The sequence below is a fragment of the Salinibacter ruber DSM 13855 genome (genome assembly GCF_000013045.1).
GTDB lineage: Bacteria > Bacteroidota > Rhodothermia > Rhodothermales > Salinibacteraceae > Salinibacter > Salinibacter ruber.
In genome coordinates this window covers 3,274,642-3,327,500 of sequence record NC_007677.1, presented here as the reverse complement: position 1 = coordinate 3,327,500, position 52,859 = coordinate 3,274,642, and the positions used below count along the sequence as shown (strand labels likewise).

Below are 52,859 nucleotides of genomic sequence, written 5' to 3'. Positions count from 1 at the left end.
GAAGCGGCCAGCACCATCTGGCAAGGCTAAATACTCGCCCATGACCGATAGTGGACCAGTACCGTAAGGGAAAGGTGAAAAGAACGCCTAATCGGCGAGCGAAAAGCACCTGAAACCATGAGCTGACAACCAGTCGGAGCACGGACCCTTTGGGTCGGTGTGACGGCGTGCCTTTTGCTTAATGAGCCTACGAGTTGCTCCTCACTGGCCAGGCTAAGGCCTTCAGGGCCGTACCCGCAGCGAAAGCAAGTCCGAATAGGGCGTCGAGTCAGTGGGGGCAGACGCGAAACCGAGTGAGCTACCCATTACTAGGTTGAAGCGCGGGTAAGACCGCGTGGAAGACCGAACCGACCAGTGTTGCAAAACTGCCGGATAAGTTGTGGGTAGGGGTGAAAGGCCAATCAAACTCGGAAATAGCTCGTTCTCTCCGAAATGCATTTAGGTGCAGCGTTATGTTAAAGTGTGCTGGAGGTAGAGCACTGATTGGGCTAGGGCCCTTCACCGGGTACCAAACCCTGACAAACTCCAAATGCCAGTACACGTTTCATGACAGTGAGGGCATGGGGGATAAGCTCCATGTCCGAGAGGGAAACAACCCAGATCGACAGCTAAGGCCCCTAAGTTCAGACTAAGTTGGACGAAGGAGGTCGGACTGCTTAGACAACCAGGATGTTGGCTTAGAAGCAGCCATTCATTAAAAGAGTGCGTAATAGCTCACTGGTCGAGCGGTCTGGCGCCGAAGATTCCCGGGCATCAAGTCTGACGCCGAAGCTTCGAAATCGTCCTTTGGGCGATTGGTAGGAGAGCATTCTAGTTGCACAGAAGCTGTGTTGTGAGGCACAGTGGAGCGGCTGGAAAAGAAAATGTAGGCATGAGTAACGATAAAACACGTGGGAAACGTGTTCGCCGCAAGCCTAAGAGTTCCTGTTCAACGCTAATCGGAACAGGGTTAGTCGGGACCTAAGCTGAGGCCGAAGGGCGTAGGCGATGGAAAACGGGTCAATATTCCCGTACCTCCCAACAGCGCTAACGTCCGACGTGACGTGGTAGCGTAAGGGCCGCGTGCTGACGAAAGCACGTTGAAGCAAGTAGGCCGGAGCGGTAGGCAAATCCGCTGCTCCATTCCAAAGGCCGAACCGCAATAGTAGAGGGAGCCGACAGGCAAACTCATAGAGCCCCCGAGCATACCACCGAGAAAACCGTCGGCCGTTGCTTCGGGAGCCCGTATCATAAACCGACACAGGTAGGCGAGGAGAGTATCCTCAGGCGCTCGAGTGAATCGTGGTCAAGGAATTCGGCAATCTAGCCCCGTAACTTCGGAAGAAGGGGCGCCCTTTTCCGCTCAAAAATGGAAAAGGGTCGCAGTGACCAGGCTCAGACGACTGTTTAACAAAAACACAGACCTCTGCTAAGTCGCAAGACGACGTATAGGGGTTGACACCTGCCCGGTGCTGGAAGGTCAATGGAGCGTGTTAATGCCCTTTGGGCATGAAGCTCGCAACTGAAGCCCCAGTAAACGGCGGCCGTAACTATAACGGTCCTAAGGTAGCGAAATTCCTTGTCGGGTAAGTTCCGACCTGCACGAATGGTGCAACGATCTGAGCGCTGTCTCGACCGCGAGCTCGGTGAAATTGTGGTGCCGGTGAAGACGCCGGCTACCCTCAGTGGGACGGAAAGACCCTGTGCACCTTTACTACACCTTGGCATTGCCATTAGTCAGAACATGTGCAGAATAGGCGGGAGGCATGGAAGCTGCGTCGCTAGGCGCAGTGGAGCCATCCCTGAAATACCGCCCTTGTTCTGATTGATGTCTAACCTGCGACCGTGATCCGGTCGAGGGACATTGTCAGGCGGGTAGTTTGACTGGGGCGGTCTCCTCCAAAACAGTAACGGAGGATTTCAAAGGTACCCTCAGCATGGTCGGTAATCATGCGTTGAGTATAAAGGCAAAAGGGTGCTTAACTGCGAGACATACTAGTCGAGCAGGTGCGAAAGCAGGACTTAGTGATCCGGCGACTCTGAATGGAAGGGTCGTCGCTCAAAGAATAAAAGGTACGCCAGGGATAACAGGCTTATCTCCGCCAAGAGTTCATATCGACGCGGAGGTTTGGCACCTCGATGTCGGCTCGTCGCATCCTGGGGCTGGAGAAGGTCCCAAGGGTTGGGCTGTTCGCCCATTAAAGCGGCACGCGAGCTGGGTTCAGACCGTCGTGAGACAGGTCGGTCCCTATCTACTGAGGGCGTCGAAGACTTGAGCGGATCTGCTTCTAGTACGAGAGGACCGAAGTGGACGGACCGCTAGTGTGCCAGTTGTGCCGTCAGGCGCATCGCTGGGTAGCTATGTCCGGAAGGGATAAGCGCTGAAAGCATCTAAGCGCCAAGCCCTCCGCAAGACTGGGTCTTCCCAATGGGTCGTTCGAGACGAGGACGTGGATAGGCGGCAGGTGTAAGCGTAGCAATACGTTCAGCCGAGCCGTACTAATTACCCATCAGGCTTAACACCCCTATTTTGCACATGCCATCATGGGGGCACAACGCATCGCTTGCATCCCGATTCGCTTCGGGAGTGTGTTGAGATCTACCACTATGTCAGACATTCGCTGGTGAAAGCACCAGCATTGAGTTTCCTGGTGGCTATAGCGCGGGGGAAACACCTCTTCTCATTTCGAACAGAGAAGTTAAGTCCCGCAGCGCCGATGGTACTGGCCGTTGGCCGGTAGAGTAGGACGTTGCCAGGATTCCCCTATAGGGACGCCGTTGCAACTGCAGCGGCGTCCCTTTTTTATTTGGGGCCATCAGTCAGTGAAGACTGTCGGTCCTGTCACGTCCGGCCACCAACCATTTCCGAGTGTCCCCGTTACGTGCTGTGTAGCAGAAACCCTGCATGTTCTGAGGCGGGCTCCTCTCTTCACGAGTTAGATCTTCGGCATGGACCGTTCCAACGGCTCCCCTTCGGGCCCTTCGTCTCAACCGACAGCCCCGAGCGGAGAAGAAACGCCTGCCGTGGCCCAGGGGGGCCCGAACCGTGAGGAGTCGTCGGCAAGCAGGGCGCCTGGCTCCGAGGATCCAAGCTCCCCCCCATCGTCAAACGGCACCCCTCAGTCCTCACCGTTTACAGACTTTGATCCCCTGGCGCCCTACCGAGGGGCGTTCCGCCGATTCTTCACGGTGTGGCGGCACGTAGCCGGCCTGCTGATGGGGGGGCACATCGCGTACGTCGAGTCCCTGCCGCGCGTACAGAAGACGGGCATGCGGTCGCTGGGAAAGCGCGTGCTAGCGGGCATCCTGAAGCCCTTCGTCCGTAGCGACCTCCGAAATCGTCCCTTCCCGGAGCAACTGCGGCGCCGACTGGAAATCCTCGGCCCCACGTTCACCAAGCTGGGGCAGATCATGGCCATCCGGGAGGATTTGCTTCCGGAGGTGATTACGGAGGAACTCGATAGCCTAATGGACCACCTGCCGCCCATTCCCTTCGCGCAGGTGAAGGCAATTATTGAACGGGAACTGGAGGATCCTGTGGAGTCCCTCTTCCGATCGATCGATCCGGAGCCGCTGGCCGCCGCGTCCATCGCACAGGTGCACCGTGCCACGACACACGATGGGGACGACGTTGTCGTGAAGGTGATTAAGCCGGGCATCCGGGACGTTGTGACGTCCGACCTGAAGCTTCTGGAGTTTTTCGGGGTATTTCTGCAGTGGCTGCTGCCGCGCTACCAGCCGACACAGATCATCGAAGAGTTCGGGGCCTACACGAAGCGCGAAATTGACTTCGACTACGAAGCAGACCACGCTGAAATCTTCGCCGCGAACTTTCAGGATGTCCCCGGGGTGGTCTTCCCTGACGTTCATCGTGCCCTGAGCACGAGTGATGTGCTCACGATGGAGTACCTGGGCGGCATGCGGCCCGGTCCGCAGGCCGTGCGCGAGCTGAGTGAGGCCGAGCGGCAGCGTGTAATCGATCTCGGCGCCTCTGCGGTCATCCGGATGCTGTACAAAGACGGATTCTTCCACGCCGATCTGCACGCGGGCAACCTGAAGATTCTGCCCGGCGATCGGCCCGAGGACCTCCAAATTGGATTCATTGATCTCGGGATGGTCGGGCGCTTCCGGGCCGACATCCGGCGGCGCATGCTGTACTACTACTACGCCCTCGTGCGGGGGGACGTGGAAAATGCGGCCCGCTACCTTCTCGACATGGCGCGAGTGGGAGAGGGCGGCGACCCGCAGGGATTTCGGCGGGCCGTCTCGGACATGGCCCGCCACTTTCTGATGCGGAGCAAGCAGGGCTCGATCAGCCTCGCACAGGTCATCCTGCAGTCGCTGAGTCTGGGGGGGCGGTACCGAATCTTCTTCCCGGTGGAGATGACGCTGATGGTGAAGGCCCTCGTCACTTTCGAGGGCGTGGGCCGGACCCTGGATCCAGACCTCGACGTGGTGGCGGTCTCGCGGCGCCACGTGCAGCGGATCTTCCGCGAGCGGTTCAATCCCTTGACGCTAGGGTCGGAACTGCTGAGCAACGCCCCCGAGCTGGTGGATGTGGCCCTGAAACTCCCCCAGCTGCTGACGTCTGGGGTGGCGCAGCTCGAAGAGTCGTTGACCGATCAGCCCCCGAGTGATCCCCTGTCCGGGGTTCGGAGCAGCGTCATCGCCGGTGCCTGCATCGTCGGAGGGGTGATTTCCGTGGTGCAGGGCGGGCCGCTGTGGCTGTCAATCCCCCTATTTGTGCTCGGGGCGGGCCTGGCGGTGTGGGCGCGGTAGGTCGAGCTTACGTTTGGCCTGGGACAGACCGATTGGACTGCTCCGCGTGATTGTGCAGACGGTCAAGCAGAACGTCGAGGCGGTCGAGGGTGTCGCTGGTCGCACGGAGTACCTCCGACATCGAAGATGCGGGGCGCTGTGACTCGTGGTCCTGGGCGGAAGAAGAGGTGTCGTAGAGGGAGTGTGGGGCGTCGAGCACGTCCCGTCGCAGCCACAGGCCGTGGCGCTCTAGGATGGGCTGGAGTGCCTCCGCACGAGAACGCAGGTGACGGCGCGTGGCCTGGTAGGCGTGCTCGCAGATGTCGTGCCGATTCTTGAAGCTGAAGATGTTGGAGAAGAACAGGTGCGTGTCGTCGCACTCCGGCTCGATAAGAATGAGGTCCGCGTCGGGATGGGTGTGCGCGTACTTCTTGAAGCCGGTCTGCTTGCGGGAGTCGACGATGGCGCGAAATGTCTGGGACAGCACGGTCGGCAGGCCCCGATCGGCGAGGGGCGGGCCGTGGCCGTTCGTTCGACGATCGAGCAACCGCTCGGCGTGTTGCTTGAGCTGGACGTTGATCGGCACGATGGGGTTGATGCAAAAGAGGAGGTCGGCGCCGGCATCGAGCCCCACGCTGGCGTGCACGGTGCGGCGCGCCACCCCATCAATGTAGTGCTGCCCGTCGATCTCAACGGGGGTGTACAGGCCGGGAAGCGCGGTGGACGCCTGGATGGCGGACGAGATGGGCACGTGGTCGTGCCCGGGCTCGCCGAAGACCGTGACGTCGGCGGAATCGAGATTCATGGCCACGACGTACAGTTTCCGCTTCAGCCGGCGAAAGTCGTTGGTGCGGCCCCCGGTGGTGAGGGCCTCGGCGAGAAAGCGTTCCAGCGAGGCATTGGTAAAGAGGCCCGTGGGCACTAGGGCCCCAAACGTCGCGAGAAGCCCGAGCAAAGACAGGTCGCCCGGATTGAGGAGGTAGTGCCGGAGAGACGAAAAGAAGGCCCCGGGCAGGCGCCCCAGTCGACCCGCGTATTCGCCCACGGCCGGCCGGAAGAGCACCTCCGGCTCCAGGTTGAGGCTCGGGTCGGACGACTCCGAAACGACGGCTCGACTGAGTTCGCGTGCAGAGACGTTGCTGGCCAGCATGCTCCCAATCAAACTGCCCGAGCTGACGCCCACGTAGATGTCTAAATCGTGCAGGCGACGTCCCTCAATCGCCTCGTCGAGGGCACACAGCGCCCCAATCTCGTAGAGGGCCCCCTCGACGACCCCACCCGCACAGGCGAGGCCAAGCGTGCTGGAGCCGGTGGGAGGGGAGGGCATCGAGCAGGGCGAGTAGTGAGAAACGGTACGGTCCGCCGTGTTCGTCGTCCGCAAAAGCGGTGCCGGGCATGTCGCCCCGGACACGTTCTGGGGGTGTCTCAGCGAGGGAAAAGGCGCCCTCCGAGACGGAGGGCCCCTCGTCCCCGAAGGCGCAAATTCGAGGCCAGGCGGTGAAGAGGGCTACGATTCGTCCGAAGAAGGGGCCTCGTCCTCCGCGAGGCGGTCGGCAAGCTCCTCGACCTGTCTGGACAGGTGGTCCACTTTTTCTGCCAGGTCGTCGACTTCCGTCTGGGTAGGAACGCCGAAGCGCTCCAGGGCGGCCTTTACAGAGTCGGCGAGCATCGACTGCGTTTCCTCCCCGGCCTCTTCGAGTTGGGCGAGGGCCTCGTCGCTCTGCTCGCGGACCTTCTCGGTCGCCTCTTCAATCTTGGCCTGGCGCTCCTCCTCAAAGTCTTGTCCCCGGTCCACGAGGCGATTGAAGAGCTTCGTGCCTTCCTCTTCGACCGTAGCTAGGGCCCCAAGGCCGGCCAGCCACACCTCGCGGCCGCGCTCGGTAAGTTCATCCTGTAGGTTTTCGGAGTCGGGGGCGTCGTGTTCAGTCGTCATGGCGTGGGAAAATGGGTTGTGAACGAAGCGTACGGAAAAGAGAGTCAGTCCCGAGAAGGCGGCTGAACGGGCTCGGCGGTGGGCGTCTCCCCGGAAGCCTCCTGTGGATGTCGGTGGGCGTCTGAATCCGAGGGGGACGGGGCGTCGAGGTCGTCCAGCAGAGCGGATAGTCGCTGCTCCAGGTGGCGCAGCTGTCGTCGGAGGTCGTCGAGTTCTCGCCTTCGGGGGCTCTGGACGAGCCGTTTCAGTTGTCCCAGTGAGCGTTCCACCAGGCCGTCGACCGTCGAGCGGATCTGGTCGAGTCCCGTGTCGAGGGCCTCGCCACTGCGACGCAGCAACGTGTGGAGCAGGTCCGGCGGGATGACGGGGGCGCCGTTCCTCCCCTCTTCCAGGATGATCTGGGTGAGCGTCTGGGCCGTAATGTCTTCACCGGTCGCCTTGTCCACGACCTCCACGGTGTTGCCTTGCCGTACGAGCGCGGCGATGTCGCTCAACGACACGTACTCGCTCGTTTCGGTATCGTACAGCTTTCGGTTGTCGTAGCGCTTGATCCGTCGAGCCATAACCAGAGCAACAGGGCGTTCGTAACGCGATGCATCAATCGTGCTCGCCCGTTTTGACGCAGTGCGTTACAAATTGATCCCAGGGGCGTCACGACGGGCCAATAGGGCAAATCAGGACGCTGTAACTGGGGGCCCGGCGGGGTCTGAGGCGGTCGGGAGGTCGAGAGTGCTGAGGAGAAACGAACTGCGCCCCAGGGCCTTCGTCTTCTTGGTCTCCCGGTGATGTCCGCGTTCCATATGCCCTACGACACCGTCGACGACACGCGTCTTCATTACACCGAGCGGGGGCGGGGCGCCCCCCTCCTCTTCGTGCACGGCCTGGGGTCGAGCAGCCGCGACTGGGCCGCGCAGGTCGATGACTTCGCCAAGCGCTACCGTGTGCTTCGGGTCGACCTGCGGGGGCACGGGCGCTCCGAGCGGGGCGAAGGCCCGTATTCCATTGCCCAGTTTGCGAGGGAGGTGGCTGTGCTCTTGCGCAAGCATGCGCACGAACCGGCGCACGTGGTGGGCCTGTCCATGGGGGGCATGGTCGCCCTTGAGTTGGCTGCAAGTGCACCGCGGCTTCTCCGCAGCCTTGTCGTCGTCAACAGCGTGGCCGACATGCGGCTCCACTCGTGGCGCGACGTATGGTTCTACGTCTCGCGCCGGCTGGCGGTGCAGGCCCTCGGCATGCGGCGGGTTGGGCGGCTGCTCGCCCGTCAGCTGTTTGTGAAGCCGGACCAGGGGGCCCTCCGGCGCACGCTCGTCGAGCGCTGGGCCGGAACCGACAAACAGGCCTACCTCTGGTCCATGGATGCAATCATGCGGTGGAGCGTGGCGGACCGCCTCCCCCGCATCGACACGCCCACACTGCTCGTGTCCTCGGACGAGGACTACACCCCAGTGGCAGAAAAGAGGAAGATGAAGGCACAGATGCCCCGGGCCGAGCTTGCCGTCGTGCACGATGCCCGGCACGCGCTGCCGGTCGAGCGCCCGGAGGCGTTCAACGCAGTCGTGGACGACTTCCTGAGGCGAGTTGAAGAGAGGTAGACGAGACTGCCCCGGCCACTCGCGACTATTGCGGGGGCATGCACGGATCAATGCACGTAACTTCCGGCGTTGACGTCGACGGTGGTGCCGGTGGCGTGGTCCGCGTGGCCGCTGGCGAGAAACACGACGACCGCGGCCACGTCGGCGGGCTCGGTGAGCTCGTTGAGCGCGAGGTCGCTCGTCGCGTGGGCCTCCCCGTACTCCTCGATGAAGTCCTGCGCCATGTCGGTGCGCGTGAAGCCGGGGGCGAGCGTGAAGGCTTTAACCCCGTCCGTCCCAAATTCGCGGGCGATGGAGCGCGTGAGCGCAACCAGCCCGGCCTTGGAGGCCGCGTACGTCATGTAGTCGGGCGTGTCGCCCCGAAACGCGGCCCGGGAGGCCACGCTGATGATGCGTCCGCCGGACGGCGAACGGGATCGGAAGTGATCGAGGGCATGTCGGCACAGCAGCTCGGGGGCCCGCAGGTTGACGTGCATCGTCTCGGCCCACGCGTCGCCCCAGGACTGGGTGTCATCGTCCAGGGGGGTCGGCACGGCCACGCCGGCATTGAGCACCAGGGCGTCGAGCCGTCCGTAGGCGTCGACCACGCGCTCGATCAGAGCGTCCGTCGCCTCCAGCGTCGAGAGGTCGGCCTGGAACGCGCGGGCGCCGCGGCCGCAGGCTGCTACGACCTCCGCCGCCGCGTCTTCGCTCCGGCCGTAGTGCACGGCCACGGTGGCCCCGGTGTCGGCGAGGGCCTCGGCGGCGGCCCGCCCGATGCCGCGGCTCGCGCCAGTCACGAGAATGGTCTGGTTCGACAGGTCAAGGTCCATGGTGGATGCGTTGTTCGGGGAAGGGAGGTGCGCGTCGAGGCGGTGGTTGTTACGGATACCGATGGGTCGTGAATGCAGGCGTGCGGGCCGGGTCCTCGGCCACCACCGTAAAGTGTGTGCGGCCGATCGGACGCCCCGCCTCCGTCTCTACGGTGACGCGCCACCGTCCGGGAGAGACGTGCTGCTTATAGGTGACGCCCCGGTAGCCACTGCGCCGCCCGCCCACCACCTGATACGCAATGCGGTCGGTATCCACCCAGGCGTCGCGCGAGGGCACGTAGCGCTGCCAGCGATGGGTGACGTCCGCCTGGAAGGCAGTCGGGGCGTAGATGGCCGTGAAGCAGTGCACCGTGTCTGTGGGGGCGTAGTGGAAGGGGTCATCGCCGTCCCCCGTCCAAAACCAGGCCCGGGAGGCACGTTCTTGACGAAGGACGAAGGCGTCCCCCGCCCGGTCGGCGTCGTGGTACACCCCAATATGCTCGAGGGCGAGCGGCACCGGCGGAATCCAGTGTTGGACGTAGAAGGTGGTGAGCCCGCCGAAGAGAAGGGCAATCACGCACAGGGCGCCCAAAAAGGACCGGAGGCGGACGAAGACCCCCTGTCGGCGGAGCACGAGCAGCAGTCCCGTCGTCACACCGATGCTCAGGATGCCGCTCGTCAGAAACACCCAGAAGCCCATCGTTCCCAGGACGACGGGCAGGAGGAACGTGAGGTAGCAGAAGACGGCCAAGAAGTAGAGCCCAATGAGCAGATGCCCGCCCTGGTGTCGGCTCCAGATCCACTCGTTGGCGAGGAGGAGTCCCACCAGCACGAGCAGGAACAGAGACGCCGTGGTGAGGGAGGCGCTCCGCGTGTAGTAGATCACGTAGGCGCTGAACAGCCCGCCGGTCAGGAACTGAATCGCACCGACGGACCACGTACTGAGCGCCCGAAGCGAGGGGGGGAGCGGGCGGCCGTGCCGGTCGAGAAGAGTGAGTGCGATCGCGCCGCCGAGGAGCAACAGGTACCCCCCGAGGATAACGTTGTCGAGTAGGGCGCCGATGCGCTGGAGGGTGAGGGCGTCCCAGGTGACGCCGCCAAAGAAGAGCAGAAGCGGGGCAAGCGTCTCGTGGCGGTGATACAGCCGCCGGACGAGGCGATAGTGAGGACGCCGAACGAGGCCCTGCACCAGGCGGCCTAGCGAGCCCATTCCGAGGGGGGCCTCGGACGCAGAGTCGACCGTGCGATTCGACGACATAGGCACGCAAGGAATACCGTCTCGCGCCGGGCCCCACAGAAACCGCGACTGAGGCCTGGGGAAGGGGGGCTGGTCTACGCGTTCGGGGTGGGAAGGTCCGGCTTCTTCACGCCCACGGCCTCGGCGTCGGGTTTCGGCTTGTCTTCCTGAGGCCGGCGCCAGAGGGGGACGGACGAGCAGGGCTCGCCGTACATCAGCTTTTTGGCCACGCCCTGCAGCTTCTGGGTGGCGTGGACGTAGGCCATCTCCGGCACCACGTCGTCCCCACAGCCCTTGATGACGACGGGCTTGTCCTCGTAGACCGACCAGTCTTCCGCGTCGAGTGCCGCCACGTAGTACTCGCGCCGGAGGTCGTCGGCCCGGCCGAAGGTGGTGGACTGGGCACTGTCGCGAAGCTCCGACGCGATCAGCATGTACCCCCAGGTCGGCACGATGGCGTCCGTCGAGCAGTACAGGGCGACATGCTCGTCCGCGTACTGGGACCAGTCGTGCGCATCGACCTCCGATCGGAACGCCTTCTCCTTCAACATCAGGCCGTCTACGAGAAACGTGCTGATGTCGAGCTCCGTGACGGGCCGATCGTCCCAGAGGTCGGCCAGGTTATAGACCTCGATTTCGCCCTGGGCAACGCGGTTCTCAATCGATTCCATGAGGGAAAAGGAATGTTGGAAAATGCGCGCATCCGAACCACACTCTGGAATCGCCGCGGCACGGGGCGAGTTTCTTCGGCGCCGTCTCGGATCGGATCAACGCCGGCCGACCGGGCAGGCATGCCTGACGCCGGGCGGGTGCGTCGGTTCAGGCCGCACTGATCTCGTCGTCGAGCCGGTTCAGGTACGACCGCATGTACGCTGCGCGCCGCTTGGCCTCGGTGCGCCCCGTCTCGGTCTGCATCGTGTCGGGGAGGCGCAGCAGTTTGGCGTAGAAGTGGTCGAGCGTGTACGTGTCGTCGTCGGGGGCGCGGTCGTCACAGAACGGGTCGTCGGGGTTGTAGAGCGACTGGTCCAGCGCCCCGCCCACGGTGAAGCAGCGGGCAATGCCGACGGCCCCGAGGGCATCGAGCCGGTCGGCATCCTGCACCACCTTCGCCTCGACGGTCTCGGGGTCGGTGTCGCCCGAGTAGCTATGGGCGGCGATGGCGTGCTCGATGTCGGGAATCCACTGATCGGGATACCCCTCGTCCGCGAGAAAATCGCGCGCCGCGTCCGCCGCGCGCCGCGCGGCTTCGGCACGGTTGGGGGCGTCCTTCGACAGGACCACGCAGTCGTGGAGCCAGGCGGCGGGCACGACGACGTCCATCTGGGCCGTTTCGTCCTGGGCCAGTTGGCGGGCCGTCGTCACGACACGGTCAACGTGGGCACGGTCGTGGGCCGCGTCGGCGTCGGAGGCCTGGGCGTCGAGGAAGGCGGCGAACCGGTCTTCCCAGAGGCCCCAGGCGTCGGTGGAGGAAGGCATGGCGCTGTGCAAGCGTGTGTGTGAGAGATTACGGCGAAGGCGGGGATCCAGCGCGGAGCATCTGCCCGCAGCGTGCGTGTCCCCTACAGCGTGTCTTTTGCGAAAGGACCGGTGTCTGATGGCCTCGATGAACGTGACCCCTGTACGGCGCGACGCGGACTGGGAGAAGGCCCGCGCCATTCGCACGCAGGTATTCGTGGAAGAACAGGAGTGCCCCCCCGACGAGGAGTGGGACGGGCACGACGCGACGAGCCGGCACGTGCTGGGGTGGGTGGATGGGGAGGCCGTCGCCACGGCGCGGTGGCGCACGGTGGCGTACGACGAGGAGATCGTCGCCAAGCTTGAGCGCTTCGCCGTTCTGGACGGCCACCGCGGACGAGGGCATGGCACACAACTCGTGCGGACGGTCCTCGACGATGCCCGCCGCGCCGGCTTCGACACGTTTCTGGTCCACGCCCAGGCGCACCTACGGGACTGGTACGAGGCCCTCGGGTTCGAGTCGACGGGCCGAACCTTCGAGGAGGTCGGCATTCCCCACGTCGAGATGGTCCGACGTGAGGATCCGTGAAGGCGTGACCGGTCGTGGGGGCGCCCTCGCCCTCCGGGGGCCTCTGCTCCGGGGCCTTCATCCGTGCGTGCCCCCTACTCGCGCAGCCCGGCACTGACGATATCCGGGTTGGTCCGCACGGTCGCGTCCTCCAGCAGCGCGTTGATCTGATCCTCGACGGCCTGCTGCCGGCGCTCCTTTGTCATTTGCTTCCGCGCCTTGGTCGTATCCATCGGTTCCCCGGCGTTGGTCAGCCGGATGACGTGGAAGCCAAACCGCGTACGTACCGGCTCGGGGGCGACGTCGCCGGAGTCGGAGAGGGCGTAAGCCGCCTCGGCAAACTTATCGACCATCCGGTCCCGGGTAAAGAAGCCAAGGTCGCCGCCCTTCTGGGCGGATGGGCCCTGGCTGTGGCGGCGGGCGAGTTCAGCAAAGTCGACGTCTTCCATCTTTGCACTGTCTACGAGGGCCGCCGCGGCCTTTCGGGCCGAGTCGACCTCTGACTCCGGGGCGTTCTCGCCTGCTTTAATCAGAATGTGCTGGGCCCGGATGCGCCGATTCTTCTCGCTGTACGCCGTGACGTCGTCGGAGGACGGCTCCTCGTAGTTCTCGGCCATCTGTCGCTGCAGCTGCTGTTGACGAAACTGGTCGGCCAGCAGGCTGCGGACCGAGTCGACCGTCATGTTGTTGCGGGCCAACTGCTTCTGGAACTGTTCCTCACTCTCGTACCGCTGCTTGAGCTTCTCGAGGCGTGCGTTCACCTGCGTGGGGTCGACTTCAAGGTTCTGGGCCTTGGCTTCTCCCCGAAGGGCATGCTGACGCGCAAAGCCGCGAATGAGCTGGCGGTGCGTCTCCTGCATCTGGTCCTCAGACTGCTGACTGGGGGCCTGGCGCTTCATCGACATCCGCACCTGCTGCTGGTAGCGCTGGGCCGAGAGGGTGTCGGCGCCGTATTCGGACGACACGACGAGGGCCACAGTGGAGTCGGACACGGGACTGCCCACCTGGTAGGGCACGTCCGCGGTCTCGGAACTGGTTCCGCTTTCCCCCCCGCACCCGACCAGCAAGAGGAGGGCGGGAAGCGCAACGACTGGGAGAAGGCGCGAAAGGGTTGGGGAACGCATGGGCACGAGGCGGTCGGTCGGGTGAGTACGAAGAGAAGGACAGTGCGGATTGACGGGCAGGGGCCCCAGAATGGATCGGGGAGTTGGGGATCGGGGCGCGTGCTGCCAACAACCGGTGGATGCACGTCCCCCCGCACGGACATGTTTCTCGAAACGCCGGGCAAACGTGCCGCCCGACGCGTGCAGGACGAGAGGCGCACTGGGACGACGTCACGAAGCGAACGCGTCCCCGTGGGGTTGAATTTCCGTGAACGCGAAACCTGGGGCGAGTTGTCAGATACGTCCATTTGGATTATAGACGCAATTCGCCGCGTTCGTCTAGGGGTCTAGGACGCCGGCCTCTCACGCCGGTAGCACGGGTTCGAATCCCGTACGCGGTACATCACGACGTCTTTTTGAGGCGCTGGCCTTCCTCCTCCCTCCCCCCAGGCCAGCGCCTCTTTTTTGTTGGGGCCCGGCAAGGGCCCAACACCCGGCAAGGGCCCAGCACAACGAAAAAGGCGACGATCCCAGCCGGGACCGTCGCCGTGACGTGCAACGCAGAAAGGGGGGGCGCCGACCTACGCGTCGTCCTCCGAATCGTCCGCGGCCTCCCCGTTGGGCTGGATGGACTTTAGGCCCTCCAGGTTGTCGGGGTTCAGAACGTTGTCCACGAGGCCGTACTCCTCGGCCTCCTCCGCGCTCATCCAGTAGTTGCGGTCGGCATCCGCCTCAATCTGGTCGATGTCCTGGCCGGTGTGGAGGGCCAGAATCTCGTAGAGGCGCTCCTTGAGCCACATGATCTCCTCCGCCTGAATCTCGATATCGGAGGCCTGGCCCTCGGCCCCGCCCATCGGCTGGTGGATCATGACGCGGGAGTTGGGGAGGCACGCGCGACTGTCGTCCTCGCCGGCGGCGAGCAGCACCGAGCCCATCGACGCCGCCAGGCCCACACAGATGGTCGACACCGGCGCGCCGATGTACTGCATCGTGTCGTAGACGCCGAGGCCGCTGTAGATCACGCCGCCCGGCGAGTTGATGTAGAGGTTGATGGGCTTTTCGGAGCTCTCGCTCGCCAGGTAGAGAAGCTGCGCAACCGTCAGGTTGGCAATCTGGTCGTTGATCGGCGTGCCGATGAAGACAATGCGCTCCTTCAGCAGGCGACTAAAGATGTCGTAGGCCCGCTCGCCCCGGGTCGTCTGCTCCACGACCATGGGCACGAGCCCCGACATGGGCTGATCGCCCAGGTCCCCGTCGTAGATGCCGCCGGGGAGCGAGGTCAGGCCTCTGCTGAACTTGACAAAGTCATCAACCATGGAGTCGGTAGGCGTTCCTGAAAGGCTCAAAAACGGACCGTCTCGAACCCGAATTTCGGGGCGGTGGTTCCCCCTCACGGGCATCACGGGACGGGAAAAGTACAGTTACGGCGCCATGCGCTGCCGCTGCGCCTGCTGTTGCTGCTGTTGTTGCATCTCCTCCTCAAACTCCTCGCGGCTCTTGGACTCCACGTCGAGGCGGTCGAACAGGAAGTCGTACACCTTGTCGCTCAGAATCTGCTGCTCCACCTTCTCCATCATCTGCGGCATGGTCTGGTAGAACTGCTCGATCTGCTGAGCGGTTACCTGCTCCTCGCCCCCGGACTGCTCGGCGAAGAACGTCTGGATCTCCTCGTTGGAGACCTCCAGGTCCTGCTCCTCCACAATCTGATCCCGGATGAGCATCCAGCGGCCCTGGTCCTCGGCGTCGCGGCGGTTGCGCTGGCGGAAGTGCTCCTCGTCGAAGTCCTCGGGCAGTTCGCCGTCGTTTTCCTCCTCCACCTGCTTGACGAACGAGTCGAGGTAGCCCTCAATGACCGACTCGGGCACGGGGACGGGGTGGAGCTCCAGCATCTTGTCGATCACCTCGCCCTGCGCCATTTCACGGGCTCGTTCGTTCCAGGCCTCCTGTAGCCGCTCGCGAATGTCGTTGCGGAAGGCCTCCAGGTCGTCGAGCTCCCCCTCCGTGACGCGGCGCACAAACTCCTCGTCGAGCGGCGGCAGGTCGCGGCGCTTCACGTCGTTGACCGTCACCTCGTAGAGGCGGTCCTCACCGTCTCCCTCGTGCTCGTGTGGGTGCCCGTGCCCCGCATGCTCGTGGGCCGGATGCTCTTGGGGCAGCTCCACGCGGAACGTGTCCCCCGCCTTCTGTCCCACAAGGGCCTCTCGGAGCTCCTCCTTCAGGCGATCGTCGTCGAGGAAGAAGGTGAGGTCCTCGTCCTTGTCCCCGATGATGGGGGTGTCCGTGTCCGGGTCGATGCGCTGGAGGTCGATGTTGACGTAGTCGGTGTCCTCGGCGGCCTCCTCTTCGAGGGGCAGCAGGTCGGCCTCCTCCTTCCGGAGGCGCTCGATTTCGTCCTCCACGTCCTCCTCGGTAATCTCGGGGTCGAGCATTGTAATCTCGACCGACGAGAGATCCTCCAGCTCCACCCCGGGCCGGACGCCGAACCGAAGGGTGGCCTGCAGGTCCGCGTCCAGCTCGTAGTCGAGGTCCACCAGCGTCGGCTGGCCGAGCGGCTCGATTGCGTCGGTCTCCTCGACCTCTTCTTCGAAGGCCTCCTGGACAAACTGCTCGGCCACGCGGTAGCCGATCGCCTCGCCGTGCATCTTTTTGACGAGGCCGAGGGGCACCTTCCCCTTGCGGAAGCCCTGCACGTCCATGTTCTTGCGCTGGGCGTTCAGGGCCTCCTTGAGCTTGGGTTCCAGCTCGTCGGCCGTGGCGTGGAGGTCCAATTCGTACTCGACCGGAGAGGCCTTCGAGAGTGTGGTGTCCATAAGCGACAAAAGGGTGCGCTGAGAGGGCGAGAGCGAGGGCGGGCCGCCCGGCGTTCCGAAGGGGCTCCGGAGAGCGGGCGCTCGTTCCTTTAAGGGGAACGTCTCTAAAATGCACGATCCCGCGAAAAGATCGGTGCGAACGCCCATGATCGGCGTTCGGGGGCCGAAAACCCCACAAATCCCGGATGAAAAGCGAGTGCGGGATGCGTGGGGAGTAATGCGTGAAGCGTGCCCTGGGGGACCTCAATGGGGGCTATCTTTACGGATCACGTGTCACGGATGCTACCGATACGTTGCCCACCGCGCGATCTCGCGCAGCCCCGGGGTCTTGCCGTACGAGAGAATGCCGACCCGGTAGATGCGCCCGGCGACCCAGATCATCCCGACGAAGGTGCCCACCAGCAGGACGAACGCCGTGGCGACCTCCCACAGCGGAACGGAAGTAATGGCAAGGCGCAGCACCATGAGGATGGGGGAGAAAAACGGAATGATGGACGTGACGATCGACACCGTCGCGTTCGGGCTCTCGATCACGAAAATGAGGAAGAGAATGGGCAGGATGAGCGGCGTCATGACGGGCAGCAGCAGGTTCTGCGCGTCCTGCTGCTGCTCGACGGCCGAGCCCACGGCGGCGAAGAGGGAGGCGTACAGAAGAAAGCCGCCGACGAAGAACAGGATAAACCAGACGACGAGATCGAGGGGAATGGTGGGGACGGAGATGCCGGCCGCCTCCCGCATCGCGTCCGGGGAGGCCCCCGGAGAGGCCCCCAGGTCGGACGGGGCGAAGAAGAGGGCCAGCACGGGCCCGATGGCCGCCATGCCGCCCGTGGCGAGCGCGGCCCACGTTACCATCTGGGTCAGTCCCATCGCCCCGATGCCGAGCACCTTGCCCATCAGCAGCTCGAACGGACGGACCGACGAGACGATGACCTCGACGACCCGGCTGCTCTTTTCTTCGATGACCCCCTGCATCACGTACTGGCCGTAGAAGAAGACGGCAAAATAAATGGCGAACGCCATCACGTAGCCGATGGCGGTGTAGGCGAGGGTGGAGTCGTCCGTGGTGCCTTCCTCTTCGCTCAACTTGCGCGTGGCGAGCCCCACGTCCGAGTCCACGATGGACAGCACGTCCGCGGAGGCGCCGGCCGTCGCGAGGCGGTGCCGCCGCACCACCCGGTTGACCCGCGCGTCGAGATCCGACCGGAGGGTAAGCCCTCCGCCCTCCACCGAGTAGTAGGTGGCCTCTCCCGTGCCGTCCAGCAGCGACGCGGGCAGCCGCAGGTACCCGTCGTACCGGCCGTCCCGCACGGCCCGCCGCACCGAGTCGGTTGGGGCCTCGACGGGGCGGAAGGTGAGGCCCTCCCCGCCCGTGGCCGTGAGCGAGTCGGCAAGCCGGCCGGTCTCGTCCACGACGGCGACGGTCTGCTCGTCGGTCTGGTCGGCGAGGTACCCGAACAGGGCGGGCGCCGCGAACAGAAGGACGGCCCCGAACGGCACCAGGAGCGTCGCGAGCACGAACGCCTTCGACCGAACGCGGCGCCAAAACTCACTACGCAGAATGAGCCAAATCTTGTGGAATGACATTCGGGGTCCGTGGGCTGGATTGGAGAGACACGAGAGCGACCCGGAGCGGCGGCGGTTAGGCAGCGCCCGCGGCGGCCTCTTCGCGCATGCGCTGGGCCTCGGCCTCCCCCACCACCTCGACGAAGATCTCATTCAGCGGCGGGGCCACGCGCTCGTAGCGGTAGAGCTCGTCGGTGCGGTCGAGCGCGCGGTTGAGCACCTGCCGGGCGTCGGTGCCGTCGGCCAGGGTCAGTTCGGCGCGGTGGGCACTGCGGGTGTTGACGCGCACCTGTCCGGCCGTCACGAGCTCGTCGATGAAGGCGTCGTCGCCGTCGAACTCGAGAACGAGCGTGTTCTGCCCAAACTGCGCCTTCACGTCGCGGAGCGGGCCCTGGAGCACCACGTCCCCCTCGGCCATCAGGCAGATGTCGTCGCAGAGCTGCTCCACCTGCTCCATGCGGTGGGAGGCAAACAGGATCGTGCGGTCGTCGCGGCGCAGCTCCAGGATGATGTCGCGCAGGAGGTCGGCGTTGATGGGGTCGAGGCCGCTGAAGGGCTCGTCGAAAATGAGGAGGGACGGGTCGTGCAGCAGTGTCGCAATGAACTGGATTTTCTGCTGCATGCCCTTCGACAACTCCTCCGTCGTCATGTCGGCCCAGTCGGTGGCGTCGAAGCGGTCGAGCCAGTAGTCGGCCCGGTCGGCGGCCGTGGCCCGCGAGAGGCCCTTGAGCGTGCCGAGATAGACAAGCTGCTCCTTCACCCCGAGGCGCTTGTAGAGGCCCGACTCCTCCGGCAGGTAGCCCATCCGCTGTTGGCTCCAGGGCCCGACGGTGCGCCCGTCGTAGCGGACCGCGCCGGCGTCGGGCACGGCAATGTAGGTGATCATCCGGATCGTCGAGGTTTTGCCGGCCCCGTTGGGCCCCAGGAGGCCGAGGATGCGGCCGGGCTCGGCCGAGAACGACACATCGTCGACCGCCACGGTATTGCCGTAGCGCTTCGTCACGCGGGACACCTCAAGGTGTGCCATAAGAAGGAAAGGTTAAGAGACGCCAGAACGCGATCCTCCTGTTAAGAAAGAGGGCACAGGGGGAAAAAGAAACCGTCGAGACTGACGAGGCGCCGGACGGGAGAAAGACGTGTTGAGCGGGCCGACGAGCTGCCCCGTGGAGGCCCCCGCCCCCCAAGCCCCCAGGCGAGAGGCTAGAGCTCCGCCATTTTCTCCGGGGGAATGCCGATGAGGTAGCGCTGTTCGATAATTTCTTCGTGGACGTTGAAGAGGCCAGTGCCGCGGAAATCCACCGCGATGTCGGAGCCGTTGATGCGCTTCACCTCGCCGATGCCGTAATACGAAGGCTGCGGGCCGTAGTAGACCAGTTGCCCCTCGGACAGTCGGCCGTCCCGGCGGGCGTCCCGGTGAAAGGCCGGCACCTCTTGGAGACGATCAAGCTGATATGGAGTGGAAGACTCGTCGGAGCGGTTGCTCATGGTACTGCGGGGCCTGGTAAACACTGGTAGAGCGTACGAAACGTGTGAGACCAGGTTCGCCCGATCCCCCTGGTGCACGTTTCGCCGTCCGTTAAAGAAGTGAAACCATCGAGACGACTCCGGGGGGCGAGACGAGTGTGCCGACGAGAGAGGCAACTCTCGGCTCGGCACCGCGTTGACGGGGATCCTGTTGCCCTGTGCAAAACTGTCCTAAGGGTCCTATCGGGGCACAAATGGACGGAGGACCCCTCAATGGCTTTGGTTTGAAGGCGCCCCGCTATGCGCTACGATTCGACGATGGTCGACCGACAGGTGGGCCGAAACGCTGAGCTCTTCGCACAGTCCGTCGCCGAGCTGGACTCGCGCGAGGATCGATACCCGTATCTCCGCATCCTCATTAGTCTCATCGACCAGGCCCACCCGGAGTGGCGGCAGGCCCCCAAGAAGGTGGAGCGGATTGCCGACCTTGCCCACGAACTGAGCGGCGGCCAACTCGACACCGAGGAGGTGGAGCAGGTGGTTCGGGTGCGGGACAAAGAAAAGGGATACCGTTAGGACGTCCGCGGACCGGGGCAGAGGAAAGGCCGCCGGTGCCCCCCCATCGCCGACGCCACTACTCCGACACACGGTCGGGATTGGCGTCGACGAAGCTGGCCCATCCGGTGTAGGAGTCGCCGTCGTCGTGCGCGTCGCGGTTGCCGTGGCACAATGCAATGGCGAGGGCATCGGCGGTGTCGTGCGCGAAGGTCTGCTCCCTGGCGGAGAGGATCGACTCGATCATAAACCCGACCTGCTTCTTGGAGGCGTTGCCGTTGCCCGTCACGGACTTTTTGACCTCCTTCGGGGTGTACTGGGCCACGGGCAGGTCGCGGTTGAGGGCCGCCATCATCGCGGCGGCCTGGGCCCGCCCCAGCTTCAGCATGGACTGGGGATTTTGGCCGTACACCGGCATCTCGACCGCAAATTCGTCGGGGCCGTGCGCGTCGATGACGTCGACGAGCGCGTCGTAGATCTGCTTCAGGCGGGTGGGGTGGTCGTCGGTGTCCGCGAGGCGAATGGTGTCGGCGGCCACGAGATGCTCGTCGCCGCCGGAGGGGTCGACGAGGCCGTAGCCGGTGGCGCGGGAGCCGGGGTCGACGCCAAGAATAATCATCGGTCTGCACAGTGGGAGGGAAGAAGGGCGGATCCCCAAGATCGCCCGCGCCGGGGTCAATGTCCAGCGGGGGAGGCCACGTCCACGCCGAGCGCCAGCGGGGTGCCGTCGATCTCCAGGGTGGTGTAGACGGACGTCACGTCCCGGAGGTCGTTGATCTTCTCGATCAGGCCCCGTACCGCGTCGCGCTCGTCGGGGGCCAGCGCGACGGTCGTCGTCGGCGCGCGCACGAGGGCGTTCGCCTCCACGGGGAGGCCGGCCTCGTCGAGGGCCTCCCCCACGTCGGCGAAGGCGTCCCGCCCGGTCGTGACGACGTACGTTCCGTCGGTCTCGTCGACCTCCTCCGCACCGGCCTCCACGGCGACCTCGAAGAGCGTCATCTCGTCCGTGGCGTCGGCGGCAATCTCGAAGCGCCCCTTTTGCTCGAACAGGTACGCGACGGAACCGTCCTTGCCCAGGTTGCCGCCGTGGTCGGAGAACAGGTTGCGGAGGTCTTTCACGGTACGATTGATGTTCTCCGTCTCCCCCTCCACGAAGACGGCCACCCCGTGGGGGGCGTAGCCTTCGTAGGTCACCTTCTCGCGGCCCTCCTCCTCCAGCTCCCCCGTGCCCCGCTTGATGGCCCGCTCAATCGTGTCCTTCGCCATGTCCTCCTCCCGGGCCCGCTCTAGGGCCTGCGAGAGGGCCACGTTGGCGTCCGGGTCGCCGCCGCCCTCCCGGGCGGCCTTCTCAATCTCTTGCGACAGCCGGGCCCACACCTTCGACTTGCGCCGGTCGTCCTTTTGCTTCTTGCGTTTTACCTTTGCCCACTTGCGCGTGTGTCCGGCCATGGAGGAGCAGATGGCAATGAGAAGAACGAACGTGTCGTGATGGGGTGTCTCTCCAACGGAGAGCAACGACGGGAGTTGTCTCCGCCCGCACTGCCCAACCGCGAGTCCCGACTGCCATGAGCCCTATGACGAACGAGCCGGGGGACGGACCGATCGTCTTCCTCGTTCCCGACATTCACGACCTGCAGACCGGCGGCAACGTGTTCAACCGGCGGATGGTGGCGGGCCTCCGGCCCGAGACGTCCGTTCGGGTACAGACGTGGGCCCCGGACACTCGTCCGGCCCCGGAGCTGAACCGGCCAGACGCGAGCCTCATCGTGGTGGACAGCCTCCTGGCGCGCCATCCGGACGCGCTGCGGGCCGTTCGGGAGCGCACCGCGGCGACGCCCCTGATTCTGCTCGTGCACTACCTGCGCTGCATCGACCCCCACGCGCCGGACTCGGACGGCGTTGCGGATGAGCGTGCGACCCTGGACGTGGTGGACGGGGCTGTGACGACGAGCCGGTACGTGAAGCAGGCCCTCGTGGGGGAGGGGCCCCCCGCAGAGCGGGTCCGGGTCGTCCGGCCGGGCCTTGGCGAGCGGTACCGCGGGGCCCTGCCCGACCGGCCGGGGCGCGGCAGGCCGCGAATGCTCACGGTGGCCAACCTGCTTCCCGAAAAGGGCCTCCAGTCGTTCGTGGACGTGCTCCGTGCCCTACGAGACCGGCCGTGGACGTGGACGCTGGTCGGGGACGCCACGCTCGATCCGGCGTATGCCGCAGGCCTCTTCCGGCGGCTCCGGGCGACGGGGCTCGCCGACCGGGTTACGTGGACCGGGCCGATCGCGCCCGAGGCGCTCCGCACGCGGTACGACCGGGCGGACCTGTTCGTGCTCCCGTCCCGCTTCGAGACGTGCAGCCTGTCGACCCGCGAGGCGATGGCCCGCGGCCTGCCGGTGGTGGGGCGTCGCGTGGGGGGCATGCCGGAAAACGCCGGGGACGCACCGGTGGGCGCCCTCGTGCCGCCGGACGGCCCGCAGCCGCTCCGGGCCGCGCTGCGGTCGCTTCTCACCGACCCGATGGCGCGGGCGCACCGGGGACAGGCGGCGTGGCGCCGCAGTCGCGACTTTCCGACGTGGACGGAGGCGGCGGCCCAGTTCCGGACGGCCCTCGCCACCCTGCGGACGCGGGCCGTCGGAGCGGCTCCCTGAGGCGCAGCTACGGCACCAGGAGGGACGGCGGCACCCCACGGGGCCGCAGCGGCGGGAGGGCGGTCATGTCCGCCGGCGCGGTGCCCCGGTCGTGGGCGGCCAGCAGGCGGACGAGAAACGAGTACAGGCCCTCCTGGCGAAGCGTTGGGCTTTCGGGGGTGGGGAGGAGGCCCTCCGTAAATCCATGCCGGCGGGCGTGCGCGACCAGTGTCGAGTCGGTGCTCAGCACGTGGAGGGGAACGGTGCGGTCCGCCGAGTCGATCAGGGGCGGCTGGTGGTCGCCGAGCAGGAGTACGAGGCTGCCGGGCGGGGCCTTCTCGACCAGGTACTCGCGAAGGACGCGCAGCTCGTGGGCCACGTGGCGGAGGTAGCGCAGCGGCGTGGGCTGGTCGTAGATGGTGGGAGCGGTGATGGAGTCCGGTAGAAAGACCGGGGGAAACGACTCCGCGTTGGGGTGGGGCGAGCGGGTGGCCTCCGTTTGCTCGTTGAACCGGGTCCAGTCGTCGAGGTAGGGCGGCAGGCCGTAGTTCCAGAGCGAGTGCGAGTCGACGGTTTCGAAGAACAGGAAAAACGGATCGGGGGACGGGGCCAGGTGCGTCTCGTGGGTGTGGTGGAGGCTGTACTGGTCGGGGGCGTCCGCGAGGCCGTAGGAGGGGCCCCGGTAGTTGAGGTCGTCCCGGTAGGTGGGAACGTCGAAGTCGTAGAGGTTGCGAACGGGGAGCCCGGGACGCTCGAAGGTAAAGGGCTGGAGGGCCACGGTGCGGTAGCCCTGCCCGTCGAGAAAGCGGACGAGATGAGGGACCTTGCGGGTCGAATCGTCCGAGGCGGCCTGGAACTGGTTGAAGAGCAGCTGGTGGCCCACCCGTGTGCCGGTCAAAAGGGAGGCGATGGACAGCCACGACCGCCCGCCCCGCACGGGAATGTCGCTCCGGGCGGTGGCTCGGTGCCAGCCGTTTGCGGCAAAGACCGAGTCGGTGCGCCGCATGAGGGCGCGGTACGGGGCGCGAAGCGACGGGTGCGCGTTGAGGGTCGATCCGTACGACTCCACCATGAGGAGGTAAATGGACGGGCGCCGGTCGAGGTCAAGTGTGTCGTAGGCCGCGTAGGCCGAATCGACCGGGGCCGTCCGCATCGAGTCGAGCATCGTTCGGAGGCGCAGCGAGGCCCGGGCGTTGGCCACGGCGCGGGTGGTCGTCGTGCGCACTCGGGTCCGCTCGCCGGACGACTGGTACGTCATGTTCACAGGGCCGAGCTCCAGGGCCGGCCCCACCACGGCGACAAGGGGCCAGGCCGCGAGGTGCACGGCCAGCAGGGCCGCCCGGCAGCCCCCATATCGCCCCGTCCGGCCCACCGTCCGGAGGCCCCACGCCACGAGCCCCCCCACCCCCCCAATCCCGGCGAGCGCCAGGACGGCGAGGACGCCCACGCGCCACGACCAGAGGTCGAGCACGAAGTAGCTCAGGTTGTCCACGTACTGCAGGTCCTCGTAGAGGATGCCGCTGCGGCGCGTGGCGACGTACACCGTCGCGTCGTACACTTCGTAGAGCAGCAGCAGGCCGAGCCCGAGCCCCGCCCCGAGGCGGGCCGTGCGGGCCCACCGCGTGCGATGGGTGTAGACGACGGCCGTCCCGAGCACCAGGACCTCCACGCAGAGGGGAAAGTACGGACTTCGGGGGCGCGGCGTCGCGAGGGCTGGAAGGAACGGAAGCAGTGTGAGCAGGCCCCACGCCCCGACGAACGAGCCCCAGACCCGGCCGGGGGCGGAGACCGAGGTGTGCCAGCGAGTCGACATGGCGTGATCACTCCGGAGGAGAACGGCGAACTCGAATCGGCGTGCCCGCCCTCTCCGATCAGGATTCCCTCAACACCCACTGCGGAGCAACGATCCCCCAGAGCGACCGCCCGAACGACACGAGCAAGGCCGCCGTGGCCACGGCCACGAGCGGGCGTGACAGGCCCGGGGGCAAAAGGAACGACGCGAGGAGCGCCCCGGCCATGGTCCCGAACACGTACCGGGCGAGTGACGAACGGGATTCAGTCTTCCGGGGCGTCGGAAGGAGAAAGAGCACCACCACGAACCCGTAGCGCAGCAGGCCGGCGCCCACAATCCAGAGCGGGAGGACGCCCCGGAACGCCGCGAGGCCACAGAGCAGAAGCAGAAAGAGGGCGTCGGTCTCTTTGTCGAAGAACGCCCCGAACGACGAGGAGAGATGATACCGACGGGCCAGCCATCCGTCGAGGCCGTCAAGGCCCAAAAAGAGGAGGCTCAGCACGACGAGGGGCCACGGGCCGACGGACGCTGCGGGGGCGAGCAGGCCCAGTAGGCCCACCCGAAGCGCGGTCACGCCATTGGCCACGCCGAATGTGCCGTGGGGGGTCCACCGGGCCCGTTCGAGGCCCACAAGTCCCCCGAGCATCGCCACGCCCACGATCAGAATTGGATCGAGGGCCCGGAGCCACACGGTGCCCACGGCCGCGAGAAGCACGGCAACGGCGTTGACGAGCGACCAGCGCTCGATGCGCGTCGTAGACCGGAGGCGTGTCGCAAAGGAGGGCACGAGGGCAAACACCAGTGGACATGTTGTGCTGGGCGACAACACACGCCGCCCGTCCCCGACGGATTCCTCCTCTACACAATTGTAACGGCTACGGGCAGGCAACGCGAACAGCGGGAACGACAAAGGTTCAGTGAACATCTTACTTAATCCTTGTAGACTGTGGATGCCGGTCGCTGCATCCGGCCCGGCGCAATGCATACAGTGCCATGCGTGGTTCCTCCCGTTCCCCCCGACGCCGACTCCTTGGTGCCGCGTCCGTTCGTGTGACGCACCTCTTGTTTGGCCTGCTCGGGGGAATGCTTCTGTGCCTGTGCACGGCCCCTTCCTCCGCACAGGCCCAACTTGACATTCCCGACGTCCAGGGGCCCTCCGGCGCGTCCCAGGTCGAGGCGGGGGTCGAGCTGCTCCGTGAGGGGCGGCCCGCGGACGCAGCCGCCCTCCTGCGGTCGGCACTGGACGCTGATTCCGCGCTTGTCTCCCCGGCCCATGGCGCCGCCGCGTACTGGTTGGGCAGGGCCTATCAGCAGGCCGACCAGCCGGAGAAGGCGCGGTCGGCGTGGCGCACAGGGCTCCGGACGCTCTGGAACGTTGGGCGGTTCGACGCCCGTCTCGCCGATGCGTACCTGCGCAGGCTCACCCCCGAGCAGCTTCGGGGCGAGCGGCTCTACGCGGTGGACGTCTACCGGTCCCTTCTCGGCCGGGTCGGCACCGACACGTCGGAGGCCATGCGGTCCCTCTCGCGCCGGCGGGTGGCGCAGATGGCCCCCCTCATGGCCGACTCCGCACTGGCCCGCGTCATTCAGCAGGACCGCTCCACGGCCCCTGCGGAATGGACCTTCGAACCCGACGCCGGGGCGGCCCTCGTGGAGTGGTGGCGCGGGCTCGATCCCCTTCCGGCTACCGACGCGAACGAGCGCCTGGAGGAACACCTCACCCGCCTCGTTCGGGTGCGTCAGAACTTCGCATGTGCCGAGCGGGTCAGCGCGATCGACGATCGGGGGCTCGTGCACCTCCGGCTTGGAAGCCCCTACAAGCAGCGATCCCTCAACTACGAGGACGGCGAGTTCTTCAAAGAGGTCTACCGCTTCGGGGTGAACGTTCCTCCGTCCAGCTTCCCGAAGAGCGAGATCTGGCTGTATACCCACATCGACGAGTCCGGCTTCTACCTGTTCGCCGAAGAAAGCACGTCGGATTGCTTCCGGCAGGCGAAGGCCAACGAGCTCATGCCGCGGTACCTGACCCGGCAGCGCGCAGACACGGAGCGGGGGCTCAATATTGCCTACTCGGCCCTCATGGCCATGCGGGCCATCTACCGGGAGCTGGCCCTGTTCCATATCAACTTCAGCACGCGATACTCGAAGATCGCCAACTACGCGAGCTGGCAAGAGATGCAGGCGACGGCCGCGAGGGCGGCCGAGCGCTCCGGCGGCGGGTCCGGCTCGGCCGGCCAGCGGTCGACGAAAGTGGGAGCGGGCGTCGGGCAGACCCGGCGGGTCTTCTCGAATCCGTCGATGGGCTACGACTACCCGACCCGGTTCGTCTCCCGCATGGTGACGCGGGCCGAGCGCGAAGACCGGGAGGCCGTGGAGCGGCGCGAGGAGGCGATGCCTCGTCAGCACACCGCCCTGCTCGATGAGACCGCGCGGCTGCCCGTATCGGTGCGGACGGCGCGGTTCCTCGATCCGGACGGCACGACCCGGACGGAGGTCTACTGGGGCGTGCCGGCCGATCGGCTGCGGCTGGGCGAGGCCGGCGCCCCCGCGTCGTCCCTGATCGCCGTCTCGGCGGCGCAGTACGACGACGAGCACCGGCTGCTGCAGCGGACGCGCGGTCGGTATCCGGTGGAGGTGCAGACGGGCACGGACACACGGATGATTGTGCCCTCGCCCCTCACCCTGGAGGGGGCGACGGGCCGCTACCACCTCGGCCTGCAGTGGGGACAGTACCAGCTGTGGGCGTCCGACTCGCCGTCCGAGGGGAAACGGATGGGGCCGAAGCGACGGGTGGCCACCGCCCGTGTCGACTCGCTGGAGCCGCTCCGTGCCGAGGGCCCGGGGGTCGAAATGAGTGACGTGAAGGTGCTCACGCTGCCCGATACGAGTGCGCAATCCCTCGCCCGTCCCGCCGAGCAGGCCACGCCGTACCCGTTCCGCACCCTCACGGGCGATACCCCCCTCCTGCTCTCCTTCGAGCTGTACCACCTCGCCTACGGCGCCGACGACCGAACCCGGTACTCGATCGCCTACGAGGCGAAGGGGGAGACGAAACGCGGCTGGACGAAGCTCTTCCGCGGGACCGACACCCAGCGCACCAGCACCGAGATGACGATGGCGGGCACCGACCGCCGCACGACGGAGGCGATCCTTCTTGACCTGTCCGAGATTCAGCGGGACGAGCCGCAGGACGTGCGGGTCACGGTGCGCGTGACCGACGAGGTCACAGGGGCGACCGTCTCGCGGGACATCGAGTTCGTGCTCCGGCCGCGCGCGGCGGAAGGGACGCAGTGACGACGGGATCGGCAAGAATCTGTTGGGCCCGGTGGGCCGTATGGAAAACAGATTTCCCCCTCATTCCCTCGTTCGCGATGGCTGATGCAGACCCCGACACGTCCGCTTCCTCCTCAGGCCGGGCCGCTCCCGGCGATGCGCGTCCCGACTGGGCGGGCTTCTGGCGGGTGCGCCGCTGGGACGGGGCGGCGCCGGCCGTGCCCACGTACTACGCCGCCACGCCCCACACTTGGGATGTCGTAAAGCACGGTACAGGCCCCGAGCCGCATGTCGCGTCCCACCCCATTCTTGGGGTCGACGGGGACACGATCGTCCTCAAGGACGAGGGGGCCGCCGACGAGGACGCCGAGCGGTGGCACGTTGAGGTCGACGGAGACACGCTCCGCGTAACGGCGCGCACGGGGCCTCACGCGGGGGCTGTGGGGGTGGCCGCCCGAATGGCGACGGACCCGCGTGAGATAGAAGGCGACGCCTCGGAAGGCTAGGCCCACCTGCAGGCCGAGGCGCCTCAACCCCGTCGGCCCCACCGCACGAGCCCCACCGTTTGTGGCGAACGCCATACCCACCTATGCTTGATCGGCTCCTTGGCCGCGTCCACGACACGAAGCACGCCGCGCCCATTCTGCGCGGCTATCTCTGGTGGGGCCTTCTCCTCCGTGCCGTGCTTCTTCTGGCCTTGGGGACGCTGCTGGTCGTGGAGGGCAACGTGCTGGCGGAGTGGCTGCTGACGGTGCGCCCGCCCGCCCTGCCGCAGGAGGACGTAGAGGAGCTGACCGCCGTGTCGTACACGGTGATCGTAGTGCTTCTGATGGTCGGGACCGGGGCGCGCTGGCAACTTCTTCGTCGACTCGAAGCCGCGGAGGCGGTTCCCGAATCGGCTCCGTCCTCGGCCGAGGAGGCCCCGCCCCTTGGCCGATGAACGGCCCCGGGACGAGAAAGAAGGGACGAGGAGGCAGCGGGACGCAGGGCACGCCCGTGCTCCTCAGTAGGCCCTGCGTGGCTAGTACCCGACCACGTAGCCGTCCTTCCGCATCTCCGTGCCGCCCCAGTAGACCTCCTCCTCCGGGTCCCAGCGGATCGCCTGGTAGCCCCCGTAGCCGCCCGCCCCCACGCTCACGCTGTGCCCCCGGCCCCGGAGCGCGTTCACCACGTCCTCCGACACGCCGCTCTCCACGCGGAGCGTCCCGCGCCCGTCCATGTCCTCCCCCGTCGGCGAGCTGCTGCCGTAGTGGCGGTAGCGCGCCGCGTCGCCGGCCGCCTGCACGTTGAGGCCAAAGTCGACGATGTTGCTGAGCACCTGCACGTGGCCCTGCGGCTGCATCCCGCCGCCCATGACGCCGAAGCTCAGGAACGGCTCGCCGTCCTTCGTGGCGAAGGCCGGGATGATGGTGTGGAAGGGGCGCTTGCCCGGCTCGTAGACGTTGGGGTGGCCCTGCTCCATCGTGAAGAGGGCGCCGCGGTCCTGGAGCATGAAGCCGAGGCCGTCGGGCACGAGGCCGCTGCCCATCCCGGCGTAGTTGCTCTGAATGAGCGAAACCATCATGCCGCTCGAATCCGCGACCGTCAGGTAGATCGTGTCGCCGTTGTTGAGGCGCTCGCGCATGGCCGGGTCCAGGCCGGAGGTCGTCACCGAGCGGGGAGTCCCGGCGTCCGGGGCGGACAGCACCTCGTCCATCTCGATCTGCTGCCGCCGCTGCGCGCCGTACTCCTCGGAGATGAGCTGCTGCACCGGCACGTCGGCGAAGGCGGGGTCGGCGTAGAAGCGGGCCCGGTCCTCAAAGGCAAGCTTCTTGGCCTCCGCCTGCACGTGGAGGTAGTCGGTGGAGTTGTGGCCCATGCTCGCCACGTCGTAGCCCTTCAGGATCTGTAGCATCTGCAGCGCGGCGATGCCCTGGCCGTTGGGCGGCAGTTCGAAGACCTCCACGCCCCGGTAGTCGACCGACACCGGGTCGACCCAGTTGGCCTCGTGCTGACGCAGGTCCTCCATGCGCAGGTAGCCGCCGGTGCGCTCGGCGTAGTCGGCAATGGTCTGGGCGATCTCCCCCTGGTAGAAGGCCTCCGTGCCGTTCTCGGCGATCGTCTCCAGCGTACTGGCGAGGTCCGGATTGCGGAAGACCTCGCCCTCCTCCGGCGCCCGCATCTGGCCGTCGTCCCCCTCAATGAGATAGGTCTCCTTCCAGTTCTCGCTGTCCGGCAGCATGTCGCTGTTCTCGCGGAAGCTCTCCACGTTGCCCTGCCAGTAGTAGGCGATCACCTGTGAGAGCGGAAAGCCGTCCCGGGCGTACTCGATGGCGGGGGCCAGGTCTTCGCGGAGGGGCAGCGCCCCAAACCGCTCGTGCAGCTTGCCCCACCCACTGGCGGTGCCGGGCACGCTCACCGGCAGGTGGCCGAGCAGCGGAATCTGGTCGCGGTCGCCCAGTGCCTGCTGCATCTCGTCGTAGGAGAGGCCCTGCGGCGAGCGCCCGCTGGCGTTGAGGCCGTACGTCGAGTCCGTCTCTGGATCGTAGACGATGGCGAAGAGGTCGCCCCCGAGCCCGTTGCCGGTCGGCTCCATAAGGCCGAGCGCCGCGTTGGCGGCGATGGCCGCGTCGACGGCGCTGCCCCCCTGCTTCAAGATATCGACCGCGATCTGGGAGGCAAGGGGCTGGCTGGTGGCGGCCATGCCGTGCGGGGCTGTCACCGGACTGCGGGCGAAGTCCGGCCCCGTGAGGCGGTCGCCCCCGCCGTCGCCGTTTTGGGCGAGCGCCGGCGGGGCGGCGAGGAGAAGGGCACAGAGCAAAAGGGGAAACGGCGAGAGGCGGCGCATGGGACGAGGAGCGCAGGTGCGGCAGGTTGGTGGACCCGTAACATAGGGACTAGAGCGCAAAGCGAAAACGGAGCCCACCCCTCCGGGGGCGTCTCTGAGCACCAGGCACATTCCGTTGCGATTCCGGCGGCCCCGCGTCGACGTTCTTCGCAGAGGCAAGCCCGGCTGAATGAGGACGCCGAAGCGCCCGGGCCGTGCATGCGCATGCGGGGGCTCCCGAATGGCCATTTCGAGTCCACACGGCCGCCACCGCCCAACGCCGAGGTCTCTCAGTGGGCCACACGTCACATGCGTGCGGCGGCACCACAGACTTCACAATCGGGGGACCCCCAGAGGCCGTGTTGATGGGAGGTGCGCTACCGCACGCGGATGCGCTCGCCCGGTTGCAGGGAGGAGGTCTGGTCGTTGAGCCTGCGAAGCTGTTGCACCGACACCCCGTACCGGCGGGCGATTTCGGAGAGGGTGTCTCCGCGCCGAACGGTGTGGTAGGCCGTGCCGGCGGAGGACGGGTCGGCGCTGGCCACCGGGCGGCCGTCCACGGTCACCTCATTGGCGACCGCGCGGACGGCATCCAGGGCCGCAGCCACGCGCTCGGCCTCGCGGTACTGCTCGCGGGTATCGACATCGCCGCGCAGGACGAGGCGGCCTCGCACAGCCGACGGGGAGAAGTCGAAGCGCCGAAGGGTTCGGTGCCGGGCGAGGGCCTGCTTGGCCCGGGCCGCCACGCTCGCGTCCGCCAGTCGCTGCGACACCGATCGGGACGCTGTGTCGGTGGGGGAGGACGGCGCCACCGACGGCCGTTTCGGAGACGGGTCCTCCGGGGCCTCGGGGGCAGTTGCTGCGGCCGTCGTGTCCGGCGGGGAGGAGCGGGAAGATCCCGGCGTGCAGGCGGACGCGAGACTGGCACCGAGGGCGAGGGCCCCGAGAAGAAAAAGAGGCGAGCGGGCAGACATCGGCACGCAACAAAGGGACACGTTACGCTTCCACGGGCTGCCGGTTGGCGTCGGCGCGTGGGGCCTCGGCCGCGCCGTGCTCGCTGAGCCACCGCTCGGCGTCGATGGCGGCCTTGCAGCCGGTCCCCGCCGCCGTCACGGCCTGCCGGTACGTGCTGTCCTGGGCATCGCCACAGGCGAAGACGCCCGGCACGTCGGTGTAGGTGGACGCGCCCTCGGTCTGGATGTAGCCGGTCTCGTCCATCTGGACCCAGCCCTCAAACGGCCCGGTGTTGGGCGTGTGGCCGATGGCGAGGAAAAAGCCGGTCACGTCGCCCATCAAGCGCGTCTCCCCGGTCTCGTTGTTGATCACCTCGATGCCCTCGACCGCGCTTTCGCCGAGTACGTCGATGACCTCCGTATTCCAGACGAACTCGATCTTGTCGTTCTCGAAGGCCCGCTGCTGCATAATCTCCGAGGCGCGCAGCTCCTCCCGCCGGTGGAGCACGTAGACCTTCTCGGCAAACTTCGTGAGGAAGGTCGACTCCTCCATGGCGCTGTCGCCGCCGCCGACCACCGCCACCGTCTCCCCGCGGAAGAAGGAGCCGTCGCAGGTCGCGCAGGCGCTTACGCCCTTCCCGATGAGGCGCTGCTCGTTCTCCAGCCCCAGGTACCGGGCCGATGCGCCGGTCGAGATGATGGCGGTCTGGGCGTAGACCGGGGTTTCCCCGTCAATCAGGAGCCGGAACGGGCGCTCCCGGAAGTCCACGTGCGTGACGGTCCCGTAGCGGGATTCGGTCCCGAACCGTTCGGCCTGGTCCTGGAAGCGGTCCATCATCTCCGGCCCCATCAGCCCCTCGGGAAAGCCGGGGTAGTTTTCCACGTCGGTCGTCGTGGTGAGCTGGCCGCCGGGCTCCGGGCCCATGAAGATGAGGGGACTTAGGTCGGCCCGCGCCGTGTAGAGGGCCGCCGTCCAGCCGGCCGGACCGGTCCCGATCACGACGACGTCCCGCATCTCCGCCTCCGAAAAGTCGACGTCCTCGAACGCCGCAAGGTCTGGATGCTGGTGTCCATTCGTCTGATTTCCGTTCGCGAGGGCTCCGTTCTCGTGCATAAGGGCAGTGCTGAATGTAAGAACTGAGCGGGCGAATGGAGCGGGCACGTGCCGAACGCTCCCGGAGGATGTCTGGGAGAATGCATTCGGCCCGTGCCGCCTGCCATTCGAAGTAGAGGGGCGTTCAGGGCGAAGCCCTGCCCGGGCGATGTTTCCCCGGGCGGCGCTGCGCCCAGCCTGGCGCCTATCGCGGCGCCTAACATAGCGCCTGGCGTGGCGCTACGCCGGCTGGCCGAGGAGGGCCTCCAGGTTTTCCTTCAGGGGCTGCTTGCCGGCGGCGCCGACGACCTGCTCCTTTGCCTCTCCATCCTTGAAGAACAGGAGGGTCGGGATGGAGCGCACGCCGTACTCCTGGGCGGTCTGCGGGTTTTCGTCGACGTCGACCTTGCCGATCTTGGCCTGGCCCTCGTACTCGTCGGCCAGCTCCTCAACGATCGGGGCGATCTGGCGGCAGGGGCCGCACCAGGTGGCCCAAAAGTCCACGAGCACCGGCTGGTCGGCGCCGATGACTTCGTCCTCAAAGTTGTCGTCGGTCAGGGTGATAACATTGGCACTCTCGGCCATAATGGGGTCGGTCGTTCTGTGGGGAAGAGAATGAGCGTCTCAACACACTTTCTCCTGTATCGCCGACGCCCCCTAGCAGTTTCTCGCCGCGGGAGCGGCGCCGACGCAATCAGTGTGTGTTAGCACAAAGAGGGTGCCACGTCGGACAGGCAAGGCTATGGCGGAGCATTTCCCGGTTGCGTTACAGGACGGGGCCCCAAGCGCCCCGGCGTTGTGCCCAACTGACAGGAAGAGAGCCTGCAATCCCGGCGGGTGTCACGTCACGGCGTCAGGGAGGGCCGCCTCGTAAGGGGCGGTCAGGGCAGCGGGCGAGGCGTCGAGGACGGGCTCGTCGCCCACGGTGAGGCGAAGGGGGCCGGTCGTGACGGCCCCGAGGCGACGGGCCCGCACGCCGTTATGGTCCGTGAGGGCCGCGTCGAGGGCAAGAGCGTCGTCCGGCCGCACGGAGACCACCACGCGCGACTGCGCCTCCCCGAAGAGGGCCGCGTCGAGGCGGTCGGCCGCCGGGAGGGTGGCCTCCAGCCCGAGCCCGTCGCTGTGAATGACGGACTCGGCCAGGCACACGGCCAGTCCCCCGTCGGACACGTCGTGGGCATGCTGTACGAGCCCTTCCCGAATGAGGGCCTGCGTGGCGGACTGCACGGCGACCTCTTCGTCCAGGTCGAGGTGGGGGGCGTCGCCGGCCGTGCGGTCGTGGACCGTCGACAGGTACTCGCTGCCGTCCGTCCGCTCGGGGTGACACCAGTCGCGCGGGGTGAGCAGGAACAGCGCGTCGCCCTCGTTTTGCAGCGCCGCCGCGGTGGGCTGGGTGTCGATGTCGTCCACCACGCCCAGCATGCCGATGGTGGGGGTGGGGAAGATGGCGCCCTCCGGGTGCTCGTTGTAGAGCGACACGTTGCCGCCCGTCACCGGCGTATCGAGGGCCCGGCCGGCGTCCCCCATCCCCTCGACGGCCTTCGCGAAGGCCCAGTAGGCCTCCGGGTTGTGCGGGTTGCCGAAGTTGCAGCAGTTGGTGAGGGCCACCGGCGTGCCGCCGGCGCAGGTCACGTTGCGCGCCGCCTCGGCGACCGCAATCTGGGCGCCGCGCCGGGGGTTGAGGTAGACGTAGCGGCCGTTGCAGTCCGTCTTCACGGCGAGGCCCTTGCCGGTGCCCTTCAGGCGCACCACCGCGGCGTCGCTGGCCCCCGGGCCCACGACCGTGTTCGTGCGGACCATCGTGTCGTACTGCTCGTGGACCCAGCGCTTCGAGGCAATGTTGGGGCTGCCGAGGAGTGTCGTGAGGGTGTCTTCCACCTCCGCCGGGGCGAGGTCCGGCACGTCATCCGTGTTGAACGCGCGCGTCTCCTCCAGGTAGGCGGGGCGCTCGGTGTCGCGCTCGTAGACGGGCACGTCGTCGCCCGCCACGTGGGCCGGATCGAGCGTGGCGACCTCCTCGTCGTCCCAGTAGGCGCGGACCCGGCCCGTATCGGTGACCGTGCCGATGCGCTGGGCGTTCAGGTCCCACTTGCCGTAGATCTCCGCGAGGGCCTCTTCGTCGCCCGGCTCGCAGACCACGAGCATCCGCTCCTGGCTCTCCGACAGCATGATCTCGTAGGGCGTCATGCCCGTTTCGCGGGTCGGCACGCGGTCGAGGTGCAGGTCCATCCCCGTGCCGCCCGACGCGGACATTTCGAAGGCCGAGCTCGTGATGCCCGCGGCGCCCATGTCCTGAATGCTTCCGACGACGCCCTCGCGGATGGCTTCGAGCGTGGCCTCCAGGAGCAGCTTCTCGGTAAACGGGTCGCCCACCTGCACGCTGGGGCGGTCCTCCTCGCTGTCCTCGTCGATTTCGGCGGAGGCGAAGGTGGCCCCGTGGATGCCGTCGCGCCCCGTGGCCGCGCCGACGAGGATCACGTGGTGCCCGGGCGTCTCGGCCGCGGCGCGGGCCGTCTGGTCGGTGTCCACCACGCCCACGCTCATCGCGTTGACGAGCGGGTTGCCCTCGTAGGCGTCCTCGAAGTAGACCTCCCCGCCCACCGTGGGCACGCCGAAGGAATTGCCGTAGTCGCCGATGCCCCGCACCACGCCGTCGAACAGGTAGCGGACGCGCGACTCCTCCAGCGACCCGAACCGCAGCGAGTCGAGCGCGCAGATGGGCCGGGCGCCCATCGTGAAGATGTCGCGGTGGATGCCGCCCACGCCGGTGGCCGCGCCCTCGTACGGCTCGACGGCGGAGGGGTGGTTGTGCGACTCGATCTTGAACGCCACGGCCTTCCCGTCGCCCACGTCCACGAGGCCCGCGTTCTCCTCCCCCACCTCGGCCAGCAGCTGGTCGCCCTCCGTGGGGAGGGTCTTGAGCAGGGCGGTCGAGTTCTTGTAGGAGCAGTGCTCGCTCCACATCACCGAGTAGATGCCCAGCTCCGTGAAGGTGGGCGTGCGCCCGAGCCGGTCCAGGATCTCATCGTACTCGTCGTCGGTGAGGCCGTGGTCGAGGGCGAGATCCCGATCGACCTCGGGGGGCTGCGGAAGCGTGTCGGGCATGGGGGCGTGGGCGTTGCGGGGGGAGGGTTGAAGGGGCGGTGCTGGCGGGGGGCAGGTCAGAGCAGGCGGAACCCCCGATCCAAGATGCAATCGTGGGTATGAGGGGGCGGGGGGATGGATCCTTGCTTCGTGGGGAATTGGGAGGGGCCGGCTGCATCCCGGTGGAGACGGCAAAATGTGCTCAGGAGGAGTCCTTTGCGAGCCGCGCCTCGATGCGCGGGTCGAGCCTGAGCGGTTCGGAGTTGTCCACCTCCACGGCAGCGTCGAACTCGGGATGGGCCGGGTTGAGGACGTAATTGTGCGCCTCGGTGGGGAAGAGGGCAGATGGCACCTGCAGGGCGGGCGAGCGCTCCAAGTCGAGCCAGTCGGTCCCGAAGTCCTGTGACGCCGCGGTGGGCGGCCGCTGGTCCCAGCCGTCGGGCAGATCTGCGAGAGACGGTGCCCAAGCCGCCTCCTCGTCGAGGTGGGCCGGCACGTAGACCATCTCCCGGAGCCGCTGCACGTCGTTAACGGCCACGATCTTCTCCAGGGTTGCAAGGGCGAGCGATTCCGCCGCGTACACTACGAGCCGACCACGGCGGTGCCAGCGTCCGGCGGCGTAGAGCCCGCCCCGTCCCGAATACGCGTCTTCGGCGTGGTTGCGGTGGGTGACACGAACGATTCGATGAGTGGCCACTGGAAGTAGAAGGAGCGTATCAGAGAAGCGTGGAGGGGGCTCCTCCGAGATGTGCTACAGCACAAATCCGTGCTGCACGCCGAGCAGGAGGTCTCGCACCATTGTGGCCCCCGGAGCGGTCTCGGCCATGTCCAGCGGCGTGTCGTCGTCCAGCGCCCGGTTCGGTTCCTGCATCCACGCCGCGGCATCCTCAAGACTACCAAACGTTTCGGCGGCCAGGGCCAGGAGTCGGGCATAGCGTACGGCCCGCTCCGCTTCGGGCACGCCGAGCTCCTTGTCTTGATTTCGGTGGCGGGAGTACGTGCTCCGGGACCGACCGATGAGGCGTGCCGCCTGCTCGTCGGTGAGGTCCAGAAGCTCCTGGAGGCGCACCACGAGGGCGATGGGAAGTCCCTGACGGATCTCAACGTTCGCGGTGGCATCGTCCCAGTTCGCCACCCAGCGTACCCAGTTGTCCTCTGTCTCCGGCGGGGCGGACTGCTGTGTTGTCGGAGACATGGATCCGTAGAACTGAATTCAACTCGGCGGCGACGTTCAAAAACATAAACTTATTGTGTCATTTGCACACAATGAGGCTGTGCTGGTTCCAAGTCCGTCCCTCCAAAGCCAGAGAGGGAGATAAAAGGGGGCCAGATGTGGATGGCGGCACCTCGTTCGGAGGTCGACGTATTTGCACTCCGGAATCCCTAGCATTGGGGTACGGCCCCCGTCCTGCGGTCTGCCGACCGCCGACTGCTGTCGAGATGCCCTCCAGACGTTCTTCGTGGCACTACCATCCTTCGACCTTTCTCGCCATGACCTTCCTCACCGGCGTCCCCGGCTTCCTCGGGACGCGCCTCCTGCGTCGCCTCGCCGCGGCGGCGCCCGACCGGTCCTTTCTGCTCCTCGTGCAGCCGAAGTTTGAGGGCCGCACGCACACGCTGCTCGCCGACCGGGGCCTGGCCGACCGGGCCACGGTGCTGCCCGGCGACATTACGGAGCCGGATCTCGGCCTCGGGGCGCACTACGACGCGGTGGCCGAGCAGATCACGCGGGCGGTGCACCTCGCCGCCGTGTACGACCTCACCATTCCCCGGGAGGTCGGGTGGCAGGTCAACGTGGAGGGCACGCGGCACGTGCTCGACCTGCTCGCGCAGTGCCCGAGCCTGGAGCGCTTCGGGTACGTCAGCTCCGCCTACGTGTCGGGCGAGCGGACGGGCACAATCCACGAGGACGAGCTGGTCCACGAGGCCGGGTTCAAGAATTTCTATGAGGAGACGAAGTACCACGCCGAGGTGCTGGTGCAGGACCGCATGGACGAGATCCCGACCCTCGTCTTTCGCCCAAGCATCGTGGTGGGCGACTCCGAGACGGGCGCGACGGACAAGTTCGACGGGGTGTACTTCGTGCTGAACGCGCTGCGCAGCCTGCCGCGGTACACGCCCATGACCCGCATAGGCTCGGGGACCGAGCCGGTGAACCTGGTGCCGGTCGACTTCGTGGTCGACGCGATGGGGCACCTTTTGGGGACGGAAGGGCACGCCGGCACGGTCTTTCACCTCACCGACCCGCGGCCGCTCACGGCGCAGGCCATCATGGAGCTACTCGCCGACCTGTTGGACAAACGGGTGGCGTACGTGCCGGTGCCCCCCGGTCTGGCCCGGGCAATGATGAAGACCGGCGTGGGGCGGGCGCTTGGCCTTGCGCCGGAGCTCATCGATTACTTCGACCATCCGTCCCACTACGACGCGTCGAACACGCGGGCGGCCCTCGACGGAACGGGGATCGACTGTCCCTTTCTCCCGGACTACGCCCCGGCGATGGTGGCGTACGCCCGGCGCCACGACGCCCGCTCGTCGGCGATGTACTGAGGGGCCCCGGCCGCCGCGGGGCGGACGGTTTTGCTTTTCAGCGTTCCTTGTTACGTTCCACGAACGCATCGCCCTCCCCGCATTGGCACATCCGAGAACGCATGTCCGACGACGCCGCCTCTCCGTCTTCGTCCCGTCGCACCTTTCTGAAGCAGGCGGCCCTCGCCGGCGCGGGGGCGGCCGCCCTGCCCCAGGCCGCCTCGGGAGAACCGCCGTCGTTCGACGCCGGGGCCGACGGCGGGCCGCTGGTGGTGGCGAGCGACAACGGCGCGCCGGCCGCCGAGCGGGCCCTGGCCGTGATGGCCGACGCGGGGGAGGCGCTGGACGCCGTGATTCAGGGCGTCAACATCGTCGAGCGCGACCCCGACGACATTACGGTGGGGTACGGCGGCATCCCGAACGCCGAGGGGACCGTGCAGCTGGAGGCGGGCGTGGTGGAGGGCAAGACGCACCGGGCCGGGGCGGTGGCGGTGCTCGAAGACATTCCGGTGCCCTCCCAGGTGGCGCGCCTGGTCATGGAGCGGACCGACCACGTCCGTCTGGTGGGAACAGGCGCGAAAGAGTTTGCCAAGATGCACGGGTTCGAGACGCAGGACCTCCTCACCGAGCAGGCCCGCAGGATCTGGGTGGAGTGGAAGGAGAACCTGTCGCAGGAGGACAACTACCTGCCGCCCGATAGCCTGAAGGACCCGGCGCTCGGAGAAAAAGTACGCGAGGTGCAGCGCCATTACGGCACCATCCACTGCTCGGCGCTCGCCCCCAACGGCAACATCGGCGCCGTCACGACCACCAGCGGCCTGTTCTACAAGATTCCGGGCCGGGTGGCAGACACGTCGGTGGTGGGGGCGGGCCTCTACGCCGACAACGACGTGGGCGCGGCCGGCTCCACGGGCCGCGGGGAGGCCAATCTTAAAAACCTGTCGAGCTACCTCATCGTGGAGCGGATGCGGGACGGCGACACGCCCGAGGAGGCGTGTCTGTTTGCCTGTCGTCGCATCGCGGAGAATACCCAGGTGCCCCGGCTCCTCAACGCCCAGGACGAACCGAACTTTGGCGTCCGGTTCTACGCGCTCCGGAAGGACGGGGCGTTCGGCGGGGCGCAGATGCGGGGGGCCGGCCAGATGATCGTCGGGGACGCCGACGGGGTCCGCCGGGTCGAGATCCCGGGGCTCTTCGATGACGAATAGCGGCTTACCAGTTCGAGGTTGCCGTGCTAAAGATGTCGTCGGCCACGTTTTCGAGCGCGCTTTGGGCGGCCTGCCGCTCCCCATCGAGGCCCGCCTCGACGGGGTTGTAGTTGGCGGCGCCGCTGAACGTCTGATTCAGGAGGTCCTCGCCCTTTGTCTGGTCGACGTAGCGCACCTGCACCCGGATGGTGACCTGGTTCGTCGTGGCGCGCTCGTCGCCGCTGACGCCGGTGGGCTCGTTCGTGTAGCGCTGGATGCGGGCCCGGAGCAGGGCGTCTGCGCCCGCATCGTCGGTCGTCAGGGAGAGGCGCGTGCGGTCGACGAAGCGGTCGGTGAGGAGGTCCGTCAGGTCGGCGCCAAGCCGGTTGACGGGGCTGGAGGTGTTGTTCTGGGCGATCGGCACCGAGATGGTTTCGAGGTTGGACGGGATGCTGGCCCCGCTGAAGCTGTAGACCGTGCAGCCGGGGAGACTTGCGGCAAAGGCCACCAATAGTCCCGCCACGATCCAGCTTCGAAGACGATTGCTGGTGCGTGGGGTAAGGGGGAAGGGGGGAGGGTTCGTCGGCATTTCTGCGCGTCTGTCGATCGATGTTGGTGGACCCCGAAGTGTTTCGCTCAACCCGCAACGCCCAACCGGCGAGCGGAGCGAGCCGAACACGCTACAGGTCTTCGTCGATGTCTTTGAGCTTGCGGTAGAGGGTGCGTTCGCTGATGCCGAGGGCCTCGGCCGTTTTGCGGCGGTTGCCGTCAAACCGCTTCAAGGCGCGGCTGATGAGCTGCTTCTCAGACTCCTCAAGCGTGGGCAGTTCGCCGCTCCCCCCCGAGTCCGTTTCGGTCGGGCCCGCCTCGATTTCCGCTTCGGCCTCCGCGGAGGGCGGCGACTCCGGCTCGGGCGCCGAGGGGCGATCGGGGCGGGGCCTCGTGGGCCGGGCCGGGCCGCTCTCCTCCACCTCGTAGATCACGTCCCGCATCATGGAGTCGACCTCGCCCCCGCTCCCCTGCTCGCGCTCGCGATGGGGAGGAGAGGCCGTCGGCCCGTCCTCACTGTTCACGACCACGAAGTCGTCGTAGTCGCTCGGAAAGTCCCCGCGCTCGGCCACCTCGCGCGGCACCACGACGCCCACGTTCGACATCAGGGAGTCGATCCGCTCCTTCAGGTTGCGCATGTCCATGCGCATCTCCAGGATGGCGCGGTACAGCAACTCGCGCTGGCGGAGGTCGTCCTCGGTGCCGGCGCCCGCGTCCGGGTCCTGCGGCTCCGGCTCCACCCGCATCAGGTCCGTCGAGGCCGCCGCCTGCCCGAGGTCACGGAGGAGGGGGCGCAGGTCGTCGGCCGACACCTCGTCGGTGCGCATCAGCACCGCGACCTGCTCGGCGATGTTGCGGAGCTCGCGCACGTTGCCCGGCCAGCGGTACGACTCGAGAAGCTCCTCCGCGTCCGCCGTGAGCTGCTTCCGCGACGAGCTGTACTCCTGGGAGAACTCGTGGAGGAACGTGTCAAAGATGGGCAGGATGTCGTCCGGCCGCTCCCGCAGCGGCGGAATGTCGATGAGGACCGTGCTCAGGCGGTAGTACAGGTCCTTCCGGAAGTTGCCCTTCTGCACCTCCTCGGCGAGGTCCTTGTTCGTCGCCGCCACGATGCGGACGTCGACCTGCTGCTGCTGCGACGCCCCGACGCGGGTGAAGCGGCCCGTCTCGAGCACGCGAAGGAGGCGCACCTGCGCGTTTTTCGGCATCTCGCCGATCTCGTCGAGGAAGATGGTGCCGTCGTCGGCCTCCTCGAAGTAGCCGACGCGCTCCTCGACGGCCCCGGTGTAGGCCCCCTTCTCGGCGCCGAACAGCTCGCTTTCGATGAGGCCCTCGGGAATGGCCCCGCAGTTGACCACCACCATCTGCTCGTGGCGGCGCATCGAGAGCTCGTGCAGCACCTGAGAGATGAGCTCCTTGCCGACGCCGCTCTCGCCCTGCAGCAGCACGGTAATGTCCGTGTCGGCCACCTGCCGGGCCTGGTCGATCACGTTCTTGATGACATCGGACTCGCCGACGATGCCGAAGCGTTCCTGAATGGAGGTGCGGTCCATGGGGGGCGGGGGGTCCAGCGCGAAACAGCGATGCGGGGCGGCCGGCAGGTCGCGTAACACCCGTCCTGCCACTTTGTCATAAAAGGCGTATATCACACCCGCAAAGGCCGGAAAGGATCCCGGGTCCGGCCCACGACCGGTTGAAGATGCCGTGACGTGAGGGGCACGTCCTGTTCAGTTCAGAAGAGGGGCGAGGCTACCGGTCGAGCACAACCCGGAGGCCCGTCACGCGGCGGGGGGGCGTCGGGGCGGTTTCGGCCTTCGGGTCCTTTAGGGTGAGTGCCGAGGCGTTTTGGGCCTCAATGCCGTCGGCGGTGCGGGCCCACTCGGCCACGTTGCCGTCTACGTCGTAGATGAGAGGCCCGCCCCCGTTCGGGCCGTGGCCGGCCGGGCGGCTGCCCACCGGCATCAGGAGCGCCTCGGTGGGGTGCTGCGCCAGGCGGGCCCGCAAGCGGCGATACTCGTCCGGGGTGGGCGTGAAGCCGGCCCAGTACGCAGGCGTATTCTCGGACGGCCCCGCGCGGGCCGCCTTGAGGGCCGCCAACTCGGCCGCGGTGGGCAGGCGGTAGTCGCGGCCGGTCTGTTCGCTCAGCCAGTCGACGTAGGCCTGGGCCCGGTCCGCGGCGAGGCCGTGGGCCGGATACTCGGCGGTGCCGGATGGCACCTCGAAGTCCGCGTCGTACGCCCGGAACTGCGCCCGCGTCACCTCAAAGCGGCCGACGGTGAGGGTGTCGCCGAGCGTCACCGTTTCGGGGACGAGGGTGCCGTTGGCGCGCACGCCATAGTGGCCGTCGGTCCGGGCGGGCGCCTCGGCGGTTTCGAGGAGCGAGAGCGGCGCGTCGTCGGCCAGCAGCCGCTCCGACACGCGCTCCTGCATCGAGGTCTCGCCGAAGAGGTACGTGTCGATCCACTTCAGGTCCTCCGCCACCTTGCGCCGCTGGTGCGAGAGCTGCCGCAGCCCGTGCGGCTCGCCGGGGTAGCTGAGGAAGCGGACCGGCGCGTTGCCGATCTGCTGGAGGGCACGGTAGTACTCCCAGCCCTGCTCGTAGGGCACGGCCCGGTCCTCGGTGCCGTGGTGGATGAGGGTGGGCGTCTGCACCTTCGGCATCTCGAAGAGTGGGCTCTTCTCGATGTAGTGCTCGGTATACGTCCAGGGGGCGCCCTTGAAGTAGGACCGGTCGAAGCGCACGCCGAAGGCACAGTTGCCGTAGTCGGAGGTCCAGTTGACGTCGCCCGCGCCGGGCGCGGCCACCTGAAAGAGCTCGGGATGCTCGATCGTGAGCTGCGTGGTGAGGATGGCGCCGTTCGACCAGCCCATCACGCCGAGCGAGTCCTTGTCCACCACGCCCGCGGCCGCCAGGCTGTCGATGCCGCTCACGATGTCGGGCACCTCCAGTTCGTAGTATTTGCCTTTAATCGACTCCACGAAGTCGAGCCCGTGGTGGCCGGAGCCGTGGTAGTTGGGGCGGAAGACGAACGCGTCGCGCTGGGCGAGGAGCGGGGCGTAGACGGTCCACCCGAGCGACCACGCGTCCAGGTCCACCCCGCTGGGCCCGCCGTGGAGGACGGTCATCATGGGGTAGGCCCGGTCCGGGTCGTAGTCGAGCGGGTAGTGCAGGATGCCGTTGACCGTTTCGCCGTTGGCGCCCGTCCACCGGACGACCTCGGCCCGCGGAATCGGCAGGTCATCGAGATTCTCGTTGAGGGTCGTGAGCGTCTCGTCGCGCTGGAGGGCGCCCTCGCGGTAGGTGCCCACGCGGTACGACGGCGGCGTGTCGGCGGTCGAGTGGCTGAAGACAACCGTCTCGCCGTCCGGGCCCGCCGTGAACGCAGAGGCGTGTTCGAGGCGCTCGTCGGCGACCTCCGCCGGCGCCCACCCGTCGCTTGTCTTCCGGTAGAAGCGGGGCTCGAAGGTCGGGCCGTCGGCCAGCTGGACGTGTAACCCGCCGTCCACCACCGTATACCCGCCGTAGCCGACGCCCTTATCCCCCCATTCCAGGGGAACTTCCTGATAGTCGCGGGCGGCGAGGTCGTAGTGGTAGAGCTTCGTGATGCCGGCGCCCTCGTGCTCGGGGTCGGAGGAATACGAGTCGGTGGCGTAGAAGCCGGCGCCGTCGGCGGTCCACTGGAAATTGGAGGGGTCGACGTACTGCTCGTCGAAGATCTCGGTGGTCGCGCCCGTGTTGAGATTGAGGAGAAACTGGTGCGGCTGGTTGCGCGCGTCGGCGGTGATCGGCGAGTCGGAGAGGCTGTACACGACGCGCGAGCCGTTCGGCGACGGGGCAAACTCTCCGATTTGGTGGTCATTGTTCGTCACGCGCGTCACCTCGCCCGTCCCCACGTGGACGGTGAAGAGGCGCACCGGCCGGAAGAGCGTCGTGTCCTCGATGACGTCGGCGTCGTCCTCCGTTTGTTCGAGGTGCTGCTCGTAGCGGGTGTTCTGCTCGCGGGCCGTGAAGAGGAGGCGGTCGTCGTCGAGCCACCGGGCGCCCTGTACGCCGTGCTCCACCGACGTGATGACCTCGGGGGCCCCGCCCCGTGGGTCGAGCCGCCAGATCTGCGTGCCACTGCTTTCCGCCGCGTCCTCTTGCTCACGGGACGACAGGAATGCGATGTGTTCCCCGTCCGGGCTCCAGCGCGGGGCGCGGTTGTCGCCGGTGCGGGTGAGCTGGAGGGTCGCGGTCGAGTCGCCGTGCGGGTCGTCCCGGTAGGTGAGGTAGACGTCCGACGTCGTCTCGTCGGCCTCGGGGTCGGGCGTCTCTTTGACCCACAGCACGCGGTTCCCGTCCGGGCCGATGTCCACGTCGGTCAGCGAGCGCTGAGTCAGCACGTGGTCGATGGTCCACGGGCCGTCCGTGGACTGGCCGTGGGCGGGGGCACCCAGGAGGATCGTGAGGAGGGCGAGGGCGCAGGTGCGCATAGTGGGGAGGGGTAAGACGGGGGAAAGAAGAAGCGTCCGCTTCCCTGGGTCGTGATCAACGCGCCGAGTTTCAACCCGGCGGCGGGGCACGCATCAGTAGCCGGTGTTCTCGTTCGGCCCCCCGAGGTAGATGGCGTTCGTGAGCAGATCGATGGGGCCGTCGGCCCAGACGCGGAAGAGGGGGTCTTCGGACAGGCGAACGATGCGTCCGCGTCCGAGGCGGTCGACCGTCGCGTAGGGCCGCTCGGCGTAGACGTGGTCGGTGAGGGCGGGCCAGGCGAAGCCGCTCACCGCAAGGTCGTCCGAAGCATACGTGACCGGATTCGCACCGTGCACCGACGCCCCCAGCGGCGTCCGCTGTGTGAGGAGCGGCAGCTCCGCGCCGAGGCCGTAGGTGAGCCAGTGCGTCGTGTCGGCCCGGGCCCGCAGGAACGTCCCCGGCACCGGCTGCTCGGGAACGGTGGCGGATGGGCTCGGCTCCAGGGGCAATGCCGGCTCCGTGGTCAGCGCCTCGTCGATTGCTGTACGCACCGACGTCAGAGACCTCTCCGTCCCCGTCGTGTCGGTGTAGGCGACGCCAAGTTGTCCGAGGAGACGCGCCCCACCGGCGTACCCGACCACCGTGCCGCCCCGCTCCACCCAGCGCTGAATCGCCTCCATCGCGGCGTCCGGGAGGGTGCCGTAGTCGCCGTTCGGCAGCACGAGCACGTCCTGCCCCCTCAGGTCGTTTGCCGAGAGGGTGCGCGCCTTCAGGGCCGTGAAGGGCTGCCCGAGGCGCTCCTGGAAGACGTACCAGAAGGCGCCGTAGGACGTGGTCGAGACGCCGTCTCCGGCGAGTACCGCGAGGTCGGGCGGCGTGAGGCTCCGCGTCGTTTCCGACCCGGTGCCGGTGGGGCCGCGCTTGGGGAAGGCCGTGTTGGCGGCGTGGACCGGCACGGCGGCCGTCTCGGCGAGGGCGTCGATGCGGTCGTGGAGCGTGTCCGGGTTGCGGCCCACACGGGCGATGTAGCTGCCGCGGGGAAACGAGCGGTCGCCCACCACCATGGGCCGGTCGACGACGGCCACGTTGAAGCCCTCGTCCATCAGGCGGGCGAGCAGGCGCGTCGAGCCCACCGAGCCCGGCGTCCACACGTACGCGCTCCGGGCCCGGCCGTCGGTGCCGCCCGCCACGGTGGGCACGGCCACGTCGTGCCTCCAGCCGCCCGGGGCGGCCTGGGCCGAATCGGGCAGGGAAAGCGAGGTCGTGGGCAGCGGGGCGTCCGACTCCGTCCAGAGCGCCGGCACGTCCCCGGCCAGGGCCAGATTCCAGGCCGTCACGTCGTAAAACGCGTGCGGCTCCCGCTCGTCGGGGGCGACCCGAAGGTTGTGGGCGAGCCGGGCCAGCTCCTGTTGCCGGAAGTCCTCCGGGAGCTCAATGTCGGGGAGCAGCAGCATGCGGGCCACCGTCGCGTTCGGCTGCGTGAAGGGGACGAAGAAAGAGCCCGTCGAGACGGTCTGCCGGACGGCCTCGCCCGCCAGTGCGTCGTAGCCCTGCACCGCGCCCGACTGGGTGACGCGCTCCACCGTTACGCCGTGGCGCAGCAGTGTCGTGGCGAGGCGGGCCGCCCGTCGGGGATCCTCGCCGCTGCGGAGCACCACACCCCGCGGCGGCTCGGCCTCCGCCTCCGCCATCGCGTCCGCGAAGAACCGGTAGTAGTCCCGCAGGCGCGCCTCCCGGTTGCGCGCCGCCGCGTCGATCGTCGACAGCGTCGCGACGAAGTGGTGGGCGATGCCGTCCTCGAAGGTGAGGGTCGTGCCGTCGTCGCGCCGCCAGCGGAGGCCCCTGCCGCCCCCGCCGTCCGTCTCGTAGGTCATGCCCGTGGCCCCGTGCAGGCTGGGGTACGAGTCCCAGTAGCCGGGGTACTGAAGGTCGAACACGTCGCGCGTGTAGTAGCTCCAGCCGTACTCGTCGAACGAGTCCGCGTTGGCCCGCCCAATCGTGTCGATCCAGGTGGTGAGCTGGTCCGGGTAGAGCGGGTTGATCGGGGCTGCGTTTGGGGGAAAGAAGTACTGCGTCGTCTGTCCGTGGAGATCTACGAACACCTGTGGGCGCCAACGCTGCATCGCCGTGCTCACGGCGCGGCTCTCCGTCTGCGTGAGGCCGACCCCGTCGCGATTAAGGTCGATCTGGAAGTGGTTGTTGTTCGTGTTCATGCCCCACGGCGCGTCGTGCTCGTAGGCATTGGGGGCGGCGTCCCCCATTCCGAACGCGTTGTACCACGCCACGAAGCGCTCGTGGCTCTCGGGGTTGTGGGCCACGTTGATGAGAACGAGCGCGTTCTCGCGGATGCGACGGGCCCGCTCCCCCTCGCCCGCCGCCACCTGGTAGGCGAGCTGCAGGGCCGCCTCGAAGGCGGCGGTCTCGTTGCCGTCGTTGGCCGAATTGATCCAGACGGCTACGGGCAGGTCGGTGGCCAGCTCGTTTGCAGTGGCGTCGGACGTCTCCGTCGGCGCCGCGAGTTGCTGGAGTCCCTCCCGCACCTCGTCGAGGCGTCCGATCGTCTCCGCCGAGCCGATGGCGAGCAGGTGCAGGTCGCGTTGCTCCACGCTCCGGCCATAGACGAGATCGCGTACCCGGTCGGGGGCGGCGTCTGTGAGGGCGTCCACGTAGTCTTCCATCCGGCCGTAGGGCGTGTGGAGGGCCCCAATCGGATGGCCGAGCACGTCGTGGGGCGCCGGCACGTCGTCGCGGTACGGACCGAAGGCATGGAAGTCGAACGACGCCCCAGCGCACTGTCCGGCGGCCTGGCGTGCCTCGTGCTCGGAGGCGCAGGGCGCTGGCGTCTGGGCCTGTCCCGGAGTGACGTTCAGGAGGACGACGAAGGCAAGGAGGAAAGAAAGGCATTGAGGCACGACGAGACGGAGCGGCAAAGTGAAAAGAGTCGGAGTGTACGTTCCAGGCGGAGAACGGCAGAACACGGACGGGAGGCGCCGTGATACACCGAACCCGTTCCCCCGCGGCCGGCGGAGAAACGGGGCGGTGCTGGGAAACACATGGAGACGGAGCTACTGGCCTGGCACCATCGGGTTTTCGATCACGAGGCCGCGCTCCTCGGCGAGAACGCGATTCATGTCGTGCAGCATCGTCACCTCGGTGGTGGTGAGGGGACCGCTGTCGCCGTTCTCGTAGATGATCGACGGCTCGTACAGGTCGAGCTCGTTCTGGGGCGGAATCCACGCGGGCACGCTCGCCTCCGTGCCCGGATCGCCGGCGCTGATGGCGGGGTTGGTGTCAATCTCCCGGAGCATCATCGGGAGGCGGATGCCAAGGTCATGCAGCCGGTGCCCCTCCAGCAACAGAATCTCCTGGCGGAGGAGGTACAGGAGCCGGAGAAGGTCTGTGCCCGACGCGGCGTCAACTTGTGCGGCGGTGACGTGAGTCCCGGAGACGGTGGGGGTCGTCACCGTTCCCGGGCGGTTGAGCACGAGGTCGTCGACGAGTGGGGTGCCCGGCTCGAAGCGAACCTGAAGGGCCGAGGTGTCCGGGCGGGTGTTGAGGGCGTTGTTGAGCCGCTCGTCGCCGTCCTCAAAGGTCACACGGCCGCGGTCCTCCGCGACGCCGATGGCCGTCTTGAGCTCCGTCCGGGCCCCGGAGGGATCGTCGTCGGCGAGGGCCGCTTCGGCGAGAATCAACCGCATCTCTTCGGCGGACGCGACCGGGATGGGAGAGTTTTCGTTGACGTACTTCGGGTCGAGAAAGTCGAGTCGGGGGAGCGGCTGCATCTCCTGCAGCGACCGCTGCACCAGGTAGTCGTGCGGCGCGTTGTCGAGGTTGTCCGCGTCGTAGGGCTGCTCGATGAGAAACGCATCCCCACCCGCATCGAGGGCGGCCTGCGCGTAGCTCCGGGCCTCTGCCACGTTGCCGAGGGCGCGGTGGGTGCGGGCGAGGGCCGCGTTGAGCCGGACGGCGAGGTCGGCGTCGGATGCCGTGCTCGCCAGGGCCGCCTCGAAGTCGGCCCGGGCATTGTCGAGAAGGGTAGCGGCGGGGACGGCGGCGGTGTCAGCCGCCGTGGGGACGGCCCCAAAGTTTTCGCCCTGGAGGAGGAACGCCATGCCCCGGTAGTAGCGGGCCTCTGCGAGCTGTGCCGCGGTGGCGTTGTCGTCGCCCGGGGCAATCTCTTCGAGCAGAAAGTCGCCCTGGGCCCGGAGCTCCTGGGTGTTCCAGTACAGCCCGTCCTGGTTGGTCGTATTCAGGACGGCAACGTTCGGGGTCAGGTTGTTGGGGAAGTCGAGCGTGTTGCCGCCGAGGCCGGTGCCGTTGACCGAGTAGTTGTCGGCGGCAAGTTCGGTGGTCAAGATGGTCGCGCCGAGGGCCCGGGCAAACTGTGCCCGCAGGCCGTCGAGGAGGGCCGTCGTGGGGCGCTCGGCCTGGGCGAGGTCCTCGTCGGTCGTACGGGGATTGTCGACCTGCGAGGGGTCGAGGGCATCACACCCGACGAGGGCAAGTGCGACGACGATCGTGGCAACGGCGAGAGGGCGATAGCGGTCGGTCATGGTCTGTGGGGGGGGGGCGGCAGGGAGAAGCGGAAGGGGGGAGGGGGAAGGGCGGCGGTGCGTTACAGCGTGATTTCAACGCCGACCTGAATCTGACGAGGGGGCGAGAGCGTGATGCTCTGTGAGCCCCCAAGCGCCACATTGTCGGTGTCGGTCAGGCCCGCCAGCTCGGGGTCCACCAGCTCCTGGCGCGTGAACGCCCACAGATTGCGCCCCGTCACGTAGATGGAGCCCTGGTCGATGCCGGCGACGTCCAGAAGACTTCCCGGCACGTTGTATGAAAGCGTCACCTCCCGGAGCTTGAGGTAGTCGCCGTCCTGGAGGAGGGCCGACCCGGCCTCGGCGGTGGAGAAGTCGACGGGGTTTCCATCGGCGTCGGTGATCGGGTCGCCGTTCTCGTCGAACTTCTGGGGGCGAGGGGCCCGCTCCAGCCCATTGAACGAGGCCCAGTGGCTGCCCCAGTCGAGCACCTCCGACCCGGTGGCCCAGTCGGCCAGGGCAAAGAGCCGGAAGTTCTGGACCGTGAGCGAGGTGGTGAAGGCGCCCGTGTGGACGGGGAACGGCGTCTCTCCCGTGAAGCGAAACTCAGAGGCGTCGAGTTGCCCATCGCCGTTCGAGTCGTACGGGGTGGTGGCGCGCCAGGCCCCGATGGGCTGCCCCTCCTTCACGCGCTGCTGGGCAAACTCGGCACTGCCGCCGATGTTGAAGGGGGCCGCCCCGCCGAGGCTCTCCATTTCGTTCTGGTTCCAGCTCCACGAGCCGCCGACCTGCCAGAAGAGGTTTTCCAGCTGGAGGACGCGCACGTCGGCACTGAGCTCCGTCCCGACGTTGCGGATCTCCCCGACGTTGCGGAACTGGAGGCCGCGTCCCGTGGCGGGCTGCTCGGGCACCTCGAAGAGCGCGTTGGTCGTGCGCGACTGGTAGACGGTAAAGTCGAGCCCGAAGCGCCCGTCGAAGAAGGAACTCTCGAAGCCCCCCTCGAGGGTGGAGGTCTTCTCCGGGCCCAGGTTCGCGTTCCCGGGGTTGTCGAAGCGGGGGGCGCTGGCGCCGCGGAACGAGGTGGCCTGGAACGTCACGTCCCTCGTGAAGGGATCGGGGAATTTCCCGGTCTGGCCCCACGCGGCCCGCAGTTTTAGCTGCGAGAGGACGTTCTCCAGGGAGCCCTGCCAAAACGGCTCGTCGGTGAGGATGTAGGACAGCTCGGCGCTCGGGTACACCTGAACGCCCACGTCCTCCCCGAACGCGCTATTTCCGTCGAGGCGGAGCCCGGTGCTCAGGAAGAGCCGGTTTTCATAGCCGAGCTGTTCCTTGAAGAAGACCCCTCCGTTGAACACCTGCTCACGGAGCTCGTCGGCGACGACGCTGCCCGCCTCCCCCACGTCCTCGGTGCCGGGCAGGGCGAAGGTTTCGGCCTCGGCCCACACCTGGCTCTCCTCGTCCCGGAAGCCCTGGGCCCCGAACGTGAAGGTGGAAGTAACGGGCCCCTCGCGGGGGTAGCTGATAGTGCCCCGGTACTCAAGCGTGATCGACTTGAAGTCCCGGTTGAAGCGCGTCAGGCTCCCATTTGTGTTGCCGGTGAGGGGGTCAGCCTCCCTCGGAAACAGGGCCCGCTGCTCGTTCGTCCGGCCATCGATGCCAACCGTTAGGCTTGAATTGAACAACTCGTTGGGCCGGTACGCCGCCCGGGCCGAGAGCCGGTACCGGTCCACGCCCTCTTTGATCTGGGGCAGCGTTGCCATGTCGAGCGCGTCCCGGAGATTGTTCGTGCCGGTGAAGAACTTGGCGTCGCCCACCTCCAGCATCGTGAGCGGGTCCGCAATCGCGGTCCCGTTCGAGAGGCGGGTGAAGTTCGAGCGCGTGTAGGAGCCGTTGAACTGGACGCTGAGCTCCTCCGCGACGTCGGCCGACACGTTGCCGCGAAGGGCATACAGCGTGTTGCTATTGTTGGGCTGTACGCCGCTTCCATCCTGCAGACGCCCGCTCAGGTTGTAGGTAATCGCCTCCGACCCGCCGGAGACCCCGACGTAGTAGTCCTGGCTGTAGCCCCGCCGCAAGAACTCATTTTCAATGTAGTTCGTGCGGCCAAAGTCAGGGCTGTCCTCGTCCTCGCGCGTCTCGGGAAAGGAGAACCCCGTGTCCTTAAAAAACCGACTCACGGGAAAGTCGACGCCCTGCCGGGTCCGGAACGTCACCTCCGTTTCCCCCGCCTCCCCGTCCGCCGTGAAGACCTGGATCACCCCGTTGGCCGCGTCGGAGCCGTAAAGTGTGCTCGCGGCCCCTCCTTTCGTGATCTCGATGCGCTCGATGTCGTTCGTCAAAATCTCGCTCAGGGCGGAAGTGGTCTCCCCGCCGAACGAAAAGCTGGTGCTCGACGAGTTGTCGACGCGGATGCCGTCGACGTAGATGACCGGGGTCTGATTGGCGAACACGCTCGTGATGCCCCGAAAGTTAATGAGGGCCCCCTGTCCGGGCTGGGCCGACTGCGATCGAATCGTGGAGCCGGGCACGCGGCCCTGCAGAAGCTTGTCGATCGAGGTGGTCGGGGTTTCCTGGATGTCCTCGGCGCTGATGGTCGACACGTTCGTGCCGAGGGCCCGTCGGGACACCTCACTCCCCTGCCCGGTGACGACCACCTCGTCCAGGTTCAACGACGCGGCGGTCATAACGAAGTCCTGGACGACATTCTCGCCGGCCTCGACCGTCACGGTTGCCCGCTGGGTCTCGTAGCCGACCAGGGACGCCTGGATGGTGTACTGCCCTGGCTCCAGGGCCGAAATTGTGTAGCTGCCATCGGGGCCGGTGGCCGCGCCCCGCTGGACGGCCTGAATGGCCACGTTGACCCCTGGCAGCGGACGGTCATTGGCGTCGGTTACCGTCCCGGCAACCGAGCCCGTGGATTGGGCGTGGCCAACGAGCGGCGCGAACAGGAGAAGACCGACGAAAAGGAGGTAGCGACGCAATAACATGGACGGAGAAAGAGCAATGGCGGAGAGCAAGTCCGGATTCTTGAGAATACCGCGAGGGCATCGGGCACGCAGGCCCGCCCTGCGGCTTTCACACCGGATCCTATACGCTGTTTGCGAGTCCTAAAACGAAACAAGCCATGCGGCGAGACTCTCGATGCGCACGTCCCGGGGAAAACATCGACAGGCGACTGGTGAGGAAACCCCGAGCTCCTCGACAGTCCTGACCGGTGAAAATCAGGGAAAGATGAACCTGCATTCAAATACGCCTCCTACGTTAGCACGGCGAGAAGGACATGTCAAAAAAGTGTTTTCGAAAAAGCGTTTCCACTTCAGTAGATTAATAGAAAGGTCACATTTGGGCAGCACTGGTCGCTCCGGAATCTGGGAGAGCCATTCTCCCGGCTGTGCACCGAAGGGGATGTTCAGAGATGGAATTATTCGTCCCCTGGAAGATGAACGTTCGTGGGGAGGTGGAACAGACGCGGAGTCGAGATGGGCCCCTACGGAATGTCCCGCGGCGCTCCAGAGGACTGTCTGTCGAGGCAGTCGTCGCCCGCGTAGGGGAGGGCTCCACGGGCGAGGCGTCCCCGTTTGGGGCGGCGGCCCGGGCGACGCGGCGCCGAAACGACCGTCGTGCCGTCGAGCCGTTCCACCCGCACCCGCCGGACGCCCACGCAGGGGCGACGCGCCTCGTTGGGGAGCCGAAGGTCGTAGGCGGCCAGCTCCCGGGGCGCCAGCGGACCGACCACCCGCACGGTCCGTCGACGGACGTTCTGGGCGGTCGAGTCGGGGCCCCGGTCGTAGCGCACCAGGCCCAGGTCCACGGACGTGATGGTGCGACGCGACGGGTTGGCGAGGAGCACGGACACGATCGGAGGGCCGTCCCGGCCGGGGAACAGGGCCAGCTGGGGCAGGGCGAGGGCGCGCCCCTGGCCCCGAGGGAGGCGGGCCCGCCACGATGGACGAACGCCGGTCCCCGCGGACGAGCGCCGGACGATGCCCGAGACAGGGGACAGGGCCGACCGGGACACCCATCCCGTTCCGGACGCCGCCTGCACGCGCAGCCGCTCGCCCCGCACCGCCTCCACGACCAGGGACGTATCGGCGGGCAGGGCGGCGGTCAGCTCCACCGCGTCGGCGGACGCCCAGAGGGCGGTCGGCATCGACGTGCGGACCGTGTCGCCCGGGCTCGGGGCGG

At 67.1% G+C, this 52,859-nt stretch carries 41 protein-coding genes, 1 tRNA gene and 2 rRNA genes (2 of these 44 only partly in view); 13 read left to right on the top strand and 31 right to left on the bottom strand.

Annotated features, from left to right (window positions below; all coding sequences use genetic code 11):
* The 3 genes from SRU_RS14085 to SRU_RS14075 all read left to right on the top strand — a co-directional run.
* Positions 1–2,503, top strand: a 23S ribosomal RNA gene (locus SRU_RS14085); it begins 440 nt to the left of the window's first position.
* A gap of 123 nt (positions 2,504–2,626) precedes the next feature.
* Positions 2,627–2,738: ribosomal RNA gene (gene rrf / locus SRU_RS14080) — 5S ribosomal RNA — on the top strand.
* Positions 2,739–2,928: 190 nt separating this feature from the next.
* Complete coding sequence (locus SRU_RS14075; RefSeq protein WP_011405397.1) at positions 2,929–4,758, top strand: ABC1 kinase family protein; 1,830 nt, start codon at positions 2,929–2,931, stop codon at positions 4,756–4,758.
* Between the two features lie 7 nt (positions 4,759–4,765).
* Here SRU_RS14075 and SRU_RS14070 read toward each other — a convergent pair whose 3' ends face one another.
* From SRU_RS14070 to SRU_RS14060, 3 genes are all read right to left on the bottom strand, one after another.
* Complete coding sequence (locus tag SRU_RS14070; protein WP_164923690.1) at positions 4,766–6,064, bottom strand: patatin-like phospholipase family protein; 1,299 nt, start codon at positions 6,062–6,064, stop codon at positions 4,766–4,768.
* 180 nt (positions 6,065–6,244) lie between these two features.
* Positions 6,245–6,670: a phasin family protein gene (locus tag SRU_RS14065; RefSeq protein ID WP_011405395.1), complete on the bottom strand. Its 426-nt coding sequence runs from the start codon at positions 6,668–6,670 to the stop codon at positions 6,245–6,247.
* Positions 6,671–6,714: 44 nt separating this feature from the next.
* Positions 6,715–7,233, bottom strand: coding sequence for a polyhydroxyalkanoate synthesis regulator DNA-binding domain-containing protein (locus tag SRU_RS14060; protein WP_011405394.1), 519 nt, complete (start codon positions 7,231–7,233; stop codon positions 6,715–6,717).
* A gap of 237 nt (positions 7,234–7,470) precedes the next feature.
* Between SRU_RS14060 and SRU_RS14055 the strand changes: the two genes are divergently transcribed.
* A complete protein-coding gene (locus SRU_RS14055) occupies positions 7,471–8,262 on the top strand; it encodes an alpha/beta fold hydrolase (protein ID WP_231847199.1) in 792 nt (263 codons plus the stop codon).
* Between the two features lie 47 nt (positions 8,263–8,309).
* Here SRU_RS14055 and SRU_RS14050 read toward each other — a convergent pair whose 3' ends face one another.
* The 4 genes from SRU_RS14050 to SRU_RS14035 all read right to left on the bottom strand — a co-directional run bounded on the left by SRU_RS14050 (position 8,310) and on the right by SRU_RS14035 (position 11,766).
* On the bottom strand, positions 8,310–9,074 hold the full coding sequence (locus tag SRU_RS14050) for an SDR family NAD(P)-dependent oxidoreductase (RefSeq protein WP_011405392.1): 765 nt from the start codon (positions 9,072–9,074) through the stop codon (positions 8,310–8,312).
* A 49-nt stretch (positions 9,075–9,123) separates the two neighbouring features.
* Positions 9,124–10,263, bottom strand: coding sequence for a DUF2914 domain-containing protein (locus SRU_RS14045; protein WP_231847198.1), 1,140 nt, complete (start codon positions 10,261–10,263; stop codon positions 9,124–9,126).
* Between the two features lie 122 nt (positions 10,264–10,385).
* Positions 10,386–10,961, bottom strand: coding sequence for a DUF2480 family protein (locus SRU_RS14040; protein WP_011405390.1), 576 nt, complete (start codon positions 10,959–10,961; stop codon positions 10,386–10,388).
* Positions 10,962–11,109: 148 nt separating this feature from the next.
* Positions 11,110–11,766, bottom strand: coding sequence for an HD domain-containing protein (locus tag SRU_RS14035; RefSeq protein WP_103017150.1), 657 nt, complete (start codon positions 11,764–11,766; stop codon positions 11,110–11,112).
* Between the two features lie 118 nt (positions 11,767–11,884).
* Between SRU_RS14035 and SRU_RS14030 the strand changes: the two genes are divergently transcribed.
* Positions 11,885–12,334 (top strand): GNAT family N-acetyltransferase, encoded by a 450-nt coding sequence (locus tag SRU_RS14030; RefSeq protein WP_043552746.1) that lies wholly within the window; start codon positions 11,885–11,887, stop codon positions 12,332–12,334.
* Between the two features lie 74 nt (positions 12,335–12,408).
* On the opposite strand, the gene SRU_RS14025 is transcribed toward SRU_RS14030, so the two are convergent.
* Complete coding sequence (locus SRU_RS14025) at positions 12,409–13,437, bottom strand: peptidylprolyl isomerase (protein WP_011405387.1); 1,029 nt, start codon at positions 13,435–13,437, stop codon at positions 12,409–12,411.
* A gap of 307 nt (positions 13,438–13,744) precedes the next feature.
* Between SRU_RS14025 and SRU_RS14020 the strand changes: the two genes are divergently transcribed.
* Positions 13,745–13,817: transfer RNA gene (locus SRU_RS14020), tRNA-Glu, on the top strand.
* Positions 13,818–13,997: 180 nt separating this feature from the next.
* Here SRU_RS14020 and SRU_RS14015 read toward each other — a convergent pair.
* From SRU_RS14015 to SRU_RS15595, 5 genes are all read right to left on the bottom strand, one after another.
* Positions 13,998–14,732, bottom strand: coding sequence for an ATP-dependent Clp protease proteolytic subunit (locus SRU_RS14015; protein ID WP_043552742.1), 735 nt, complete (start codon positions 14,730–14,732; stop codon positions 13,998–14,000).
* A 105-nt stretch (positions 14,733–14,837) separates the two neighbouring features.
* Complete coding sequence (gene tig / locus SRU_RS14010; RefSeq protein WP_011405385.1) at positions 14,838–16,226, bottom strand: trigger factor; 1,389 nt, start codon at positions 16,224–16,226, stop codon at positions 14,838–14,840.
* Between the two features lie 282 nt (positions 16,227–16,508).
* Positions 16,509–17,810: an ABC transporter permease gene (locus SRU_RS14005; RefSeq protein WP_112904943.1), complete on the bottom strand. Its 1,302-nt coding sequence runs from the start codon at positions 17,808–17,810 to the stop codon at positions 16,509–16,511.
* Positions 17,811–17,865: 55 nt separating this feature from the next.
* Complete coding sequence (locus SRU_RS14000; protein ID WP_011405383.1) at positions 17,866–18,816, bottom strand: ABC transporter ATP-binding protein; 951 nt, start codon at positions 18,814–18,816, stop codon at positions 17,866–17,868.
* Positions 18,817–18,989: 173 nt separating this feature from the next.
* Entirely contained in the window at positions 18,990–19,274 is a 285-nt protein-coding gene (locus SRU_RS15595; RefSeq protein ID WP_043552738.1) for a hypothetical protein, read from the bottom strand.
* 279 nt (positions 19,275–19,553) lie between these two features.
* Here SRU_RS15595 and SRU_RS13990 point away from each other — a divergent pair, with 279 nt between their 5' ends.
* Entirely contained in the window at positions 19,554–19,829 is a 276-nt protein-coding gene (locus SRU_RS13990) for a hypothetical protein (protein WP_011405381.1), read from the top strand.
* 58 nt (positions 19,830–19,887) lie between these two features.
* On the opposite strand, the gene ruvC is transcribed toward SRU_RS13990, so the two are convergent.
* Both ruvC and SRU_RS13980 read right to left on the bottom strand, forming a co-directional pair.
* Positions 19,888–20,427: a crossover junction endodeoxyribonuclease RuvC gene (ruvC, locus tag SRU_RS13985; protein WP_011405380.1), complete on the bottom strand. Its 540-nt coding sequence runs from the start codon at positions 20,425–20,427 to the stop codon at positions 19,888–19,890.
* A gap of 56 nt (positions 20,428–20,483) precedes the next feature.
* Positions 20,484–21,257, bottom strand: coding sequence for a YebC/PmpR family DNA-binding transcriptional regulator (locus SRU_RS13980; RefSeq protein WP_011405379.1), 774 nt, complete (start codon positions 21,255–21,257; stop codon positions 20,484–20,486).
* A 116-nt stretch (positions 21,258–21,373) separates the two neighbouring features.
* Between SRU_RS13980 and SRU_RS13975 the strand changes: the two genes are divergently transcribed.
* Entirely contained in the window at positions 21,374–22,447 is a 1,074-nt protein-coding gene (locus SRU_RS13975) for a glycosyltransferase family 4 protein (protein WP_011405378.1), read from the top strand.
* Between the two features lie 7 nt (positions 22,448–22,454).
* On the opposite strand, the gene SRU_RS13970 is transcribed toward SRU_RS13975, so the two are convergent.
* Together SRU_RS13970 and SRU_RS13965 are read right to left on the bottom strand one after the other, a co-directional pair.
* Positions 22,455–24,239 carry a hypothetical protein gene (locus tag SRU_RS13970; RefSeq protein ID WP_011405377.1) on the bottom strand — a complete coding sequence of 595 codons (1,785 nt, stop codon included), beginning with the start codon at positions 24,237–24,239 and terminating at the stop codon, positions 22,455–22,457.
* Between the two features lie 58 nt (positions 24,240–24,297).
* Positions 24,298–25,017 carry a CDP-alcohol phosphatidyltransferase family protein gene (locus tag SRU_RS13965; RefSeq protein WP_162892339.1) on the bottom strand — a complete coding sequence of 240 codons (720 nt, stop codon included), beginning with the start codon at positions 25,015–25,017 and terminating at the stop codon, positions 24,298–24,300.
* A 284-nt stretch (positions 25,018–25,301) separates the two neighbouring features.
* Between SRU_RS13965 and SRU_RS13960 the strand changes: the two genes are divergently transcribed.
* From SRU_RS13960 to SRU_RS13950, 3 genes are all read left to right on the top strand, one after another.
* Positions 25,302–27,512 carry a tetratricopeptide repeat protein gene (locus tag SRU_RS13960; protein WP_011405375.1) on the top strand — a complete coding sequence of 737 codons (2,211 nt, stop codon included), beginning with the start codon at positions 25,302–25,304 and terminating at the stop codon, positions 27,510–27,512.
* A gap of 77 nt (positions 27,513–27,589) precedes the next feature.
* Positions 27,590–27,997: a hypothetical protein gene (locus tag SRU_RS13955; protein ID WP_231847197.1), complete on the top strand. Its 408-nt coding sequence runs from the start codon at positions 27,590–27,592 to the stop codon at positions 27,995–27,997.
* Positions 27,998–28,080: 83 nt separating this feature from the next.
* The gene (locus SRU_RS13950; RefSeq protein WP_011405373.1) at positions 28,081–28,431 is read left to right on the top strand and encodes a hypothetical protein; all 351 of its coding nucleotides are present in this window, start codon (positions 28,081–28,083) and stop codon (positions 28,429–28,431) included.
* Positions 28,432–28,512: 81 nt separating this feature from the next.
* Here the strand turns inward: SRU_RS13950 and ggt are convergent, their stop codons facing one another.
* The 7 genes from ggt to parS form a co-directional block, all read right to left on the bottom strand.
* A complete protein-coding gene (gene ggt, locus SRU_RS13945) occupies positions 28,513–30,318 on the bottom strand; it encodes a gamma-glutamyltransferase (protein WP_165443452.1) in 1,806 nt (601 codons plus the stop codon).
* Between the two features lie 356 nt (positions 30,319–30,674).
* Positions 30,675–31,271, bottom strand: coding sequence for a LysM peptidoglycan-binding domain-containing protein (locus tag SRU_RS13940; RefSeq protein WP_011405371.1), 597 nt, complete (start codon positions 31,269–31,271; stop codon positions 30,675–30,677).
* 22 nt (positions 31,272–31,293) lie between these two features.
* Positions 31,294–32,412 carry a thioredoxin-disulfide reductase gene (gene trxB / locus SRU_RS13935; RefSeq protein ID WP_011405370.1) on the bottom strand — a complete coding sequence of 373 codons (1,119 nt, stop codon included), beginning with the start codon at positions 32,410–32,412 and terminating at the stop codon, positions 31,294–31,296.
* 171 nt (positions 32,413–32,583) lie between these two features.
* Positions 32,584–32,928: a thioredoxin gene (gene trxA, locus SRU_RS13930; RefSeq protein WP_011405369.1), complete on the bottom strand. Its 345-nt coding sequence runs from the start codon at positions 32,926–32,928 to the stop codon at positions 32,584–32,586.
* A gap of 255 nt (positions 32,929–33,183) precedes the next feature.
* Entirely contained in the window at positions 33,184–35,448 is a 2,265-nt protein-coding gene (purL, locus tag SRU_RS13925) for a phosphoribosylformylglycinamidine synthase subunit PurL (RefSeq protein WP_011405368.1), read from the bottom strand.
* Positions 35,449–35,629: 181 nt separating this feature from the next.
* Positions 35,630–36,124, bottom strand: coding sequence for an RES family NAD+ phosphorylase (locus tag SRU_RS13920; protein ID WP_011405367.1), 495 nt, complete (start codon positions 36,122–36,124; stop codon positions 35,630–35,632).
* A 54-nt stretch (positions 36,125–36,178) separates the two neighbouring features.
* Positions 36,179–36,622: a type II RES/Xre toxin-antitoxin system antitoxin gene (gene parS / locus SRU_RS13915; RefSeq protein ID WP_011405366.1), complete on the bottom strand. Its 444-nt coding sequence runs from the start codon at positions 36,620–36,622 to the stop codon at positions 36,179–36,181.
* Positions 36,623–36,867: 245 nt separating this feature from the next.
* On the opposite strand from parS, the gene SRU_RS13910 reads away from it, so the two are divergent.
* Together SRU_RS13910 and SRU_RS13905 are read left to right on the top strand one after the other, a co-directional pair.
* A complete protein-coding gene (locus tag SRU_RS13910; protein WP_237701761.1) occupies positions 36,868–37,974 on the top strand; it encodes an SDR family oxidoreductase in 1,107 nt (368 codons plus the stop codon).
* A 101-nt stretch (positions 37,975–38,075) separates the two neighbouring features.
* On the top strand, positions 38,076–39,161 hold the full coding sequence (locus tag SRU_RS13905; RefSeq protein WP_165443451.1) for a N(4)-(beta-N-acetylglucosaminyl)-L-asparaginase: 1,086 nt from the start codon (positions 38,076–38,078) through the stop codon (positions 39,159–39,161).
* Positions 39,162–39,165: 4 nt separating this feature from the next.
* On the opposite strand, the gene SRU_RS13900 is transcribed toward SRU_RS13905, so the two are convergent.
* The 7 genes from SRU_RS13900 to SRU_RS13870 all read right to left on the bottom strand — a co-directional run.
* The gene (locus tag SRU_RS13900; protein WP_164923686.1) at positions 39,166–39,729 is read right to left on the bottom strand and encodes an LptE family protein; all 564 of its coding nucleotides are present in this window, start codon (positions 39,727–39,729) and stop codon (positions 39,166–39,168) included.
* A gap of 91 nt (positions 39,730–39,820) precedes the next feature.
* A complete protein-coding gene (locus tag SRU_RS13895; protein ID WP_013062807.1) occupies positions 39,821–41,242 on the bottom strand; it encodes a sigma-54 interaction domain-containing protein in 1,422 nt (473 codons plus the stop codon).
* A gap of 196 nt (positions 41,243–41,438) precedes the next feature.
* Positions 41,439–44,162, bottom strand: a complete 2,724-nt coding sequence (locus SRU_RS13890) for a prolyl oligopeptidase family serine peptidase (RefSeq protein ID WP_164923685.1) — start codon at positions 44,160–44,162, stop codon at positions 41,439–41,441.
* Between the two features lie 93 nt (positions 44,163–44,255).
* Positions 44,256–47,054 (bottom strand): M14 family metallopeptidase, encoded by a 2,799-nt coding sequence (locus SRU_RS13885; RefSeq protein WP_164923684.1) that lies wholly within the window; start codon positions 47,052–47,054, stop codon positions 44,256–44,258.
* A gap of 153 nt (positions 47,055–47,207) precedes the next feature.
* Complete coding sequence (locus SRU_RS13880) at positions 47,208–48,695, bottom strand: hypothetical protein (protein WP_011405359.1); 1,488 nt, start codon at positions 48,693–48,695, stop codon at positions 47,208–47,210.
* 62 nt (positions 48,696–48,757) lie between these two features.
* Positions 48,758–51,661 (bottom strand): SusC/RagA family TonB-linked outer membrane protein, encoded by a 2,904-nt coding sequence (locus SRU_RS13875; protein WP_164923683.1) that lies wholly within the window; start codon positions 51,659–51,661, stop codon positions 48,758–48,760.
* Between the two features lie 500 nt (positions 51,662–52,161).
* A protein-coding gene (locus tag SRU_RS13870; RefSeq protein WP_164923682.1) for a hypothetical protein crosses the window boundary here: on the bottom strand, positions 52,162–52,859 show its 3' portion. The gene runs 91 nt beyond the window's last position; 698 of the gene's 789 nt are visible here — the last part of the coding sequence; its start codon lies off the right edge, out of view; it ends in the stop codon at positions 52,162–52,164.

Bases quoted from the DNA above. Each gene is read 5' to 3' on its own strand.
- SRU_RS14075 (WP_011405397.1), top strand. From the start codon at position 2,929: ATGGACCGTTCCAACGGCTCCCCTTCGGGCCCTTCGTCTCAACCGACA.
- SRU_RS14070 (WP_164923690.1), bottom strand. From the start codon at position 6,064: ATGCCCTCCCCTCCCACCGGCTCCAGCACGCTTGGCCTCGCCTGTGCG.
- SRU_RS14065 (WP_011405395.1), bottom strand. From the start codon at position 6,670: ATGACGACTGAACACGACGCCCCCGACTCCGAAAACCTACAGGATGAA.
- SRU_RS14060 (WP_011405394.1), bottom strand. From the start codon at position 7,233: ATGGCTCGACGGATCAAGCGCTACGACAACCGAAAGCTGTACGATACC.
- SRU_RS14055 (WP_231847199.1), top strand. From the start codon at position 7,471: ATGCCCTACGACACCGTCGACGACACGCGTCTTCATTACACCGAGCGG.
- SRU_RS14050 (WP_011405392.1), bottom strand. From the start codon at position 9,074: ATGGACCTTGACCTGTCGAACCAGACCATTCTCGTGACTGGCGCGAGC.
- SRU_RS14045 (WP_231847198.1), bottom strand. From the start codon at position 10,263: ATGGGCTCGCTAGGCCGCCTGGTGCAGGGCCTCGTTCGGCGTCCTCAC.
- SRU_RS14040 (WP_011405390.1), bottom strand. From the start codon at position 10,961: ATGGAATCGATTGAGAACCGCGTTGCCCAGGGCGAAATCGAGGTCTAT.
- SRU_RS14035 (WP_103017150.1), bottom strand. From the start codon at position 11,766: ATGCCTTCCTCCACCGACGCCTGGGGCCTCTGGGAAGACCGGTTCGCC.
- SRU_RS14030 (WP_043552746.1), top strand. From the start codon at position 11,885: ATGGCCTCGATGAACGTGACCCCTGTACGGCGCGACGCGGACTGGGAG.
- SRU_RS14025 (WP_011405387.1), bottom strand. From the start codon at position 13,437: ATGCGTTCCCCAACCCTTTCGCGCCTTCTCCCAGTCGTTGCGCTTCCC.
- SRU_RS14015 (WP_043552742.1), bottom strand. From the start codon at position 14,732: ATGGTTGATGACTTTGTCAAGTTCAGCAGAGGCCTGACCTCGCTCCCC.
- tig (WP_011405385.1), bottom strand. From the start codon at position 16,226: ATGGACACCACACTCTCGAAGGCCTCTCCGGTCGAGTACGAATTGGAC.
- SRU_RS14005 (WP_112904943.1), bottom strand. From the start codon at position 17,810: ATGTCATTCCACAAGATTTGGCTCATTCTGCGTAGTGAGTTTTGGCGC.
- SRU_RS14000 (WP_011405383.1), bottom strand. From the start codon at position 18,816: ATGGCACACCTTGAGGTGTCCCGCGTGACGAAGCGCTACGGCAATACC.
- SRU_RS15595 (WP_043552738.1), bottom strand. From the start codon at position 19,274: ATGAGCAACCGCTCCGACGAGTCTTCCACTCCATATCAGCTTGATCGT.
- SRU_RS13990 (WP_011405381.1), top strand. From the start codon at position 19,554: ATGCGCTACGATTCGACGATGGTCGACCGACAGGTGGGCCGAAACGCT.
- ruvC (WP_011405380.1), bottom strand. From the start codon at position 20,427: ATGATTATTCTTGGCGTCGACCCCGGCTCCCGCGCCACCGGCTACGGC.
- SRU_RS13980 (WP_011405379.1), bottom strand. From the start codon at position 21,257: ATGGCCGGACACACGCGCAAGTGGGCAAAGGTAAAACGCAAGAAGCAA.
- SRU_RS13975 (WP_011405378.1), top strand. From the start codon at position 21,374: ATGAGCCCTATGACGAACGAGCCGGGGGACGGACCGATCGTCTTCCTC.
- SRU_RS13970 (WP_011405377.1), bottom strand. From the start codon at position 24,239: ATGTCGACTCGCTGGCACACCTCGGTCTCCGCCCCCGGCCGGGTCTGG.
- SRU_RS13960 (WP_011405375.1), top strand. From the start codon at position 25,302: ATGCTTCTGTGCCTGTGCACGGCCCCTTCCTCCGCACAGGCCCAACTT.
- SRU_RS13955 (WP_231847197.1), top strand. From the start codon at position 27,590: ATGGCTGATGCAGACCCCGACACGTCCGCTTCCTCCTCAGGCCGGGCC.
- SRU_RS13950 (WP_011405373.1), top strand. From the start codon at position 28,081: ATGCTTGATCGGCTCCTTGGCCGCGTCCACGACACGAAGCACGCCGCG.
- ggt (WP_165443452.1), bottom strand. From the start codon at position 30,318: ATGCGCCGCCTCTCGCCGTTTCCCCTTTTGCTCTGTGCCCTTCTCCTC.
- SRU_RS13940 (WP_011405371.1), bottom strand. From the start codon at position 31,271: ATGTCTGCCCGCTCGCCTCTTTTTCTTCTCGGGGCCCTCGCCCTCGGT.
- trxA (WP_011405369.1), bottom strand. From the start codon at position 32,928: ATGGCCGAGAGTGCCAATGTTATCACCCTGACCGACGACAACTTTGAG.
- purL (WP_011405368.1), bottom strand. From the start codon at position 35,448: ATGCCCGACACGCTTCCGCAGCCCCCCGAGGTCGATCGGGATCTCGCC.
- parS (WP_011405366.1), bottom strand. From the start codon at position 36,622: ATGTCTCCGACAACACAGCAGTCCGCCCCGCCGGAGACAGAGGACAAC.
- SRU_RS13910 (WP_237701761.1), top strand. From the start codon at position 36,868: ATGCCCTCCAGACGTTCTTCGTGGCACTACCATCCTTCGACCTTTCTC.
- SRU_RS13905 (WP_165443451.1), top strand. From the start codon at position 38,076: ATGTCCGACGACGCCGCCTCTCCGTCTTCGTCCCGTCGCACCTTTCTG.
- SRU_RS13900 (WP_164923686.1), bottom strand. From the start codon at position 39,729: ATGCCGACGAACCCTCCCCCCTTCCCCCTTACCCCACGCACCAGCAAT.
- SRU_RS13895 (WP_013062807.1), bottom strand. From the start codon at position 41,242: ATGGACCGCACCTCCATTCAGGAACGCTTCGGCATCGTCGGCGAGTCC.
- SRU_RS13890 (WP_164923685.1), bottom strand. From the start codon at position 44,162: ATGCGCACCTGCGCCCTCGCCCTCCTCACGATCCTCCTGGGTGCCCCC.
- SRU_RS13880 (WP_011405359.1), bottom strand. From the start codon at position 48,695: ATGACCGACCGCTATCGCCCTCTCGCCGTTGCCACGATCGTCGTCGCA.
- SRU_RS13875 (WP_164923683.1), bottom strand. From the start codon at position 51,661: ATGTTATTGCGTCGCTACCTCCTTTTCGTCGGTCTTCTCCTGTTCGCG.